This is a genomic window from Acidisoma sp. L85, assembly GCF_009765865.1.
In the GTDB taxonomy this organism is placed as follows: Bacteria; Pseudomonadota; Alphaproteobacteria; order Acetobacterales; family Acetobacteraceae; genus Acidisoma.
Genome location: NZ_LMUQ01000012.1, coordinates 64,141 through 120,952, shown reverse-complemented (window position 1 = coordinate 120,952; position 56,812 = coordinate 64,141). Strand labels below are relative to the sequence as shown.

Genomic DNA, 56,812 nt, shown 5'->3' with positions numbered 1-56,812 from the left:
CGCCTGGCGCGTCGTCAAGGAGAAGCGCGCGACTTTCGCCGCTACCGCTGACCAGGAGAGGCGCCGCCCGGCTGCCGGTGGCAGCGGGCTCGCTAACCTGGCGCTTGCCGGCGATTGGACAGCGACGGGGCTGCCCGCCACGATTGAGGGTGCCATCCGCTCCGGCGATGTGGCCGCCGCGCAGATATTACGGCATAATTAAATTCGCCATGCCGCATGATCTCGCCCCGATGACCGCCGCCGTGACCACCGAAAGCCTCAGCGAGGCCATCGGCCGGGCCGAGCAGGCACTGCTGCACCGCCAGAATCCCGATGGCCATTGGGTGTTCGAGCTGGAGGCGGATGCGACGATCCCGGCGGAATATGTCCTGCTGGAGCATTACCTCGACCGCATCGACCCGGTGCTGGAGGCCAAGATCGGCCTCTATCTCCGGCGCATCCAGGGCGCCCATGGAGGCTGGCCGCTCTATCACGCGGGCGCTTTCAACATTTCCGCCAGCGTGAAGGCGTATTTCGCGCTCAAGGCACTCGGCGACGATCCGGACGCGCCGCATATGGTGCGGGCGCGCCAAGCGATCCTCGCGGCGGGCGGGGCCGAGCGGACCAATGTCTTTACCCGCATCCAGCTCGCCTTGTTCGGTGAGGTGCCGTGGCGTGCGGTGCCGGTCATGCCGGTCGAGATCATGAGCCTGCCGCGCTGGTTCCCCTTCCATCTGCTGAAGGTGAGTTACTGGTCCCGCACGGTGATCGTGCCGCTGCTGGTGCTGATGGCGCTGAAGCCCAAGGCCCGTAACCCGCGCGGCATCACGATTTCCGAGCTCTTCGTGACGCCGCCCGAGCAGGTGCGGGATTGGATTCGCGGTCCCTATCGCAACGGCTGGGGCCGCTTCTTCAAGGCGGTGGATGCGGTGCTGCAACCGCTGGAGCCGCATTTCGTCAAAGGCAACCGTCAGCGCTGCATCGACCAGGCCGTCGCCTGGGTGGGTGAGCGGCTGAATGGCGAGGACGGGCTTGGGGCGATCTACCCCGCCATGGCCAATAGCGTGATGATGTATGACGCGCTGGGCTATCCGGCCGACCATCCGCAGCACGCCATCGCCTGGGAATCTGTCCGCAAGCTGCTGCATGAGGGCGATGAGGCGGGTGAAGTCTATTGCCAGCCCTGCCTCTCGCCGATCTGGGATACGGGCCTGGCAGGCCACGCGGTGGCCGAAGCGCGCGGTGCCGCGACGGCCGAGGTCGATGCCGCCTGCGATTGGCTGCGGGCCCGACAGATCACTCAGGTGCGCGGCGACTGGGCCGAAACGCGGCCCGACGCGCCGCCCGGCGGCTGGGCGTTCCAGTATAACAACGACCACTACCCCGATGTGGATGACACCGCCGTAATCGGCATGTTGCTGCACCGCCAGGGCGATCCGGCGCATGAGGCGTCGATCGAGCTGGCCCGGCAATGGGTCATCGGCATGCAGAGCCGGGGCGGCGGCTGGGGCGCGTTCGACGCCGATAACGACCACGATTTCCTCAATCACATCCCCTTTGCCGATCACGGCGCGTTGCTCGACCCGCCAACTGCCGATGTGACGGCGCGTTGCGTGTCCTTCCTCGGCCAGCTCGGCCATGCCGAGGACCGGCCGGTGATCGACCGCGCGCTCGACTATTTGCGGCGGGAGCAGGAGGCGGCTGGCTGCTGGTTCGGCCGCTGGGGCACCAATTATATCTACGGCACCTGGTCGGTGCTCTGCGCGCTCAATGCCGCCGGCGTGCCGCGCGAGGACCCGATGGTCGAGCGGGCGGTCGCCTGGCTGCTCGCCCGTCAGCGGCCGGAAGGCGGCTGGGGCGAGGATTGCGCGAGCTACGAGGGCGCACCGCCGGGCGAATACACCGACAGCCTGCCCAGCCAGACCGCCTGGGCGGTGCTCGGCCTGATGGCGGCCGGGGAGGCGGAGCATCCCGCGGTGGCACGCGGCGTCGCCTGGCTCGCGAGCCAGCAGAAGGCCGACGGGGAGTGGGACGAGGCGCCCTACAACGCGGTCGGATTCCCGAAGGTTTTCTACCTCAAGTACCACGGCTACCGGCTGTTCTTCCCGTTGCTGGCGATGGCGCGCTTCCGCAACCTTCGTCAGGCCAATAGCCGGCAGGTCGCTTACGGGTTCTGACGCGGAATTAGCCGACTCGAGCCTCTGAGCCGCCTCGACCATTTCGTTTTCGATCCACTAAAATATTAAAAATCGTCCATACCAGGGACGGTATTATTCTGACTATGGAGCGATCTCATTCGGGTCTGGGTCGACATTCCCGTATTCTGCTGCCACGCGCTAATCGTTGCGGAGTTTTTATCGAGTAGCAGCCAGAATAGCGTTGGATTCAGTATCAAAACAATTTTCGTTGTTCAATGGAAAGCACTGTGAGCATGACGTTGGTTTTCTGAATCACTAATTAACCGTGAGCGGCAGGTAGCGAACCTGCATGGTGCCGGCTGGTATATCTCTCATTTCGCCTCCCACCAATTTTTACGCATTTTCAACAATCCGAGCGGAAAAGCGGACCGACGACCAAACCGGGTTGCGACCGCCTGTCGAGGCAGTTGCCGCGATCCTCGCAACTGCCGAAGGAAGGAAAGATCATGTCGGCCATATCTCCGCAAATGCGTCTGCAAATGCTTCCAGGGAACTCTTCGCAGAGTGACGCGCCGTCGCCGCCGTTTGATCTGGCCCGACGAGGACGGCGGTTTCTTCCGCCGTTGATTCACCTCAATCATCACCATTGCGTCCACGTTCATTTTGACCCGCGCAAGCCGGTACCTGCCCGCCTTAGAACCCAGGTCACAGTTGCCCAGCCCAAGCCGGTACCTGCCCGCCTTGGAACCCAGGTCACAGTTGCCCAGCCCAAGCCGGTACCTGCCCACCTTAGAACCCACGTCATAGTCGCCCAGCCCGCGCCTGCGCCGCTTGTGACCCGCGGCACAGTCATCGAACCGACGCGACATCCGGCCAACCCACAGCCAACACCCACCGTTGCCCCGCATCACCATAGGCACCAGCCAACTCGGGCCGAGTCGCCGGTCACGCCATCATCTACTCATTCGAGACACAGGCCGTCACACCACGCGACGGTCCCTAACCACCGGAACTATGCCGAATTTACCGACCCCCTCGCTCCAGGTGTGCTCGAAGATGACCACACGCTCGAGGTCTTTACGCTTATTAAAAATCTCGGCCGGAGGGCGAAAACATCATGAATGAGATTAAGCCAATCGATCCGAACTCACGAGCCATCGCGCTGGTGCAGGGGCCTGGCGAGCGTTTCGAAGTCCGAAGGCAGGGTCCGACGCCGATCCCGCTGTCGGAGTTACGCAGCCCACCGATCGTCAATTCCAGGAAGCCCGAACTTAATTACCCCAAGGCGCTCGAAGCCATCCTGAAGAACCAGTTTCTATTGAAAGAGCGAATCAGGAAACTTCGGGAGGAGGTCGAGAGACTGCGAGCTAATTGCCCATAACGTCATGCAAGACGAGCAACCGCCCATCGGAAAAAGCCTTGGCGATCCAAGACGGAGACGCTGAGTGAATGCGCGCCGCGTGCGCGGCGGCGCGACGCAACTAACCTGAAGGGTCGTCTCCATCCACGGCCAGTGCGCCGAAAGTGAAAGAGCTTGAACATGGCCAGCAAAAGTTCAATTTCCAACTTGCCTCGAAGCAATGCGAGGCCCCGAACGGAACGGGCGGCAACCGCCAGATTCGAGGGCCACCTCGTCGAGAGCAGAAAGAGGCGACTGGATCTGCCCACGGAAATCAGACGGATACTCAAAGAACAGGTGTGGATGGGCAAACGGCTGGCGAGCGTCGAGTTTACGCTGCGGCTGGAAAACAGTACCCATTATCGACGTGTTAGAGGAGAACTACATCGCTTTGCTCGGCAACACGAAGCCCCGCCAGTTCCAGGTATAGCGACTGAGTTGGGCGAACTTATCGCTTCGAATTAGATGCCTTGTGTTCTAGCGAAGTTCTTTGGCGCCGTAAGGTTGCTTTTGGTTCAACGCCGCTCTTTGCGTAGGCTCAAAGAAACCAAATGTTAACACAATAGCACTCAATACTGAGCGTTCTTCGACAGACTTCGCTTTGGCCTGTAACTCATAAGGATTTGGTCATGGGATCTATCGACGGGGTATGGAACTGCGCGGTCGAGCAAGGGCGTTACCAGACAGTGCCACACGACTTCCAGCCGAAGCCAGCAAAAGCACGAGAGTCACTGTCTCCCCGGACACCTAGCCTGACACCGTCGCTTCAGCGGCGGAACTCGTATACCACGTTGGCCCTTGATGTCGATCCTGAGCGCAGGCCCCATTTCAAAGCCGTTGCATCGGCGATGCACAAATATGCGAAAAGCGGCTCTCCACCTTTGTTGCCGCGCCGGTTTTCCTCGGGCTTGAAGACAGCAATCGGCGACTTTCTTGGCCCCATTTTGTTGCCCGTCCATCGATAGTAGCGTTTGGCGAAGCGCGGATCCTCCGCGGAGCGCTAGCAGATGAGCGGGGCGCGGTCGGGGAGGCCGGTTTAGTCGAGTGAGCCGCCGTGCTCTCGTTGTCTGCGTTCTAAGGGAGACCCGGATCATTTGGTGATCCGGGCAATTATTGGAACTCGCAGCGACACACGAGGAGCGCGCATGCCGTTGCGTGACGTCTGTTGAGATGCATCCAGCTGTCATTCGCGGCGAATGCCAGTGTTGCGATTCCTCGCGAAAAGACTCGCCGTGCGCTGAGGTTTTGGCGTCCGCTGCAAAGACTTTAACCTGGATGGAATGGCCTGGCGGGGCGCCAAGTCTGCTCAGAATAATCGTCAAATTTTCATTATTATTTCGTATCATGAGTTTTCCGAAATGTGAACATTGGAGGCTCGTGATGGGCGTTTCAAAGGTGAGTGGTCGCCCGGCGGTCGAAAGTCCAAGCACGGGAACTACGCAGCGCTTTAACGTGCGCGAGCAGATGCGACCTCTTGCTCGTGCCAACCAAAAGCAGGGCAACGAGGTCCGTACGAATGTGCGGAACGCGGATCCGTATGTACGAGCAGTTCCACACGATCCTACCCATGATGAGACCGAGAGTCTCCGGCAGCAGGTTGAGTTTTCGTTGGAAATTCTTGAAGATCTCGCTGTATTCTTGCCGAAGACAAAGGCGCTAATACACTTGGGGAGATGTGCACTCAACAAAAACGTTCTGGAAGGCGACCTCAAGCGTGCGAGAAAAGGTGTCGAGAGAGTCAAGAATGTCGCTCACGAGATTGCGGCTTCTGTCGGGCTAGCCTGAACAAATCCGCGCCCGAGAGATCTTTTTCGGATATTCGAGACGCCGGACGCCCGCTGGGTTAGTCTGACCGTGTGATTCACTGCGCGCTCATTGTCGGCATGGCTAGCGAGGCGCGGATCGCCCGGCGGTCCGGGCTGTCGATCGCGATTGGCGGTGGCACACCCCAAGGCGCGCGCGTAGCGGCGGAGCAGCTGCTGCAAGAAGGCGCGCGAAGCCTCGTCAGCTTTGGTCTTGCTGGTGGCTTGGATCCCGCGCTCACGCCTGGTGATCTTTTGGCGGCCGAGACAGTGTTGTCGGGCGGGCGGCTATTCCCTTGCGACGCGGCGCTCGTGCGGCGTCTCGGCGTCCGGAGCGTCCCGCTGTTGCTCGCAGGGGACGCCATCGTGGCGACCGCCCGCGAAAAGGCTCGCCTCTATGCCGAGTCCGGCGCGGCGGCGGTGGATTTGGAGAGCGGCGCTGTCGCCGAACTCGCCACCGAGGCGGGAATACCCTTCGCGGTCCTCCGCGCCATCTGTGACGGAGCAGACCGGAACCTGCCGAGAGCAGCCATGGAGGGGTTGGACTCGGCGGGGCGCATCGCCCCGTTCAAGCTCGTTGCGGCTTTGCTCCGCGATCCGGCGCAGATCTTTGGGCTTATCGCGCTCGGGAGAGATGCTGCTCGCGCACGGTCCGCGCTGCTTAAAGCGGCGCCAGGACTGGCCGCGCTAGGACGCTAGGCCAAAAGCGCCTGTCGGCATCAGGAGCGAGGCGCCGAAATGGCCTCGCCCCTCAGGCATCCGCTCAGTCAGCAGTACCCGCGACCTCAGCCGAGGAGGAGCTGCGTGTCACCCGGACCCGGCCTGCCTTGCTCGCCTTGATGCTCGCCATTTTGTCTTCGACATGCTTGCCGAAGACGTATTGCGCCGGGCGCTGGCCCTCCAGCGGGATCTCCCTCGCCATGGCGCCCTCAGTTTTTGGGCCGAAGATGGAGGTCTTGATGTAGGCGATCGGATTGTGCACGGCGGCGACCACGGCGGTCGACTCGTAGCCGGAATGCACCATGCAGTCGGCGCATTTCTCGTAATTGCCGGTACCGTAGCTGTCCCAGTCCGTCGTTTCCATCAGCTCGTTGTAGGTCTTGGCGTAACCCTCACCGAGCAGATAGCAGGGGCGCTGCCAGCCGAAGACGTTGCGAGTCGGCTTGCCCCATGGCGTGCAGGTAAACTCCTGATTGCCGGCGAGGAAGTCGAGGAACAGCGCCGACTGGTTGAACTTCCACTTCTTGCCCTTGCCGGCGCGGAAAATGCCGCGGAACAGCTCCTTCGTCTTCTGCCGGTTCAGGAAATGCGCCTGGTCAGGCGCCCGCTCATAGGCATAGCCCGGGGAGATCATGACGCCATCGATGCCCAGCGCCATGGCGTCGTCCATGAAGCGCGCGACCCGCTCCGGCTCGGCGCCATCGAACAGCGTGGTGTTGATGCAGAGCCGGAAGCCGGCGTCCTTGGCCTTCTTGATGGCCCTGGCGGCGATGTCATACACGCCGTCCTGGCAGACCGACTTGTCGTGCATCTCCTGATCGCCATCCAGATGGATGTCCCAGGCAAAATTCTTATGGGGCTTGTACAGCTCCATCTTCTTCTCGAGCAGCAGCGCGTTCGTGCAAAGGTAGATGAACTTACCCTTGGCGAGCAGCTTCTCGACGATTTCCGGCATCTCGCGGTGGAGCAGCGGCTCGCCGCCCGCGATGGCGATGACAGGGGCGCCGCACTCGTCGGCGGCTTCCAGGCATTCATCGACCGTCAGGCGCTGATTGAGGATATCGGACGGGTAGTCGATCTTGCCGCAGCCGTTACAGGCGAGGTTGCAGCGGAACAAGGGCTCCAGCATCAGCACAAGCGGATAGCGTTTGCGCCCCGAAAGATGCTGCTTGATGACATAGCTACCGACCTTCACGGCCTGGTTTAGCGGAACACCCATAGGCGTGTGAGCTCCTCGGCTGGCTCGAATGAACGGCACGACGTCACGGCAAAGCCGCGGGCCGCTCAACTAGGCGTGGAATTTACGGAAAAACGCAGCTAGTTCAAGGAAATAACACTCATGCCACATCCGCAACCTCAGGCGGCAAGCGGAAACGCACATCCTCCGGCACGCCGCTCAACAGGCCCACGCTGACCTCATCGAAGCGACGCAACCCGTCCAAAACGCCCTGCACCAGTATCTCAGGCGCCGAGGCCCCCGCGGTCAGGCCAACCGTCTGGACGCCCTCGAACCATTCCGGCCGCAGCCCGTCCGCATCATCGATAAGATATGACGTGCAGCCGAGTTCCTCGCCAAGCTCCTTGAGCCGATTCGAGTTCGAACTATTGCGAGATCCCACCACCAATATGACCTCGACCGACTTCGCTAGGTCGCGCACCGCCTGCTGGCGATTCTGGGTCGCATAGCAGATGTCCCGCACATCGGGACCCTGGACGGTGGGAAAGCGGTCCTTCAGCGCCTGGATGATGCCGCGCGTGTCGTCCACCGAGAGGGTCGTCTGGGTCACATAGGCGAGCTTGTTCTCGTCCGCGACTTCGAGCTTGCCGACATCCTCGGCGGTCTGGACGAGATGCACCTTGGCGGGGATTTGCCCGATCGTGCCCTCGACCTCGGCATGGCCGGCATGCCCGATGAGGACGATCTCGCGATCCTGCGCGGCATAGCGGCGGCCCTCGGCATGGACCTTGGCGACGAGCGGGCAGGTGGCGTCGATCACCGGCAGCCCGAGTGCCGCCGCCGAGTCCTGCACCTTCTTGGCGACGCCATGGGCGCTGAACACGGTGATGGCGCCTTCCGGCACCTCGTCGAGCTCATCGACGAAGACCGCGCCACGCTGGCGCAGATCCTCGACCACATGGCGGTTATGGACGATTTCGTGCCGCACATAGATCGGCGGACCGTATTTGATGAGCGCCCGCTCCACGATATCGATCGCGCGGACGACGCCCGCGCAGAAGCCGCGGGGCTGAGCCAGGAGGACACGCATTCTCTTTCGTCTTCTCCGATCGGGCGTCCGGGGCGCTAGAAAGCCACGGGGACGCGCCAGGGTGAGATAGGCCATTTTTGGAAGATGCGGCAACCACTTGCTGCACCGCACCCCATGGAGCCCTGCATTGCGTGGCCGCAAGACCACACTAGTGGCCTAAGTGTCACGCCCCCGGCGTGACAGGCTTGCCTTCAGGTCGCCGCTTGTTACAAACCGCTTCCGTGCCACATCCGGCGCAATGCCCGGTGTTGCTCGTCCGTGCCGACGACGCGCTTATGAGGGAGACGGCTCAAAGAGCCGAATAGACAATGACTCGCAGTCGTCGAAATTTTCTCGGACAGGCCCTGGTCGCTGCCGCCGTTTTTTCCGCGTCGCCCGCTTTCGCCCAGGCCGACGGGGCGCTCACCGCGCCGATCGGCACGCTCGGCAATGCTTTGCTCGCCGTCATGCGTTTAGGAAAGCAAACGCCCTTTCCCCAGCGCTACAACATGCTGGCGCCAGCCGTGGATCAGGCCTTCGATCTGGAGGACGTGCTACGAGTATCGGTCGGATCGTACTGGAATGGACTGCCAGCGGCGCAGCAGAGGAAATTGCTGCAGGCCTTCCGCAGTTTCATCATCGCGACCTACGTGTCGAACTTCAAATCCTACGACGGACAGACCTTCCTGATTTCGCCGACGATCCGGACGGTTGGCGCGGATCGTGTCATCAGCACTACCCTGGACAAGCCGCAGGGTGACGCGCTTCGTATGGATTATGTCATGCACGAGACGCCGATGGGTTGGAGAGTGCGCGACATCCTGCTCGATGGAACGATTAGCCGAGTCGCGGTCCAAAGGTCGGACTTCGCCTCACAGCTATCGCAGGGTGATGCCAGCCGCCTTATCGGCAGCCTGGACCAGAAGGTCTCCGTCCTGTCGGACGGCTCGATGAACGCCTGATCACTTGCCCCTGCTCGCCGATGCGACCGCCGCTTTCGCCTGCATCGGCCTAGTCCAGGCTGGGATGGGCGTTGCCGGCCTGCACCGGTTCTTTGGCGGGGCGGCCATGCCGCCCGGGGAACAACCTCCGGTCTCGATCCTCAAGCCGCTGAAGGGCGACGAGCCGCTGCTGGAGGCGGCGCTCGCCTCATTCTTCACGCTGGCCTATCCCAACTATCAGCTCGTCTTCGGCGTGCAGGACAGCACGGACCCGGCAATCGCCGTGGTGGAGCGGTTGCGGCGGCTTTTCCCTGAGCGGGATGTCGCCCTGGTAATCGATTCGACCCCGCATGGCGGCAACGGCAAGATCGCCAACCTCATCAATATGCTGCCGCAGGCGCGGCATGACCTTCTGATCCTCTCGGATTCCGATGTTCATGTGTCGCCGACCTTCATCGATTGTATGATCGCGGGCCTCATCGACCCGGAGGTTGGCGTTGTTACCGCGCTGTATACGGGGGTTGCCGGTGTCCCAGGCCTGCCCGCACGGCTCGGCGCCGCTCATATCAACCATGTGTTTCTGCCGGGTGTGCTTGCCGGCCACATGCTCGGCCGCGAGGATTGCCTGGGCGCGGCGCTTGCCCTGCGGCGCACGACTCTCGCGCGGATCGGTGGCCTGCTGGCGCTACTGCCTCACTTGGCCGATGACGCCGCGCTAGGCCGCCTTGCCCATGGTCTTGGCCTTCAGGTGGCACTCGCCCCGATCATCGTTATGACCACCGTGGCGGAGAGTAGTCTGCGCGCCCTGCTGCGGCATGAGTTGCGCTGGGCGCGCACCATCCGTTCGCTGGCGCCAGTATTCTATGCCACCTCCTTGCTGCAATACCCTTTGTTCTGGTCGCTGGTAACGCTGGCGGTCGCTGGACCCCGGCTATGGGCCTGGGTGTTTTTGGTTGTGGTCTGGCTGCTGCGTGCAACCGCGGCCCGAGCCCTGAGTGTGAGGCTTCGGCAAAACGGTTTCCCGCTCTGGCTGCTGCCGCTGCGCGAAATGCTCTCGGTTGGCATCGTCATAGCGGCCTATCTCGGCAACCAGGTTGTCTGGCGGGGCACCACCATGCAGGCCGTGGCCGGAGATGATCTGCGCCGTGTCGGGTCGCGCCCGCGGCGGTGGAAATTGAAGTTGAGACGAAGCGGGACAACGCCGCTCCCACGAGGTATAAGTCACTCATGATGAAGACATTGTTCTTGCAGCCGCCCTCCTTCGATGGATTCGATGGCGGCGCCGGGTCGCGCTATCAGGCCAAGCGCGAGATCAAGTCCTTCTGGTATCCGACCTGGCTGGCGCAGCCCGCCGCCATGGTGCCGGGCAGCCGCCTCATCGACGCGCCGCCGGCGCGGATGGGCATGGCGCCGGTCCTCGCGGATGTGAAGGGCAGGGACCTCGTCGTCATCCATACCTCGACACCGTCTTTCGCGAGCGACGTGAAAGTGGCGCAGCAGCTGAAGGATGCGAATCCCTCGGTGAAGATCGGCTTCGTCGGGGCCAAGGTCGCCGTGCAGCCGGCCGAGAGCCTGGCGGCTGGCGCGCCGATCGATTTCGTTGCGCGCAACGAGTTCGACTTCACGATCCAGGAGATCGCCGAGGGGCGGGACTTTGCCGCGGTCGACGGGATTTCCTATCGCGACCGCAATGGCCTGATCGTGCATAACAAGGACCGGGCGGTGCTGGAGGATATGGACCAGCTCCCCTTCGTGACCGATGTGTATAAGCGCGACCTCAAGATCGAGGATTACTTCATCGGCTATCTGATGCACCCCTATGTGTCGCTGTACACCGGGCGCGGCTGTAAATCCCGCTGTACCTTCTGTCTGTGGCCGCAGACGGTGGGTGGCCATCGCTACCGCGTGCGCAGCCCGGAGCATGTCGCGGAAGAGATCAAGCTCGCGAAGGCCTATTTCCCGCAGGTGCGCGAGTTCTTCTTCGACGACGATACCTTCACCGATAACCTGCCGCGTGCTGAGGCTATCGCGCGCGAATTGGGCAAGCTCGGTGTCACCTGGTCATGCAATGCGAAAGCAAATGTTCCGCGCTCGACGCTGAAGATTCTCAAAGACAATGGGTTGCGGCTGCTACTGGTCGGGTATGAGAGCGGCAACCAGCAGATCCTCTACAACATCAAGAAGGGCATGCGGATCGAGGTTGCCGAGCAGTTCACGAAGGACTGCCACGAGCTAGGCATCAAGATTCACGGCACCTTTATTCTCGGCCTGCCCGGGGAGACCAAGGAGACGATCCAGGAGACCATCCGTTTCGCGACCAAGATCAATCCGCATACCATCCAGGTGTCGCTCGCGGCGCCCTATCCCGGCACCGCGCTCTACAAGCAGGCGCTGGAGAATGGCTGGCTGGATGTGAGACATGCCGAGTTGATCGACGAGACAGGAATTCAGATCGCGCCGCTGAGCTATCCGGATCTCAATCACACCGAGATCTTCGACAACGTCGAGACCTTCTACAAGAAGTTCTATTTCCGCGCGCCGAAGATCGCCTCGATCGTGGGCGAGATGGTGGTCAGCCCGCAGATGATGGTCCGCCGGTTGCGCGAGGGCGTCGAGTTCTTCCAGTTCCTACGCGAGCGGAACAAGATCGCGGCTTGATGAGGGCGCCTGAAGTTCATCCCAGCTTAAGGGCGCAGGTTTACTTCTGCACCCTCAAGTCGGGAGCTGGGACATGGCTGCTACAATTAATGGTCTGCCACGCTTGGCCCATATGAATGACGCGCCGAAGCCGGGTGGTTTTACGCAGGTCGGAACACATGAGTTCGTCAACCATCCTGGCCCCGGCAATACTCACGTGTTTATCAATACGGGGGAGTTCCGGAAGAAGTTGAATTTCCAGGCTTTGCCGCCGTCTGAACGGAAAAAACTGATTGAACAGCAGCGCAGACTGGTCGACGCGCCTATAGGCGTCCTAGGGCGCGACGTGAAATATGGCCTTCTGCTGCGCCTCGGTCCGAACCTCTCGTTGACCAAGATGTGGAAGGAGATCCGTGTCGAATACGACAAATTGGTTGCCTGGGACGAGGAAGTTAACCTAGTTCCGCCGCGGGCCCAAAAGCGGCCGGGACAAGTAGATCGGATTAGCACCAATCGATTCGTTCAAATTCCCGTTCCTGGCGGTACGCACCGCGCACTAGATCGCGGTGCGTTCGCACAAGCAAAGAACGAGAGGCGCTAGGCGCAATTGCCAAAAAAACGTTGATGCTGGGCGCTCATCCTCGGACTTGATCTGAGCAATTGCCATTCAATCATCTATGTTATCGTGGCCGCATTCGATCCAGAGTTCCGGCCGTCCCTAGCAGGTGGTTCCGATGGCGTCCGACTACAGCCGCCGCGCCATCTTCTCGGCCGATGATTTCGGCCTCTCCCTCGCCGTCAATGAAGGCATCGAGCGGGCGCATCGCGAGGGCATCCTTTCCACCGCCAGCCTGATGGTCGCCGGAGATGCCGCCGCCGATGCAATCCGGCGCGCAAAGCGGCTGCCTGACCTGCGCGTTGGACTGCACCTCGTCGTGATCGAGGGGCCTGCGGTGCTGTCACCCGAAGTGATCCCCGATCTGGTGGATGTCTATGGGCAGTTCCCCAGCGAACAATTCGCCCTCGGCCGGCGCTATGCCTTCAGTCCAGCCACCCGGCAGCAACTCGCCGCCGAGATCGCGGCGCAATACCGGGCCTTCGCGGCGAGCGGCCTGACGCTCGATCACGCCAACGCGCATAAACATATGCACATGCATCCCCTCGTCGGGCGGCTATTGATCGAGACCGGATTGGCGCATGGCCTTCGCGCGCTTCGCATCCCGGCTGAACCGGCGGCGGTGATGGCGGAACTCGGCGCGCCACTGACAGCGGGCGCCCGCGCGCTGCTCGGCTGGACGCGGCTGCTGCGCGCCCAGGCGCGTCGCGCCGGGCTCGTCGCCAACGACCATGTCTTCGGCCTCGCCTGGAGTGGCCATATGACCACCGCTCGCGTGCTGCGGCTGATCTCGCGTCTGCCGCCCGGCCTCAGCGAGATCTACTTCCATCCGGCAGCCGGGCGCGATCCGCTGCTCGACCGCCTCATGCCGGATTACGAGCATGAGGCCGAACTCGCGGCGCTGCTCAGCCCCCGGCTGCCAGCCGCCCTCGAACGTGAGGGTGTCCTGCGTACGACCTACGCCGCATCGCGTTGACAGCGCCTCCGCGCCGCTTGCATGGTCCGGCCGCTTCACGCTGAGGAGAGAAGTGGCGATGACGACCGAGAGCCTGGCCGCGACCATCGATGCGCTCTGGGAGCGCCGGCAGGATCTCTCCTCCGCCACCCGCGGCGCCGATCGCGACGCGGTCGAGCAGGCGCTGGGGCTGCTGGAAGCGGGGGAGGCGCGGGTCGCCGAGCCGGGGCCGCAGGGCTGGCTCGTCAATCAATGGCTCAAGAAGGCGGTGCTGCTATCCTTCCGCCTCAACGACTCGATCGTCATGCCGGGCGCCGGCGGCGGTGGTCCGGGCTACGACAAGGTGCCGCTGAAATTCGAGGGCTGGGGCGACAACCGCTTTGCCGAGGGCGGTTTCCGCGCGGTGCCCGGCGCGGTAGTGCGCCGCTCGGCTTTCATCGGCAAAAACGTTGTGCTGATGCCGAGCTTCGTAAATGTCGGCGCCTATGTCGGCGCCTCGACGATGATCGACACCTGGTCGACGGTCGGGAGCTGCGCGCAGGTCGGGGCGAATTGCCATATCAGCGGCGGCGTCGGCCTTGGCGGCGTCTTGGAGCCGCTACAGGCCAATCCGGTGATCATCGAGGATGACTGCTTCGTCGGCGCGCGCTCGGAAGTCGCCGAGGGTGTCATTGTCGAGCGCGGCAGCGTCATCTCGATGGGCGTGTTTCTTGGCGCCTCGACCAAGATCGTGGATCGCGCGACCGGTACGGTGAGCTATGGCCGCGTGCCGGCCTATTCAGTGGTGGTGCCGGGCAGCCTGCCGGGCAAGGCGCTGGCCGATGGCACTCCCGGCCCGTCGCTCGCATGCGCGGTCATCGTCAAGCGGGTCGACGCGCGGACGCGGGAGAAGACCTCCATCAACGAGCTGCTCAGAACGTGAGCGAAGGGGACCTCCGCGATCCGCTCGGCCTAGCGCAGGCGCTGCTGCGCTGCCGGTCCGTCACGCCGGAGGATGGTGGCGCGCAAGCGGTTCTGGCGGCGGCGCTGGAGAGACTGGGTTTCACGGTTCACCACCTGCGCTTCGGCCGCATCGATAATCTTTACGCGCGGCGTGGCGAGGCGGGACCGCATTTCTGCTTCGCTGGCCACACGGATGTCGTGCCGCCGGGTGAGGGGTGGCGCCACGATCCCTTCGGGGGCGAGATCGAGGATGGGATCCTGTACGGTCGAGGCGCTTGCGATATGAAGGGCGGTATCGCGGCCTTCGTCGCCGGCGCGGCTCGGGCTATCGAAGCCAGCACGGCGCCATCGTCCATTAGCTTGCTCATAACGGGCGACGAGGAAGCCGAGGCGCTTGATGGCACGACCCGTGTGCTCGACTGGATGCGGGATCATGGCGAGGTGCCCGACTTCTGCCTGGTGGGCGAGCCGACCAACCCCGCGCGGCTCGGCGAGGTCATCAAGATCGGCCGGCGCGGCAGCCTGAATGCGGCGATCACCGTGAGCGGCGTGCAGGGTCACGTCGCCTACCCGCAGAGGGCGGATAACCCGGTCCACCGTTTGCTGGCGATTCTGGCGGTGTTGACCGGGCGCCGGCTGGATGAGGGCAACCGCTGGTTCGAGCCGTCAAGCCTCCAGGTGACGAGCATCGACGTGGGCAACCCTGCGACGAACCTTATCCCGGCTGAGGCGCGCGCGCGGCTCAATATCCGCTTCAACGACGAGCATAGCGGCGCCTCGCTGGAAGCCTGGATTCGCGAGGCCGTCGCGGCCCATGCGCCCCGTTCCGAGGTTGCCGTGCATCACACCGGCGGCAGCTTTCTGACTGATCCAGGCAGCCACGTTGCGACGCTCGCGCGGGCGATCAAAGCGAGTTTCGGTGCTGAACCGCGGCTGGATACAGGCGGCGGCACCTCGGATGCGCGGTTCATCACGCGGCTCTGCCCGGTGGCCGAGTTTGGCTTGGTCGGCGCGACAATGCATATGGTGGATGAACAGGTGCCGGTTGCTGAGTTGCGCGCGCTGGCCGTCGCCTATCAGGCCGTATTGGAGAGTTTCGGCCGATGAAGGCTTCCGCGAAGCCGCGCAATCTGCTGCGCGGCGTAGTGCTGCTCTGCCGGGGACGGGTCGAGGGGTTCGACGAGATCGGCACTGGCGCACAGGATTTCCTGTCGAGCCTGGCGCCGATGATCGCCTTTCCCCTGGTCGGCAGTCTGCTCATGCTGTCGCGCGGCCTGCCGCGTGACGCCGCCACCGATTTCCTTGCCACGCTCTGCGCTGTGCTGGCGCCGCCAGTGATCTCGCATGCGTTGGCACGGTATTGGCGGCGCGAGGCGATGTGGGCGCATTTCGCCACCGCCTTCAACTGGTGCCAGTGGATGCTGCCGCTGATCGCCGCCGTGTTGCTGCTCATCGGAGCGGCGCTGCTGCATGCCGGTGCGCCGATTGCCGTGCTTGGGTTGATCGGGTTGCTGTTGCTCGCTGGCTATGCGTTGTGGCTGCATTGGTTCCTCGCGCGGCATGGCCTCGGCCTGCCGCCGGGCCGTTCGGCGGTGCTCGTCATCGTGGTGAATCTGGGCACGATGGTTTTGGCCGTCGGGCCGCAACTCGCGCAGCGCTATCTTATCGGCGGCGCTGGATGAAGTCGGACTTGCGGCGGCTTGGCGCCGAGATGGTTCGTGGCGCGCATGGGATCGCGCTTCTGACCATCGGAAAACAGCGCGGCATCGCTTTTTTCGGTTCCGACGAAGACGCGACCCGTCGGAGCTTCATCACTGCCGTCATCGCCCTCCCCCTATTCGTGTTGTTGCGGCTGTTGGATTGGATCGCGGGTGTCGCACCGGCGGAGACCTCCCACGCCCTGGCGATTGATCTTCTGTCCTATGTCATCGGCTGGACGGGGTTCGTGCTGCTCTCTCGCCCCATCCTTCGGCAGATGGGGCAGGAGCGAAAATGGCCGCGCTACATCACGGCATGGAACTGGTGCAACCTGGCGCAATACGTTTTGCTGCTGGTCGCCGGGCTACCGACGCTGTTTCACGTCCAGCCGATTGTGGCCGAGACCGCCGCGCTGGTGGGCTTTGGCTGGGCGCTGTGGCTCGAATGGTATGTCGCGCGTCTGGCCTTGGAGGCGACGCCGCTGGCGGCCGCTTTCCTGGTCGTGGTGGATGTCGGGCTGACGGTCGCCCTGGGACTGCTTGCGACGCTGCCGTCCCAGGGGCTTTCTATTGGTTAGGGAAAGGGGAATTAGTCCTTAACGACGGCCCGACGCCCCGTCATGGCACGCGAAGGCGTGCGGGGCACCCCGCGCCATCCATGCCTTGCCTTCGTCGCCTAAGGCAAGGCGTGGATCCTCGGCCTTCGCCGAGGATGACGTAGTGGTATGAGCGTGAGACATCCCGTACTAGGGATGTCGCTCGGAAGCGGGCGAGTTGCTCAGACCCAGTCGTTGTTGTTGCTGCTGCCGTCGTCCCAGCCGCCGCCATTGTCATCGGCTGCGGGATCCGGCTGGGTTTGGTCGGGTGTCTGAGCGAAGCCGCCGCTGTCGTCCGGGGTGGTCCAGCCGCTCTGATCCGCACCTTGGCCTTGGCCAGCGCCCTGGTTCCAGGCGCCCTGGTCGCTGCCCCAACCCTGATCTTGCGTGGCGCCCTGGGGCGCTTCCTCGATGATCGTCGTGTTGCCGCCGGCGCCAGCCGCTCCGCCGAGTCCGCCCTCGCGGCCGGAGAACAACCCTTCCAGCGCGTTCGCGGCCATCACGCCACCCGCGACGCCCGCTGCCGTGGTCAATGCGGAGCCGAGGAAGCCCGAGCCTCCGCGCATGCCGCCGAGTCCGCCGCCAAAGCCAGGTCCACCCTGCTGCGCATAGCCCTGTTGCGGATAACCCTGCTGAGGCGGATAGCCCGGCGGCGGACCTCCAAAGCCCTGCTGGCCCTGATAAGGTTGCGCATAGGGCGCCCCCTGGCTTTGCCCCTGGGGCGGGCCGCCAAAGAGCCGGCTGAAGAAGCCGCTCGGCTGGCCTTGGCCCTGACCCTGCATCTGACCGGGCTGAACAGGCTGGCGCGCCTGCATCTGCTGCTCAAGCTGCTGAATGCGCTGACCCGCCGCCTCGAGCGCATGTTCCTGCGCGAAGGCGAATTGGGTCATCCGGTAGCGCGCCTCGGGGTATTGGCCAAACAGCGTCGAGAGATGCTGATCGGCCTCCGGGTCCAGCGGCGGCAGTGGCGGCAGCGGCTGACCACCCGTGGCGGGCACGGAGCCGCCAGAGGGCGCGCCGGCCACCCGCTGCACGAAGCGGGCGATGATGTCGCGTTCTTCGGAGTTCATGTCGGAACCTCGTTCCAAATTTCGGTCGCCGCGAAGATGTGGGCGAGCGGCGCGATATTTCCATTGCGGAGGGCGATCCGCAACACGCGCGAAGGCACGGGGTCAGTGACCGCCGCGGTTCGGAAGGCCGAGCCGTGGCCATTCGATCGCCGGACAGCGATCCATGATGACGGTCAGACCGGCGGCGCGCGCCTTGTCCGCGGCCTGCCGGTCGATCACGCCCAGCTGCATCCAGACCACGTGCGCGCCCAGCCGCATCGCATCGGAGACTACGGGCGCGACATGCTCGGAGGCACGGAAGATATCGACGATCTCGAGCGGGCCAGCCTCGTCGAGGGTCGCGACCACGGTTTTGCCGTGGATCGTCTGTCCGGCGAGGCCGGGATTGACGGGTGTCACGTCAAAGCCATGGCGGAGCAGGAAGCCCATCACGCCGTGCGAGGGCCGTTCCGGCTTGTTTGAAGCACCGACCAGAGCGACGCGGCGGTAGCCCGTCAAGGCCGCGCGAATGTCATCGTCGGTGGTGGCGGGACCGGACGTGACGCTTGGGACGCTCATGGCGCTGATCTCCCTTTTCGTTCTGCGAGCTTGTGTCGTTGCTAACAGTGGCGGCTTGAGGGCATCACCCTGCTAACTTCGCGGCGCAGTTTAACGCAGGTCAATTCGTGGAACCTTAAGGCGCGGCGTGCGGAAGCTTCCACGTAAGCCGAATATAGGAAAGAGGCGATGATCAGGAGACGAGATCTGGGTTTGAGCGCCGGCGCCGCGCTCGCCCTGGGTTCTTTGCACGGCCGCTCCGCAATGGCTGGGACCGCAGCACCCTTAGCACCCACCGCCGCCACACCAGCAGGCGCCTCTCCGGCAGCTGGGGCGACCAGTCCCGCGATGACCGAGCGGCTGGCAGCCATCGAAACGGCAAGTGACGGGCGGCTCGGGGTCGCCATCGCGGATATGGGTAGCGGGAGCCTGCTCGGCTACCGGGCCGCCGAGCGCTTTCCCCTGTGCAGCGTCTATAAGCTGCTCGCGGCCGCGGCGGTGCTTGCTCTGGTCGATGCCGGGAAGGCCGATCTCGACCGCCGGATCGTTTACGGACGGCACGCGGTCCTCGACGGTTCACCGGTCACGCTGAAGCATATCGGCGGGAAGGGACTGTCGCTCGCGCATCTCTGCGACGCCGCCGTCACGCGGAGCGACAATACCGCCGGCAATCTCCTGCTGTCGTTCCTCGGCGGCCCGGCCGCCTTGACGGCCTATATCCGCTCCATCGGTGACGACGCCACGCGGGTAGATCGCGGCGAGCCGGACGTCAATCAGGCGACACCCGGAGACCCGAAGGACACCACCGTTCCGGCGGCCATGCTCTCGGACCTGCTGGCCTTCTTGCAGGGCAACAAGCTTTCCGCCCCATCCCGCGCGCAGCTCATGACCTGGATGCGCGGCTGCAAGACTGGCTCCGGCCGCCTTGAGGCTGGGCTGCCGAAGGGCTGGCATATCGGTGACAAAACCGGCTCCGGCGGCTACGGGACCACGAATGACGTGGGCATTGTCTGGCCCTCGAGTGGAGCGCCAATCCTCGTCGCCGCTTTTCTCACGGATACGACCGTTCCGGCGGCCCGGCGCAACGCCGCGCTCGCGGCTGTGGGCGCCATCGTGGGTGAACTCAGGGCCTAAGCCACTGTCTGAAAATGCGCTGCTCGCGCATTTCCCAAGTCTGCACCGGCCCTCACCCCCACCCGGCCACCCACGACGGTATGCTGATGGGTGGCCGGGTGGGGGTGAGGGCCGGTGCAGACTTGTCATCAAACGGGTCCTGAGCGACTGCGGTATCATAATACCGCATGGCAAATCCCTTGACGTTTTCAGGCCACGCCATCATAAGGCGGTCATTCTTCAAGGGACTGAGTTAGGATGAAGACGACCCTCTCGCTGAAGCCTTCCGAGGCTCGCAAGAACTGGGTGCTCATCGACGCTAAGGGTCTGGTGCTGGGGCGTCTCGCCGTCATCATCGCGACCTATTTGCGCGGCAAGCACAAAGCCCAGTTCACCCCGCATGTCGATTGCGGCGACAATGTCATCGTGATCAACGCGAAAGAGATCGCGGTCACGGGTAAGAAGGCCGAGCAGGCCATCTTCCACTGGCACACCGGCTATGCCGGCGGCATCAAGCAGCGCACCCTCGGTGAGCGCCTCAACAGCGCGCATCCGGAGCGCGTCATCGAGAAGGCGGTCGAGCGCATGATCACGCGCGGCCCGCTGCAGCGGCAGCAGATGCGCCACCTGCATGTCTACGCAGGCGATGAGCATCCCCATGCCGGCCAGCAGCCCGCTGCCCTCGATATCGGCGCCTTGAACCGCAAGAACAGGAGGGTCTGACCATGTCCGAGACCCAGATGGAAGCCGAGATCGAGGCCCCGGTCCGCACCGGCACGCTTGCCGACCTCAAGGATGCGCCGATCGCCGTCGCCGCCGAGCGCGAGGTCGTCCATGTCGAACCGAAGCGCGATGCTTTCGGCCGTTCCTATGCCACCGGCCGCCGCAAGGATGCCGTTGCTCGCGTTTGGATCAAGCCGGGCAAGGGTGAGATCATCGTCAACGGCAAGAAGGCGGCGCAGTATTTCGCCCGCCCCGTGCTGCGAATGCTGATCACCCAGCCTTTCCTGGTCTCCGACCGCTACAACCAGTTCGACGTGATCTGCACGGTCACGGGCGGCGGTCTTTCCGGCCAGGCGGGCGCGGTGCGGCACGGCATCAGCCGGGCGCTGAGCTATTACGAGCCGGCCTTGCGTGGCATCCTGAAGGTGGCGGGCTTCCTCACCCGCGACAGCCGCACGGTCGAGCGTAAGAAATACGGTCGCGCCAAGGCTCGCCGTAGCTTCCAGTTCAGCAAGCGCTGACGGGTACAGCCACCATGCCGGATACGGCAGGGCGGCCGCGGGTCTTCATCGATGGCGAGGCCGGCACCACCGGCCTCGGCATTCGTCAGCGGCTGGAGGGCATGCCTGGCATCGCCCTCCTCAGCATTGCGTCGGGGCGCCGCAAGGATGCCGAGGCGCGGCTGATGCTGATGGCGGAAGCCGACGTCGTTGTGCTTTGCTTGCCGGACGAGGCGGCGCGCGAGGCGGTGGCCCTGGCCAATACGCTGGGTGCCGAGGCGCCCCGGATCCTCGACGCGAGCAGTGCCCATCGCGTGGGCGATGGCTGGGTCTATGGCTTTCCGGAATTGGAACCTGGGCAGGGCGCGCGAATCGCTGATGCCGCGCGCGTCAGCAACCCGGGCTGCTACGCGACGGGCGCCATCGCCCTGCTGCGCCCGCTGGTGACGGCGGGTTTGGTTCCGGCCGACTATCCTCTCAGCATCAATGCGGTCAGCGGCTATAGCGGCGGCGGCCGTAGCATGATCGAGGCGCATGAGGCCAAGGGCGGCCCGGCTTTCGAGCTTTACGGTCTGACGCTCGAACACAAGCATGTGCCGGAGATCACGCGGCATTCGGGCTTGCAGCACCGGCCGATCTTCGTGCCGTCGGTCGGGCATTTCCGCCAGGGCATGCTGGTCTCGGTGCCGCTGCATCTCGATGCGCTGCCGAGCAAGCCAAAAACACGCGATCTGGTCTCCGTGCTCTCCACACATTATCAGGACGCGGCAGAGATTCGCGTGACCTCTGGTTCGCTGACCCGGCTGGAGCCTGAGGTGCTGAACGATACCAATGCGATGGAGCTTGCCGTCGTCTCGCATGATGGCCATGGCCACGTCGTGCTTGTCGCCACGCTGGATAATCTCGGCAAAGGCGCCTCGGGCGCCGCGGTGCAGAACTTGCGGCTGATGCTCGGCCTTGCATGAGGCGGCGGCCATGAGCGGCGGCGTCTATCGGTTCGAGGGCACGGAGCCTGATATCCATCCGACAGCCTGGATCGCGCCGACCGCCATTGTGCTCGGGCGGGTCGAGATCGGCGAGGGGTCGAGCGTCTGGTATCACTGCGTGGTGCGGGGCGACACCAACTTCATCCGCATCGGCAAGCGCACCAATATCCAGGACGGGTCCATCCTCCATGTGAACCGCGTGACGCATCCCTGCATTCTGGGTGATGACGTGACGGTCGGGCATGCCGCGATCGTCCATGCCTGCACGGTCGAGGATCGCGGCTTCGTCGGCATGGGCGCCACCGTGCTGGACGGCGCCGTGATCGAGGCCGGCGGATTGCTTGCGGCGGGCGCCTTGCTGGCGCCGAACAAGCGGATCGGCCGCAATGAGCTGTGGGCTGGCGCGCCGGCTCGCTTCGTCCGCGTCATGAGCGAGGCGGAGCTTGCCGGCTTCGCCGCGACGGCCGAGCACTACGTGCAGTTGTCCGAACGGCACCGGGTCGGGACGTCACGGTTGAGCCCGAGCGAATAAAGCCGTCGCTGCCGTGTTCACGTCGGTTGAGCCCGGCCTCGCGAAGTTGCGCGCGGCCGAGGAGCGTTGGCTTGCATCCGCACGTCGCCATCGCACGTAGTGTAACTGAACTTCTGGTTGGGTGATGCCATGACGCGCTTCCGCCTGCTTCTTTCGGCCGCGACGCTTATGGCTTTGGCATCCTGCGGGTATGCCACTCGACTGCCCAATACGGCGACGATGCCGCCGGGTGCCTTGCATACCAACGGCGACATCGATGTCCGCTCGCTGAATATCGCGGCCTATGATTTTGGGCGCCATATGCAGGATCCGGCGCAGGCCGCGGATGCGATCGCGGCACTCGATTATATGGGCGGCAAGCTCAACACCTCGCCGAGGTGGACGACCAGTATGCCCGCGCTGTGGCGCGCCCAGATGCTCGAATCCCGCAAGATCATCCGAGCCTATGTGGGGATCAGCCCCGACGCTCCGTCGCAGGCTGTGGTCGATACGATGCTGAACCTCGCCCAAGCTTATCGCGCCAATGATCAAGCAGCGGTGCAGACGCTGCTGGCGACGCCGATCTTCACGGTTCCGCCTGCCGAGGTGCAGGCGAAGCTAGCCGACATCCCGGTTAATCCGACGGTCAATAACGCGACGACGCATGCCGACGCCTACGCCTTTAGTTTCACCGTGCCTGGCTAAATCGAGTTTCACGCGCTGAGGGACAGGCGGGCACGGATGCCCGCCTTGCTCCGCGCGGGTCCTCCGCTATACAGCCCGGATGGACCTCAAAGATCACATCCGGGCGATCCCCGATTTTCCTAAGCCCGGCATTCTTTTCTATGACATCTCGACCCTGCTTCGGGATGCGGATGCCTGGCAGGTCGCGATGGGCCGCATGGCACGTATCATCCGCAGCTACCAACCCGACATGCTGGCGGGCATTGAAAGCCGCGGCTTTCTCTTTGCCGCACCCCTCGCGTTGAAGCTCGGCTGCGGCTTCGTGATGCTGCGCAAACCGGGCAAGCTGCCGGGCGAGGTTGTCAGCCTCGAATACGAGCTGGAGTATCGGCGCGACCGGATCGAGATCCAGGCCGATGCGGTGGCACCAGGAACCCGAGTGATGGTCATTGACGATCTTCTGGCGACGGGCGGGACGTTGGCAGCCGGCATCCGGTTGCTGCGTACGGTCGGCGCCGAGGTGCCGGCGGCGATGACGCTGATCGAACTGACTTTCCTCGAAGGGCGCAAACAGCTCGACGTCCCGTTCCAGGCGCTTCTGAGCTACGACAGCTGAAGGCGGCCAAACCTCACCAAATTTGTCCTCGGGTGGAACGACGCCTAGGTCTATCAGCCGAGTCGCATTGTTAGGCGATTCCGCTTGAACTCATCCTGCGCTAGGAGGAAGGGGTTCCGATGCCTCCGAAATTGATCGACCGCCGTCGCCTTCTGGTGTCGAGCCTTGGGTTGCCGCTCCTCAGCATGTCCGCCGCGCGGGCCGCCACGATCGCCGAACCGGTGGGCTTCCCGGACGGTGTCACCTTCCTGACCAGCGGCCCGGCGCACGGCTATATTTCTGGCTGGGCCAAGCTGCTGGGCCCCTATCTGCTGCAAGGCCTGCCGCGCGGCACGGCTGCCCGGCACGACGACATGGGCGGGCCGGATGGCGTGACCGTCGCCAATGCTTTCGGACTGCGCATCGCACCCGATGGGGCAACCCTGATGTTCGCGCCCGGCGCGGCGCTACTGGCATGGCTGCGCGGTGACGGCCGGGTGAAGTTCGACCCTGGTCATTGGATTGCGATTGTGGCGGGCGTGACGCCGGCGGTGCTGGTTGGTCGTGGCCCGCTGATGCGCGGGTCGCAGCCCGTGCGTCTCGCGGCGACGAACCCGGTCGGCCCGGAGCTTGCGGCGCTGCTCGCGCTTGATCTGCTTGGCATCCGGGCGGTTCCGGCGCCCACCGCGCCCACGCTGGACTATATCGGCCAGGCCTTGCGCGGCGGCTCGATCGACTATGCCTTGGTAAGCGGCCCGAAGGTTCGAGAGGCGCTCGCAAGCCTCCGCAACCAGGGCATCGCGCCGCTTATGACCCTTGGAGCTACCGGGGCGGATGGCACGGCGGTTCGCGACCCTCTGCTGCCATCCGTGCCGACGCTGAGCGAATTTCTCAAAGCGAACGGGATTGTGCCGACGGCCACGCGCCTGGCGGCCTATGACGCGGCTGCCTCAGCCGCGCGCACGTGCTTCGTCGCGACGCTACCGGATCTGCTGCGACCTTCCGCGCTCGCCGAGTGGCGGCGCGGCGCGGGTATCGTCGATGACAGTCTGTCGGTTGCCTCGGTGAGCGACCCGCAGGATGTGCGATTGCTCACGAATAACGCGGCTGCAACGCATCTCGCTGCTGTCCTCGCTGGGGCGCCGGCGATCCCCTTGATCAACCGGATGGTTCAGCAACGCTCGGCCGCGCGGTTGGGCTAGGCGGCCATTGGCCAGGTAGCAGCCGTCGGCACTTTCGCGCGGGCTGCTATGGCGCCGAGACCTAGGATTTCTTGCCGGCCTTAGGCTTCTTGGCCTTGCGCGGCGTGGGGGTCGCCTGCCTGTCGCCCTGGTCGGAGAGTGCGTTCGGAAATTCTCCAAGATTCTCTTGGAGGAACGCTTCCTCGACGCCGACCGGCGCGGAAGGATCGATCCCTTCGGCGATCGGGTTAGGGAGTTGGCCGGACGAAGGGTTCTCCTCCATACCGACCAGCTCGCGCGCGCGTTCCCAATAATCCAGGTCGCGCCCCTCGGGGCGTCCCTCGGACTCCCAGAGGTGATAGGCGCGCTCGCGGATCAGGCGGTCGCGCTTGGGGTCGTTCTCCAGGGGATTGTCCGACATTCTTCTCTCCATCCGAGCCGCCTGCCGCCCTTTGATTCGCGGTGCACGGCTCTCGGCAGAGAGATGGCGTGAGGCTCGGCTGGGGTCAACTCGCGTCGGGTTACATGTGACTCAGATGTGAATCGCGCGGCCCTCGGTCGCGAACGCGGCTTCCTTCACTGCCTCGCTCAAGGTGGGGTGGGCGTGGCAGATTCGCGCCACATCCTCGGCCGAGGCGCCGAATTCGACCGCAGTCACCAGTTCGGCGATGAGAGTTCCGGCATCGGGGCCCAGGATATGCGCGCCGAGAATGCGGTCGGTGGTCTTGTCCGCAAGGATCTTCACGTAGCCCTCGACATCCCCCATCGCGCGCGCGCGCCCGTTGGCCGTAAAGGGAAATTTGCCGATCTTGTAGGCGATGCCGGCGGCCTTCAACTCGTCCTCGTTCGCGCCGACCGAGGCCACTTCGGGCCAGGTGTAGACCACGCTCGGGATCGCGCCGTAGTTCACATGGCCGGCCTGACCCGCCAGGATTTCGGCAACAGCGACGCCTTCGTCTTCGGCCTTATGCGCCAGCATCGGGCCGGCGCGGACGTCGCCGATCGCGTAAATGCCCGGGACATTCGTCGCGTAGCGCGCATCGGTCGCTACGCGGCCACGTTCCAGCGAAACGCCTGCCTCTTCGAGGCCGAGGCCGTGCGTGAAGGGGCGGCGGCCGACGCTCAGCAGCACGATGTCGGCCTGGATGGTCTCGGGGGCGCCGCCTTTCGCGGGTTCGAGGGTCAGGGTGACGCCCTTATCGCTGTTCTCGGCTTTAGTCACCTTGGAACCGAGACGGAACTTGATGCCCTGTTTTTCGAGGATGCGCTGAAAATCGCGTGCGATGTCGGCATCCATTGGCGGCACAATGCGGTCTAGGAACTCGACGACCGTCACCTCGGCGCCGAGGCGGCGCCAGACGCTGCCAAGTTCCAGGCCGATGAAGCCGCCGCCGATGACGACGAGGTGGTTCGGCACCGCATCAAGCTCGAGCGCGCCGGTCGAGGTCACGATGCGCTTTTCGTCCACGGCGACGCCGGGGAGCGGGGTGCTCTCGCTGCCAGTGGCGATGACGATGGCCTTGGTCGCGTATTCCGTGCCGCCGACATCGACGCGACCGGCTGCCAGGATGCGGCCGGCGCCCTTGAGCCAGGTGACCTTGTTCTTGCGGAACAGGAACTCGACGCCATTGGTATTGGCTTTGACCACATCCAGCTTACGCGCCTGCATCTGCGCGAGGTCGAGCTTTACACTGTCGATGACGACACCGTGCGCCTTCAGGGAATGCTTGGCGTCGTGGAAATGCTCGGAGGATTGAAGCAGCGCCTTCGAGGGGATGCAGCCGATATTGAGACAGGTGCCGCCCAGCGTCTCCCGCTTCTCGACACAGGCGACCTTGAGCCCAAGCTGAGCCGCGCGGATGGCGCAGACATAGCCGCCCGGACCGGAACCGATGACGATGAGGTCGAAACTGTCAGCCATGATGGTCCTCGTTTGGTCGGTCGTATTGGGAGCGGAGCGGCCCCCGTAATTGCGGGAGTGACCCACCCCCGGCCCCTCCCTTGCAGGGAGGGGTGAAGAGGCGCGGTTCCCCTCCCTGCAAGGGAGGGGTTAGGGGTGGGTTACTTTGCGCGGGCCGTTGGGTCAGAGCCCCAGCAACAAACGTCGCGGATCTTCAATGTTCTCCTTGACGCGTACCAGGAAGGACACCGCCTCTTTGCCGTCGATGATGCGATGGTCGTAGGTCAAAGCGAGATACATCATCGGCCGGATTTCGACTTTGCCGGCGACCGCGATCGGACGGTCCTGGATCTTGTGCATGCCGAGGATCGCGGCCTGTGGCGGATTGATGATCGGCGTCGACATCAGTGAGCCATAGACGCCCCCATTGGTGACACTGAATGTGCCGCCCGTCAGCTCGTCGATCTTGAGCTGGCCGTCTCGTGCGCGTTTGCCGAAATTCGAGATGGCGCCTTCGATTTCCGCGAAACCCATCTGGTCCACATCGCGGATGACGGGAACGACGAGTCCGCTAGGGCCGCCAACCGCGATGCCCATATGGACGTAGTTTTTGTAAACGATGTCCTCGCCGTCGATCTCGGCATTGACCGCCGGGAATTCCTTCAAGGCAGCGACGCAAGCGCGCACGAAGAAGGACATGAAGCCCAGGCGGATGCCGCCGTTCTTCTTCTCAAAGGCATCCTTGTATTGGCTGCGCAGCGCCATCGCCGCCGACATATCCACCTCGTTGAAGGTGGTGAGCATGGCGGCGGTGTTTTGCGCCTCCTTGAGGCGGTTCGCGATGGTGCGGCGCAGGCGCGTCATCTTCACGCGCTCGTCGCGCGGCTCGTCCTGACGCGCGACCTTGGCGGCCACCGGGGCAGGGGTGGCCGCTGGCTTGTTCAGGAATTCCATCACGTCGCCCTTCGTGATGCGACCATCCTTGCCGCTACCGGCACCGATCTCGCCGGGCGAGATGCCGGCTTCTTCCATGCGCTTCGCCGCAGAAGGAAAAGCGCGCTCCGGTGTGGCGCGGTCTGAAGGCGGCGTGCCGGGTCGGGCCACGGGGCCGGTTGGGCGGGGTGGCGCGTTTATTCCAGCCTCGGGCTTGGCCGCCGGTCTGCCGACGGGCGGCGGACTCGTCGCGAGCGCGGTGCCGGCGGGAGCCTTGGCACCGCCGATCTCGCCGAGCACGGCGCCGACTTCGACTTCCGCGCCATCGCGCACACGGACCGAGGACAATACTCCGGCGCTAGGCGCGCCGACTTCGACGGAAACCTTATCGGTTTCCAGCTCGACCAAAGGCTCGTCCACCGCGACGGTATCGCCTTCCTGCTTGAGCCAGCGGCTGACCGTCGCCGTGGTCACGCTTTCGCCAAGGGTCGGCACCTTGATCTCGATGCCACTCGTAGCGGGCGCCGGTGCCGCCTTGGCAGGCGCAGGAGCCGGTGCTGCGGGTGGCGCGGCCGGGACAGCAGCGGGTTTCGCGGCCGCGGCGGGCTGAGCCTTGTTGCCCGTCGCCGCACCGCTTTCGGAAATTTCACCGAGCAGGCCGCCGACTTCCACCTCGGCGCCATCCTTGGCGATGATCGCGGAAAGCACGCCAGCGGCTGGCGCATTGACCTCGACCGAGACCTTGTCGGTTTCCAGCTCGACCAGCGCCTCGTCGGCGGCGACGGTATCGCCCTCCTTCTTCAGCCAGCGCGCGATGGTGGCGGAGGTCACGCTTTCCCCAAGAGTGGGAACCTTGATCTCGGTCGGCATCGTCATTCCTTGCTGGCCGCAGACTACGGCGATGGGGCTAGGCGTGGGCTGGAGCGCTTCAGGGTAGCAGACTATTTGAGCGCGGCATCGACGAGCTTCGCCTGTTCCGCCGCATGGATCTTGGCCGAGCCGGTGGCCGGGCTCGCCGCATCATCCCGCCCGACGTAGATGGGGCGTTTTGTCGCCGCGTCGATCGCCACCAGCACGCGCTCAAGCCGCCGATCGACAAAGGTCCAGGCGCCGTAGTTCCCGGCCTCCTCCTGGCACCACACGATTTCCGCGTTGCGGTAGGGGGTAAGCACGGTGCGCAGCGCCATAGCCGGGAAAGGGTAGATCTGCTCGAGCCGCACGATCGCGATGTCTTTGATGTCACGGTCGCGACGGGCCGCCAGAAGGTCGTAATAGACCTTGCCCGAGCAGAGCACGACGCGCCGCACGTCCTCGGGCGCGACCAGTATATCGACTTCCGGGATGACCTTCCGGAAGTGGCTGTCGGCGTCCATTTCGGACAGCTTCGACACCGCGAGCTTATGTCGCAGCAGCGACTTCGGCGTCATGATGATGAGCGGCTTGCGGTAGTTGCGCTTGAGCTGGCGGCGCAGCGCGTGGAAGTAGTTCGCGGGCGTCGTCAGGTTGCAGACTTGCATGTTCTGCTCAGCGCAAAGTTGCAGCCAGCGTTCCAGCCGGGCGGAGGAATGTTCCGGTCCCTGGCCTTCCATGCCGTGCGGCAGCAACAGGGTCAGGCCGGACATGCGCAGCCACTTGGTTTCGCCGCTCGCGATGAACTGGTCTACCACCGGCTGCGCGCCGTTCGCGAAGTCGCCGAACTGCGCTTCCCACAAGACCAGCGTGCGCGGATCGGCGACGCTGTAGCCATATTCAAAGCCGAGAACGCCGACTTCCGAAAGCAGCGAGTTGTAGATCTCGATCTTCGCTTGCTGCGGCCGAACATTATTCATCGGCACGTATTCGTTCTGGTTCGTCTGGTCGATCAGAACGGCATGGCGCTGGCTGAAGGTGCCGCGCTGGCAATCCTCGCCGGACAGCCGCACGCGATTGCCGTCCAGCAGCAGAGCGCCGAAAGCGAGCGCCTCGCCGGTCGCCCAATCGATGCCTTCGCCGCTATCGATCATCGCGCGCTTGGCTTCGAGCTGGCGGGCGATCTTCGGATTGAGGTCAAAGCCTGGCGGGACCGAGGACAGCGAGGCTCCGATGGCGCGCAGTGATTCGATTGGCGCACCCGTGGGATCTTCGGACTGGGTCTCGTCATCCTCGCCACGGTTAAGACCGGCCCATTTGCCTTCGAGCCAGTCGGCCTTGTTTGGGCGGTAGGATTGCGAGGCCTGGTAGCAGCCCTCAAGGTTGGCCATGACCTTATCCCAGCCGGCTTGCGCTTCGGCCTCGTCGATCACCCCATCCTTGACGAGGTTTTCGGCATAGATCGTGCGCGTGGTCGGACGCGCGGCGATGGCGCGATACATGATCGGCTGGGTGAAGGCCGGCTCGTCCGCTTCGTTATGGCCGTGACGGCGATAGCAGACGATGTCGAGCACCACGTCGGCGGAGAATTCCTGGCGGTATTCGGTAGCGAGCTTAGCCGCGAAGATGACCGCCTCCGGGTCGTCGCCGTTCACGTGGAGGATGGGCGATTGGATCGCTTTGGCGACGTCGGTGCAATAGAGGCCCGAATAGGCGTGCAGCGGAACGGTGGTGAAGCCGATCTGGTTGTTGGTGATGAGATGCAGCGTGCCGCCGGTGCGGTAGCCGATGAGCTGGCTCATCGCCAGCGTCTCATAGACGATGCCCTGGCCAGCAAAAGCAGCGTCGCCGTGCAGCAGAATGCCCATCACCGAGTGGCGCTCGCGCGTGTCGCCCGCCTCGTCCTGCCGGGCGCGCACCTTGCCGACGACCACGGGGTCCACGACTTCAAGATGCGAGGGGTTAGGCTGCAGCGAGAGATGGACGCGGCGGCCCTCGATCTCGATGTCGGCTGACGTGCCGAGGTGATATTTCACGTCGCCCGAGCCCTGGACGTCATCAGGCTTGGAACTGGCGCCGCCGAACTCGCTGAACAGCGCGGTGAGCGGTTTCTTGACGACGTTGACGAGGATGCTCAGCCGCCCGCGATGGGCCATGCCGATGACTACCTCGTTGACCCCGGAATGGGCCGCGGTGCGAATCATGGTCTGCAGAGCGGGGATGGTTGATTCGCCACCCTCGAGGCCGAAGCGCTTCGTACCGACAAAACGCTTCTGGCAGAAAGTCTCAAAAGCCTCAGCTTCTGTCAGCTCCTGCAGCAATTGCTTGCGGGTATCGTTGTCGATCTCCAGCCGCCAAGGCGAGCCTTCGATCCGGCGCTGGAGCCAATCTTTCTGGCGCGAATCCTGGATGTGCATGAACTCGATGCCGAGCGAGCCGCAGTAGGTCTCGCGCAGGACTTCGAGGATCTCGCGGATCGTCGCGCTTTCGCGGCCGAGCACGTTGTCGATGAAGATCGAGCGATCGTAATCTTCGGCCTCAAAACCATAGGTCGAGGGGTCGAGCTCGGGATGGTGGCGCGGGACTTGCTGGCCTAGCGGATCGAGCTTGGCTTCAAGATGGCCGCGCACGCGATAGGCGCGGATGAGCATGAGCGCCCGGATCGAGTCAATCGTCTCGGCATGCGCGCGGCCCACGACATCGGCCAAAGCAGCGGGGGCGCCGGGACGCGTGGCGGTGGGTGCGGGACGGTCCGGAACGCCATCCGCCTCAATCTCCCAGCGCCGCGGAGCCCAGGAGGCGCCCGAGGCGTCTGTCAGCACCGACCTCGACTCGTCGTTCAAGGCCGCGAAGAGATCCGCGAAGCTCTGATCGACGGAGCTGGGGGACTGCACCCAGCGTGCGTAGAGATCGGAGATGAAGGCGGCATTCGCGCCGTTGAAGGCGGTGGCAAGCATGTCGACGCCGGGCATGGGGGGCTCCGCTGAATGATGCCCGCCAGACCAAGCGGGCACCCGCGCTTCCTGTTACGTCCTTAGAGGGCGCGGTGGGACCCGGACATAAGCGCTCCGGGCCTCGACCGAACCGGTCAGTTGAAGGTCGCTGGGTTGTCCCATGTGCATGCGCCTCGGTTCAAGGCTCTGCAACTTACGCTTGCAAAGCTTTGACCATGGTGCTGCCGAGCGAGGCAGGGCTGTCGGCGATATGGATGCCGGCGGCGCGCATCGCATCCGTCTTGGCGGCCGCCGTGTCGCGCCCGCCGCTGATGACGGCACCCGCATGGCCCATGCGGCGGCCGGGAGGAGCGGTGGCGCCGGCGATGAAGCCGACGACGGGCTTACGGGTGCCACTGGCGCGGATGAACTCGGCCGCGACGATTTCGCTCTCGCCGCCAATTTCACCGATCATCACAATCGCTTGGGTCTCGTCATCTTCCAGGAACAGCGCGAGGACGTCCTTGAAGTCGAGGCCCTTCACCGGATCACCGCCAATGCCAACGCAGGTGCTCTGGCCGAGGCCGGCCGCCGTGGTCTGCGCCACCGCTTCATAGGTGAGGGTGCCGGAACGGCTGACGATGCCGATCTTGCCACGGCGGTGGATATGGCCCGGCATGATGCCGATTTTGCAGGCGTCGGGGGTGATGACGCCGGGGCAGTTCGGACCGACCAGAATCGACTTCGAGCCGCTCAGGGCGCGGTGCACTCTCACCATGTCGAGCACCGGGATGCCCTCGGTGATGCAGACGATGAGCTGCATCTCGGCGGCGATCGCCTCCAGAATCGAGTCGGCGGCGAAGGGCGGCGGCACATAGATGGCGCTGGCGGTGGCGCCGGTCTTCTCCCGCGCCTCGGCCACGGTGTCGAAGACGGGGAGGTCGATGTGGATCGAGCCACCTTTGCCAGGAGTCACGCCCCCGACGACCTTGGTGCCGTAGGCGATGGCCTGCTCGGAGTGGAAGGTGCCCTGGGCGCCGGTGAAGCCCTGGGTGATGACGCGGGTTTCGCTGTCGACGAGGATGGCCATGTTATGCGGCTTCCTTCACTGCGCGGACGACCTTTTGGGCGGCATCCGCGAGGTTGTCGGCCGAGATGATGGGCAGGCCGGACTTCGCCATGATCTCCTTGCCGAGGGCGACATTGGTGCCCTCCAGCCGGACGACCAGCGGCACGGTAAGCGAGACTTCACGGGCGGCGGCGATGACGCCCTCGGCGATCACGTCGCAGCGCATGATGCCGCCGAAGATGTTCACCAGGATCCCTTCAACATTCGGATCCGAGAGGATGATCTTGAAGGCCGCTGTCACCCGCTCCTTGGTGGCGCCGCCGCCGACATCGAGGAAGTTGGCCGGCGAGCCGCCATAGAGCTTGATGATGTCCATGGTCGCCATCGCGAGGCCGGCGCCGTTGACCATGCAGCCGATGGTGCCGTCCAGGGCAACGTAGCTGAGGCTGTGCTTATTCGCCTCAAGCTCCTTGGGGTCTTCTTCCTGCTCGTCCCGCAGCTCTTCAAGCTCGGGGTGGCGAAACAGGGCGTTGTCGTCGAAGGTCACCTTGGCATCGAGGGCGACGACATCGCCGGTCTTGGTCACCACCAGCGGGTTGATCTCGACAATGGCGCAGTCGAGTTCGACGAAGGCGTTGTACATGGCGAGCGTGAACTTGGTGAAGGCATTCACCTGCTTGCCGCTGAGGCCGAGGCCGAAGGCCAGGCCGCGTGCATGAAAGGCGGAGATGCCGGTCGCCGGATCAATCGCGACGCGAAGGATCTTCTCGGGCGCGTGCTCGGCGACTTCCTCGATCTCCATGCCGCCTTCGGTGGAGGCCATGATCAGGATGCGGGAAGTCGCGCGGTCCACGAGAAGCGAGAGGTAAAGCTCGCGGGCGATGTCGCAGCCAGCCTCGACATAGACGCGATGCACGGTGCGTCCGGCGGCGCCGGTCTGTTTGGTGACCAGCGTATGGCCGATCATGGCCTCGGCGGCCTCGCGCACTTCCTCGTGCGACTTGGCGAGGCGGACGCCGCCCTTACCCTCAGGCGCATCGGCGAAGCGGCCGGCGCCGCGACCGCCGGCATGGATTTGCGACTTCACGACGAAGACGGGGCCGGGCAAGCGCTGCGCAGCGGTCACGGCTTCCTCGGCCGTCCAGGCGACGTAGCCGTCCAGCACCGCGACGCCGCGCGCCTTCAGCAGGACTTTGGCCTGGTATTCATGGATGTTCATAAGTTCAGCCCACCAACTTCTTCGAGGCTTCGATCAAACCGCGCACACCTTCGCAGGACTTGTCGAAGGCCGCCTTTTCCGTCTCGTTCAGAGCGATCTCGACGATCCGCTCGACACCGCCGGCACCGATCACCACCGGCACGCCGACATAGAGATCCTTGATCCCGTATTCGCCGTTGAGGTTGGCGGCGCAGGGCAGCACGCGCTTCTTGTCCCTCAGATAGCTCTCAGCCATGGCGACGGCCGAGGCGGCGGGGGCGTAGAAGGCGCTGCCTCGTTCGAGCAGCTTGACGATTTCGCCGCCGCCATTGGCGGTGCGGGCCACGATGGCGTCGATCTTTTCCTGCGTGGTCCAGCCCATCTTGATGAGGTCGGGAACGGGGATGCCGGCGACGGTGGAGTAGCGCACCAGCGGCACCATTGCATCGCCATGGCCGCCGAGCACGAAGGCCGTGACATCCTCGACCGAGACCTTGAACTCATCGGCGAGGAAGAGGCGGAAACGGGCGCCGTCCAGCACGCCGGCCATGCCAACGACCATATTGGGCGGCAGGCCGGATTTCTGCTGCATCACCCAGACCATCGCGTCGAGCGGGTTAGTGATGACGATGACAAAGGCGCCGGGGCAGTTGGCCTTGATGCCTTGCGCGACCTCGGCGATGACGCCGGCGTTCTTGGCGACCAGATCATCGCGCGACATGCCCGGCTGGCGAGGGAAGCCCGCCGTGACGATCACCACATCGGCGTCTTTGAGAGCCGCGTAGTCTGAGCCGCCGGTCATCTCGGCGTCGAAGTTATCGACCGCCCCCGACTGCCGGATGTCGAGCGCCTTGCCCGCAGCGACGCCCCCGAAGACATCGAAGAGCACGACATCGCCGAGCTCCTTGAGGCCGATGAGGTGAGCCAAGGTGCCGCCGATATTGCCTGCCCCGATGAGGGCAATCTTATTCCGGGCCATGAGGGTCCTTCCATGGGTTCGGGAAGCGGACGCGCGAGCGGGCCGCGGAATTGATCCTCGCGGCCCGAAAGGCGGGTTGTGCTAACGCAGATGTTGCACTGCCACAAGCTAGCAGGATGTTTAGGAACCGCCCTCTAACGCGCAGGTCTGGCCTGTCAAATGGGCGGGCTATCGTTACCCAATTAGGAACCAGAGACGGAACAGCGCTGTCTGCGCCAAAGTCTCTCGCCGCAAACCAGGCAGTCTTAGGGCACGCAGGCGTGCAGCGGCGCCGCCCGAAAGTGCTTTGGTCACGACCGAGAGGTCGCGGCGAGCAGCGGGGGAGAGCAGGCGGTCATCCCGCTGGAGGGCGCGGATATTGGCGCGGAATACGGTCATGAAGGCCCCGGGGCCTCGGCGCAGGGCGGCGATGGCGCGCTGTAGCGGCGGGCCGGCGGCACCGACCGCGTTTCCGCCGTGTTGCCGGTAGAGGATCACGCCGCGATCGTCGAGCAGGACGCGGCCACCGGCGGCGGTGACCATCAGGTAGCACCACCAGTCGTGCCAGGTTTCGGGCGGCGCGGTTGTCGCGGCGACCAGCCGGATCGCCGCGGCGTTCAGGATTACCGTGTTGCCGGTCGCGATGTTCTGGGTGAGGCTGGCCGGGAAGGCCGCCGGACCGAGCAGCGGCGCCGACAGTCCGCGACGGTTAAGCGTCTCGTCGACCAGCACCTGCCGGGCGCAGTAGAGCGCGGGGACTGCCTCAGGCACATCGCGGAGAGCGGCGAGGCCCCAGGCGAGTTTGTCGGGCAGCCAGATGTCGTCCTGATCCGCAAAGGCGATGTGAGGGAAGTCCTGCGCGCCCTTCAGCAGCGTCATGAAGCTGCGGAGGACGCCGAGATTGCCGCCCGGTTCCGTCAGTCTTCGGCAGCGTGGACCTAGCCGCTGGGTCCAGTCTTCCAAGACGGCGACTGTCTCGTCCGTGGAGCCGTCGTCGCGCCATAGCAGCAGCCAATCGGTTTCGCTTTGGGCGGCGAGGCTTGCGATGAGAGCGTCGAGGAAGCGGGCGCCGTTATAGGTGGAGAGCAGAATCGCGCAGACAGGCATCAGTTTCGGCCGTCTGGGCCTTTCAGCAGGCTGGCGACGGTGCGTTCAAGGCTTTCGCGCCAGGGCGGGAGGGTGACGCCGAAGGTGCGGGCGAGCTTGGTGTTGTCGAGCCGCGAATCGGCTGGGCGCCTCGCGGGTGTCGGCCAATCGGCGGTGCGGATGGCCTCGACTTCCGGGGATGGGCCGCCAAACGGCCCGGCGGCCGCGAACGTCGCGACGGCGAGGCCGTGCCAGGTGGTCTCGCCCGAACCGGTGGCGTGGAAGATGCCGCCGTATTCGGGCTTCCAGTCGGTTTTCGCGATGAGGGCGAGGATGTCGAGGATGGCGGTGGCGAGATCGGCCGCGGCGGTCGGGCTGCCCTTCTGGTCACCGACCACGCGCAGCTTTGGCAGCTTGGCGCCGGCGCCGAGCATGGTGCGGACGAAGTTCTTGCCGGTATCGGAATAGACCCAGGCGGTGCGCAGGATCACCGACCGGCCTCCAGCGGCAAGGACCGCTTCCTCGCCATCGCGCTTGGTGCGGCCGTAGGCGCCGGTCGGGTTGGTCGGATCGGTTTCGAGATAAGACGCGCCTTTGTCGCCATCGAAGACATAGTCGGTCGAGACATGGATGAAGGGAATGCCGGCTCCGGCGGCGAGGCGGGCGAGGGTTGCCGGGCCGTCCCGGTTCGCCCGTTGTGCGGCCGCCTCGTCCTGTTCGGCGGCATCGACCGCGGTATAGGCGGCGGCGTTGACGATGGCGGCCCAGGGGCGGCTGGCGAATGCTGCTTCCAGGCTTTCGGGATGGTCAAAGTCGAGTTCGGGGCGGCCGAGGCAGATCACGGCCATGTCGCGGGCGGGGGCTAGGCGGGCGAGGGCTTGCGCGAGTTGGCCGGCCGTGCCGGTGACGAGGATGGGGCCGAAGGTCATGGGTCAGGGCTCCTGGTCTCTCATCTCCCCTCCCTGGAAGGGAGGGGCCGGGGGTGGGTCATGCAGCCGAGACGTCGGCGGGTGCGGCGGCGAGCAGAACCCACCCCTAACCCCTCCCTTGCAGGGAGGGGACGACAAAGTGCCGCCTAGTAGGTGAACAGCTGACCCACGTCCCGGAATTTCGGCAGCACCTTGTCCTTGTCCGACAGCACCGCCTCGCCCGGCGCGACAGGCCAGGGCAGGGCCAGGTCCGGGTCATCCCAGATTACGCCTGCCTCGCAGACTTTGCTGTAGTCGCCGGTCACTTTGTAGAAGACCTCGGTATCCGGAACGAGTGTGCAGAAGCCGTGCAGGAAGCCGCCAGGTATCCAGAGCTGCTGCCAATTTTCGGCCGATAGCTCCGCCGCGACATACTGGCCGAAGGTCGGCGAACCCAACCGGGCATCGACCGCGACGTCCCAGATGGCGCCGCGCACCACGCGGACGAGCTTGCCCTGGACATGCGGATCGATCTGGCAGTGCAGGCCTCGGATGACGCCCTTCTGCCGCGACAGGCTGTGATTGTCCTGCACGAAAGGCCCGTCGATATCGGCCTCGACGGAGAGCTTCTTCGCGTTGAACGTCTCCGAGAAGAAGCCGCGGCTATCGCCGAATTTGTCCGGCGTGATGAGCAAAACCTCGGGGATGGCGAGGGCTTCGACCTTCATACTCATGCTCCTCAGGCGTGGCCGTCGGCGAGTTCGGCCAGCAGGCGGCCAAGTTCCGTTTTGCCGAGCTGCTTGGCATGGACCCGCAGCTGGTCGGCATCGATGAAGCCCTTGCGGAAGGCGACCTCCTCGGGCGAACCCACCAGCATGCCCTGGCGGGACTGGATGGTCTGCACGAAGGTCGCGGCCTGCATCAGGCTGTCGGGCGTGCCGGCATCGAGCCAGGCGGCGCCGCGGCCGAGCCTTTCGACATGCAGCGTGCCCTCCTGCAGGTAGATCTGGTTGAGATCGGTGATTTCGAGCTCGCCGCGCGGCGAAGGCTTGATCGAGGCGGCGATGTCGGTGACCCGCTTGTCGTAGAAATAGAGCCCGGTGACCGCCCAGTTGGATTGCGGCATCGCCGGCTTCTCGACGATCTCCACCGCGCGGCCGTCTTCATCGAAGCTCACCACGCCGTAGCGCTCGGGGTCGCGCACCTGGCAGGCGAAGACCGTGGCGCCCTCGGGCCGGGAGGCCGCGGCGCGGAGCAGGACCGAGAGATGCTCGCCGTGGATGAGGTTGTCGCCGAGTGCCAGAGCGCAGGCCTCGCCGCCAAGCCAATCCCGGCCGATGAGGAAAGCCTGGGCGATGCCGTCCGGCGAGGGCTGTTCGGCGAAGGTGAATTTCACCCCGAGGCGTGAACCATCGCCCAGCAGGCGCTTGAACTGCGGCAGATCGGCCGGGGTAGAGATGATCAGAATGTCTCGGATGCCGGCCAGCAGCAGACTCGACAGCGGATAATAGACCATCGGCTTGTCGTAGACCGGCAGGAGCTGTTTCGATGCCGCGAGCGTAATCGGATGCAGCCGCGTCCCCGAGCCGCCCGCGAGCAGAATGCCTTTCATGAATCTCGTACTTTCAAAATGCGAGTGGGGGGTCAGGCGCCGGCGTAGCGGGCGAGGTTAGGCGGCGGTGCCGAGACGCTGGCCGCCGTAGCGGCCGCCCCGAATGCCTTCCCACCAGTCGCGATGGGAGAGATACCAATCGATCGTGCGGGCAAGGCCGCGCTCGAAATCATGCTCGGCCTTCCAGGAGATCGCCGCCTCGGTGACCGTGGGGTCGATCTCGTAGCGAAAATCATGGCCGGGCCGGTCGGTCACGAAACGGATGAGGCGCGAGCGGGGGCCTTCCGGATCGGGCAGCCGGCGGTCGAGTTCGGCGCAGATCGCATGCACGACCTCGAGGTTGCTGCGCGGCTGGCGGGCGCCGATGCAGTACGTCTCGCCCGGCACGCCCTGCTCCAGCACCTTGACCAGGGCGACGGCGTGATCCTCGACGAAGAGCCAGTCGCGCTGGTTCGAGCCATCGCCATAGACGGGGAGCGCCTTCCCCTCCAGCGCATTGAGCAGAACCAGCGGGATCAGCTTCTCCGGAAACTGCCAGATGCCGTAGTTGTTCGTCGTATTGGAGACGAAAGCCGGCAGCCCATAGGTGTGGAACCACGCTCGCACCAGATGGTCGGAGGCGGCCTTGGAGGAGGAATAGGGGCTGCGGGGGTCGTAGGCCGTGGTTTCCCTAAAGGGCGGGTCGTTCTCCTCCAGCGCGCCGAAAACCTCATCGGTCGAGACATGGTGGAAGCGGAAGCGGTCGCGGGTCTCTCCCGTGAGGCCGGCATAATAGGCGCGGGCAGCTTCCAGAAGCGTAAAGGTGCCCATGATATTGGTGCGCATGAAATCCGCCGGGCCATCGATCGAACGATCGACATGGCTCTCGGCCGCAAGATGCATCACGGCGTCGGGCTTATGCGTGTCGAAGATTTCCCGCATCGCGGCGGCGTCTGCGATATCGGCGCGGACGAGCGTATGGCGGTTGCTGGTGAGAGCCACCTCCAGCGCATCCTCGGAGGCGGCATAGGTCATGGCATCGACATTGATGACCGCGTGGTCGGTCTGGCGGATGATGTGGCGGATGACCGCCGAGCCTATGAAGCCGCAGCCGCCCGTTATCAGGAGACGCATCGTGTCGTAATCCATTCGGATAATGCGGCGGCAAACTGCCAGTCCGGGCCCGGTTGATCAACTCGAATGGTGGGCGGCAGCAGAGCAAGGACGAAAAGCCTCAATCCCGTGCGGCCAGCGGCTCTCACATACGTAGGAATCGCTTCTGTTGCGCTGCGGAATAGATCATTGTGACGGGAATGAAGACGCTTATCGGGATTTCCTGCTGCCAGAAACCTTTCGGCAAGTTCGAAATGCTCAACCATGCGGTTTCGGACACCTATGTCCGCGCGGTCGATGAGATCGTCGGTGGCATGGCGGTGCTGATCCCGGCGAATGGTGCCGAGTGCGACATCGCCTGCCTGCTGGCGCGGCTGGATGGTGTCATCCTGACCGGCAGTCCCTCCAACGTCGCACCTTGCCTCTATGGCGGCGAACCGCATCCGCCCGAGACGCCAGAGGATCGACGCCGCGATGCCGTGACGATGCCGCTGATCCGGCAGGCGATCGCAAGCGGCATGCCGCTGCTCGGGATTTGCCGTGGTTTTCAGGAAATGAACGTGGCGCTTGGCGGCAGTCTCCATCAGCGTTTGCAGGATCTGCCGGGCCGTATCGATCACTCGACGCCGATGCAGGCATCACCGCGTATCCGTCACGGCAAGGCGCATCCGATCAAGGTCGTCCCGGGGAGCTGGCTGCACCGGGTCGCGCAGGCCTCGGAAATCGCGGTGAATTCCTTGCATAACCAGGGGGTCGACCGTCTCGCTCCCGGCCTCGTGGTTGAAGGCGAGGCGCCGGACGGGACGATCGAAGCGGTGCGGCTGCGCGATGCGCCAGGCTTCGCGACCGGCATTCAATGGCATCCCGAATACGACTTCGACCGGGATCCGGTTTCTCGGCGCATCTTCGAATCATTCGGCGAAGCGGTGCGAGCCTATCGGGCAGGCAACCAAACCTTCGCCCAGGCGGCGGATTAGCGGTTTGCCCCCTCCCGAAGTGAGGGAGGGAAGCGCGTCAGCCCACGCAGATACGGCTAACCCCGCGCATTCGTCCGCATGCGTATCGGAGCGAGCCGCTGCCCCTCGCGTCCGATGAACAGGGCCACGTCGCCAACGTGTAGACGGGTGTCGAGCGGAGGTTGATCGACCGTGTCGCCGTCCTGCGATTTGAGGGCAACCACAATCATCGAGATCCCGGCGCGCTGCTCCGCCTCAGCCAAGGTCAGGCCGCGATAAGGACTCTCGGGCACCACGACCAGCCGGTGCAGGCTGAGGCCGAGATCGGCCAACACTTCCTCCGACTCCCGCCGCGCGCCCATGCCGCGGATCGGTGCCTGCACCGCGCCGGGCTCGCCGGCCAGGATCATCTGGGCGATGCGTTCGGCCCCAATCTGGGTCGGCATGACCACCCGGGTAGCGCCGGCCAGGCGCAGCTTGCTCTCAGTGGTTGCCGCCTCGCCCCGCGCGATGATCTCGATGGTCGGGCTCAGGCTGCGGGCCGTCAGCGCGATGAAGACGTTGACCGCATCGTCCGGCAGAACGGTGGCGAGGCAGCGGGCACGGTCGATCCCAGCCGTCAACAAAGCCGTCTCCTCGCTGGCGTCAGACTGGATGCAGAGGAATCCGGCATCGCGCGCCTCCGCGAATCGCCGGTCGCTGCGTTCCAGGATCACGAAGCGGGCGCCGTTGGTCGCGAGTTCTTGCGCCAGCATCAGGCCGATCCGCCCATAACCACAGATGATAATGTGGTTGGTCAGAGCGTCGATGTCGTTCTTCATGCGGCGGGTCCCGAAAAGCTGCTGGAACTGGGTAATCGTGATGAACTGGATCAGCGCGCCGGTCTGGAAAATCATGCCGGTACAGCCGAGCACGATGAGGAAGATCGTATCGGCGCGGAGGAACGGGGTGTTGACCGGCCGGATCTCGTCATAGCCCACGGTGAAGACCGTGATGACCACCATGTAGACGGCGTCCCACACGCTCCATCCAGCCACTATGTAGCCAGCCATGGCGATGCCGCTGACCGTTAGAACGAAAAGCGCGCCCAGAACCAGATTGCGCACGGATGAGCTTAGGAGGCGCTTCGTCCACGACCGTAGAGGCGCCGACCGCCGGTTTGTCTCGACTTGCTTGCCGGCCATGCGCCCCACGAATTGCTGCACCGCAGCGACTGTGGCGTTAGCGCGTGATCGGGTCCAACGAAATCCTCAAGGCATTTCAAGGCGTGTGGTGATGTCGGAGGCTGTAGTGCTGCTAACAGCAGCCCTCATGGCTCGGGGTCCAATGGATTCTCCGGCCAGTTGTGCCGGGGGTAGCGGCCGCGCATGTCGCGGCGGGCGTCGGCCCAGGCGCCACGCCAGAAGCCGGCGATGTCGGCGGTGATGGCAATCGGCCGGCCCGCCGGGGAGAGCAGTGCGAGGCGAAGCGGTATCCGGCCCTGCGCGAGCAACGGCGTCTCCGCCAAACCGTAGAAATGCTGAGCCCGCGCCGAGGCGAGGGGCACAGGCTCGGCATAGTCAATTGCCGCGCGGCCAGGGCCGAGCGCCAGATGCGACGGCAATTCGCGGTCGAGCCGCGCGCGCAGGCTCCAATCGAGGCGGCCGAGCAGCAAGGCGGCGAAGTCGAGCGAGGCGAGGTCACCGAGCCGCGTCAGCCCATGCAGATGAGGACCCAGCCAATCCGCCAGCGTCGCCGCCAGCGCCGTGTCGTCGCTTGCGGGCCACAACTCGGGTTCCAGGCCGTGCATCAGCCCAAGCCTCGCCTGAATTTGCCGGGCCGCATCGGTCCAGGGCAGCCGCGCGGGATCGCGGCGCACGGCTTCCAGCAGAGCAGCGGCAGCCTCGGCCGCGTCGGGCGGACCGCTGCGATCCTCCAGCACCAGGGCCCCGAGACGCCGCCGGCGTCGGGCAAGGATGCTGCCGGTTACGGGATCAAGTGTTGTCTCGACGGTTTCCGTCACCCGCCGCGCGAGCGCTGGCGGCAGGGCAGAAGGATCGAGCGGCGCGGCCATCCGGATGCGTGCGGAAGCCTTCATCTCCAGGCTCGCCACGGCAAGCAGAGAGGCGCGCGACAGCGGGTCATTCACCGGTAGCCGGGCGCCTCCGCCGCCTGACAGCCGGAAGGAACCGGGTTCGCCGCGCCGCTGCGCCAGGCGATCCGGAAAGGCGGCGGCGAGCAGCGGCGCCGGATCCCCGGCGGCGACGGCGTCCGCGCGGAGGCCGAGACGCCCGCGGTATTGTCGCGCGGCCTGGCGAATGCGGTGGAGCGTGCCGCGATCGGCCTCCGCGCCACCGGCGCCGGCCAAAGCCTCCAGCCGCAAAGTGACATCGGCCGGGGCCTCGATGCCGCGGATCGGGTCGCGCTCCTCCAGCAGCGCCGCGAGATCGGCGGCGAGGGCGCGGGCCTGAGGCGTTTCGGCCGCCAGCATCATCGCGGCGAGGCGGGGGTGGGCACCGAGAGCGCTCATCCGCCGACCGCTCGCGGTTATGGCACCGGTGTCGTCCAGCGCATCGAGTTCCGTGAGAAGAACGCGGGCGGCGGCGAGCGCGCCCGCTGGCGCCGGGTCCGGCAAGGGCAGGGCCTCGGGCGGCGTGCCCCAGGCGGCGCAGTTCAGGGTGAGGCCGGAGAGTTCCGCTTCGAGGATCTCCGGCTTGTCATAGGGGCGCAGGCCGCGCTGGGTCGCGGTGGTCCAGAGGCGGATCGCGAGACCCGGTGCTTGCCGCCCGGCGCGGCCGGCCCGCTGATCGGCGGCGGCACGGCTGACGCGCAGCGTCTCCAGCCGGGTGAGTCCGGTTCCGGCATCGAGACGCGGCGAGCGACGATAGCCGCCGTCAATGACGATGCGCACACCCGGCACGGTTAGCGAGGTCTCGGCGATGGAGGTGGCGAGCACTACGCGGCGGCGCTCACCGGGGCGGAGGGCGAGATCCTGCGTCGCGGGCGGCAGGTCGCCGTGAAGTGGCAGCACCGCCGCGTCGATGCCAGTGAGGGCTGCCTCTGTGCGGCGGATCTCGCCCATGCCGGGGAGGAAGGCGAGCAGGTCGCCGGGTGCCTCGGCCAGGGCCGCGCGGATCGCTCGCGCCATGGCCTCGGGCAGGTCCCGGAGATGCGGCAGGTCGCGTGGCTGGTGGCGGATTTCGACCGGATGAGCCTGCCCGGCGCTTTCGATGACTTCGGCGCTCATGAGGCTGGCGAGACGGGCGCCGTCCAGGGTTGCCGACATCGCGATGAGATGGAGGTCGGGCCTGAGCAGGCGCTGGGCATCCAGGCAAAAAGCCAGGGCGAGATCGGCTTCAAGCGAGCGTTCGTGGATCTCGTCGAGGATGACGACCGCGACGCCATCGAGCCCCGGATCGGCGAGCAGGCGGCGGACGAGGAGGCCGGTGGTCACGACTTCGACCCGGGTGGCGGCCGAGACCGCGCTGTCGATCCGGGTGCGGAAGCCGACGGTCTGGCCGACTGGCTCGCCGGTGAGGCTCGCCATTCGCGTGGCCGCGGCCCGGGCGGCGAGGCGGCGCGGTTCCAGCATGACGACGCGGCCCGCGGCGCCGATCGGGCTGCCGAGAAGGGCGAGCGGCACGGTCGTGGTCTTGCCGGCGCCGGGTGGCGCGACCAGCACGGCATTGGGTGTCCCCTCCAGCAAGGCGAGCAGGCGCGGCAGGGCTTCGACGACCGGCAGGTCGCGCGCCGCGAGCGGGAGAGATGTAAGGGTCATGGCGTTGCTGGTAGCAGGCTTCGCAGGCGCGTGTTGAGGAACGAAGGCGATCAGCTCGTTGGGTGGAAGCGCGGCATTGGCTTAATGTTAGTTTTCGTTAGTCAATTTTAACGAACGCTGCGGCACTTTGGGAGGCCGCCGTGCGGTAGAGCCGAACGTAGCGTGATGCCCGGCGACTTACGGAGAGCAGGACGTCATGGGCACATCGCTTGGTGGAGTCGGATCGCAGGGCACAGCTCAGGGCGCGACCGATCTGTCCTCCTCTCAGGTATTCCCCATGCCTGGCGTCAATGACGCCGTTACCGACATTCTCGGCTACGGAACGGGCTTGAAATTACTCACTCCAAAATCACAAGCCGGGTTTATGAAGGTTGCGCGAACTGCTTTCGAACATTGCGCAACGAACTTGCGGCCTGAAGCATGTTATGATCTTGGCACTGAAGGCCCGTTCTGGTTGCCGGGAATGTATTTGCGCGAACTCGATCAGTCGGCTGGATATATCGTGCAGTCTCCCAGGGACGCCGAACACCAGACGCAAAATGGTTTGCAGATTCGCCAAACACAGAGCGGCTATGCCGTCAGCTATGACGGCCGGCCGGTCGATTGGCAGTCCCCCTAGGCGAAGCCGGTCTATTCCGCGATGGACCGCCTCGCCCACATCTTGCAAAGCGATCCACAGCGCATGGTAGTGCCGTTACCGATCGCCAATTCGGCTCCAGCGCACGCCCTTCTCCCTAGCGATTTCGGGCAAGCGAAAACGCAGAGCCAGCGAAGCGAAGCCGAGGCTGGATCGACGGGCGGCAACTTACATGGAGAACGCGTGTCGTAGGCGAGGTGATTGGTGGAGCGCCCTTGGGCGGCGCAACGCCGCGCACAGTTTGCCGCGCACAGTTTATAGACCACCGTCTCTACACGGATTTTCGGCACAAAGTCTCGCTGAGCCGCCGACGGGCTACATTCTGGGTTACGGACCAAACTCGCGTTTGATTCTGCCGCATTCGCAGAGTTCATTCGAACTCTTCACGAGATTGGCTCTTCAAAGTTGTCAAAAACATTTGGTGAGGGGAGCATGTTACGATCTTGGCATGCTGTATAATTTCCCCTTGCCAAGCTTCTATTTGAGAGCACGGACGCACGGGGAATACTTCGTGCAGAGCTGGACCGATATCGAAAACCGCTCAGAGAAAGGCTTGCGGCTTTATGGGAAGCAAGGTCTCTATGCCGTGAGCTACGGAGGCCGTCCGCTCGATTGGCAATCGCCGGAGGCCAATCAGGTCAATACGGCGATGTTTTCCCTCGCCAAGGGGCTGGATTGGAGAAAACCGGAGATGACAGTCGCCTTGCCAATGACCGAATAGCCAATCCGCGACCTTCCTGCGCGCGACCGGGAAGGCGATGGCGAAAAAGCGCCGCAGCGCATAGACTCGGGTTCATGTATCGGCCCACCACGTTTCTGCCAGTCTTGGTCTTTGTCCTCGGTGCGCTCGGCGTCGCGCCGTCCCTCGCGGCGGAGAGTGCGGCCGCGGTCTCGGCAAGGGATCGTGTCAGCCTGGTCTCGGATGCTGACCAGGTATCCGCGGGCCAGGGCTTTCAGCTTGGTCTGCGATTCCAGCTTTCGCCGGGCTGGCATGTGTATTGGCAAAATCCCGGCGATGCGGGTCTGGCTCCGGCGATCTCGCTAAAGCTGCCGCCGGGGACAAAGGCCTCACCGTTGCGCTGGCCTGTGCCGACGCGGTTGGCGGAAGGGCCGGTGACGACTTACGGCTATGAGAAGGCGGTTCTGCTGCCCTTTGCGGTCACCCCGCCATCCTCCGCCACAGGATCGCTGCCGATCGATGCGAGCGTCAACTGGCTCGTCTGCCGGGACATCTGCGTGCCCGAAAGCGCGCGTTTCCGGCTCGATCTGCCGATCGGCGCGGCGACGACGCCCTCGCCTCAGGCGCCGCTTTTCGCGGCGGTGGAGCGGGACATCCCCAAGGCTTCGGATCTCCGTGCGTGGATCGCGCCGGATGGCACGCTCCGCCTGCGCGGCGCGGCTCTCGCAGGTAGCCGTATCGCCTCGGCCTATTTCTTTCCGGACACGCCCGGCCTCATCGACCATGGCGCACCGCAGCCGCTTGCCCAGCAGCCCGATGGTTTGAGCCTGACGCTCAAACCGGAGGCGGCGCTCGCGACGGCCAAGGAACTCGGGGGCGTTCTGACGCTTACGGATACTGACGGATCGACGCGTGGGTTAACGGTGATTGCCGCTCCTGGCACCCCTCCCGCCGTCTCCGCGCCTGTTGGCCAAGTGGGTGGGGCTACTGCCTCCGGTGCCTTAGCGGCAACTGGAACGGAGACTTCTGGTCTCTGGACGCTGCTGCTGGGCGCTTTGCTCGGCGGCCTGATCCTCAACCTGATGCCCTGCGTCTTTCCGATCCTCGCGATGAAGGCGGCGCATCTCGCGAAACTTAGCGGCGCGCGGAACGAGCGGCGGCGGGTGGTCGGCGAGGGGCTGGCCTATGGCGCCGGGGTGCTGCTCAGCTTCGCCGCCCTGGGTGGAGTCATGCTGACCTTGCGGGAGACCGGGCATCTTGTCGGCTGGGGCTTTCAGTTCCAGTCGCCGGTCTTCGTGGTGCTCATGGCTTGGCTACTTTTCGCGGTGGGGCTGAGCTTCTCCGGCGTTATCGCGCCGGGTGGACGCTGGGCGGGGTGGGGTCAGTCCTTCGCGGCACGGGGCGGCATCTTCGGCAGCCTCTGCACCGGCGTTCTGGCGGCGGTGGTGGCGACGCCCTGCACGGCGCCCTTCATGGGCGCGGCTATCGCGGCCGCGCTGTCGGGTCCGGCAGCGGCGGCCATGGCGATCTTCCTGGCGCTCGGCCTCGGTCTGGCACTGCCCTTCGTGGTCGTCAGCCTCGTGCCGGGGATCGGCCATCTGCTGCCAAAGCCGGGCGGGTGGATGGAGGTATTGCGCCAGGCGCTCGCCTTTCCGGTCTATGCGAGCGTGCTCTGGCTGGTTTGGGTCGCGAGCCGCGAGGGTGGCGATGACCTGTTGCTCGCGGCCGGGGGCGGGATGTTGCTTATCGCCTTCGCGGCCTGGGTCGCGCCGCTCGGCCGCCGGGTGGCGCCTGCTCTCGCGACCCTCGCGGTGATCGGGCTTCTGCCGGTGATGCTCGGGATGAGGTCCACGCCCTCCGAACGGCCGATGGCCTTGGCCAATGGCTCGGAGACCTTCTCGGGCGCCAAACTGGCAGCCTTGCGCGCGGCGGGACGGCCGGCTTTCGTGGACCTGACGGCTGCCTGGTGCGTGAGCTGCCTCGTGAATGAGCGCGTGGCGCTCGACCGCGCGGCGGTGCGGGACAGTTTCCGCCGCCAGGGAATCACCTATCTCGTCGGCGACTGGACGCGGGGCGATCCCGAGATCACCGCCTACCTCCGCGCGCATCGCCGCGACGGTGTGCCGCTCTATATTTTCTACCCCGCAGGTGGCGCGCCCGCCGTGGTGCTGCCGCAGATTCTAACGCCCCGCATAGTGCTGGATGCGATCGGCCAGAGAACCGGCTGAGGGGGCGGATTGGAGCGGGTAGCGGGAATCGAACCCGCACATTCAGCTTGGGAAGCTGACGGGCTACCACTACACCATACCCGCGCGGCGCCTCTCATATCCGCCCCGCGCGACGATTGCAAAGCTCTCGTTGACGGCACGGCCCGCGCCGCCTTATCCCTGGCGCCGGCATCGACATGCCCCTCGTGATTTGTCCGGCCGGATTGCGGCGAGGTTAAAGAAGCGCGCTAAAGAGGCCAGCTGCCCAGCGTTACGGGCCGCTGCATCCACGGCCGGGTTCTCGATCAGAGGCCCATGCGATGCCCGTCATCAAAAACCCCAAAGCACTCCGCCCCGCGACGCAGCTCGTCCATGGCGGCACCATGCGATCGCAGTATGGGGAGAATGCCGAAGCGCTCTTCCTGACCTCGGGCTTCGTCTACGACAATGCGGAGCAGGCGGAGGCCACCTTCAAGGGTGAGGTCGAGCACTACCAGTACACGCGCTTCGGCAATCCGACCGTGAACATGCTGGAGCAGCGGCTAGCCTTGCTCGAAGGCGCCGAAGCCTGCATCGCAACGGCGACAGGCATGGCGGCGGTTTCATCCTCGATGCTTTGCCACTTGAAGACGGGCGACCGGGTCGTGGCGGCGCGCGCGCTGTTCGGCTCCTGTCACTGGATCGTCTCCACCCTGCTGCCGCGCTACGGGATCGAAACCGTTTTCGTCGATGGTGCCGATCTGGCGCAGTGGCGAGAGGCTTTGGCGACGCCGACGCAGCTTGTCCTGCTGGAAACGCCCTCCAACCCGATGCTGGAGATCGTCGATCTTCCCGCAGTAGCGAAGCTATCGCATGCGGCGGGTGCGATTGTTGTCGTCGATAATGTTTTCGCGACGCCTTTGCATCAGCATCCGCTGGAGATGGGCGCGGATGTGGTGGTGTATTCCTGCACCAAGCATATCGACGGGCAGGGGCGGGTGCTTGGCGGCGCCGTTCTCGGCCGCAAGCAATGGATCGAGGAGGTGCTGCAGCCCTTTACCCGCAACACCGGCCCGGCCTTGTCGCCCTTCAATGCCTGGCTGCTGCTCAAGGGGCTGGAAACGCTGAGCCTTCGCGTCGATGCGGCCAGCCGCTCGGCCGAAGCACTGGCGCATTTCCTGGAGACCCGCTCTGAGGTTTCCAAAGTCTGGTACCCGACGCTGGCCAGCCATCCGCAGCGTGAGCTTGCGATGCGCCAGATGTCATCCGGTGGCACGCTGGTGACCTTCGAACTCTCAGGCGGCAAAGCCGAGGCGTTCCGATTTCTCAACGCTTTGAGCCTCATCGCAATCTCCAACAATCTAGGCGATTCGAAATCGCTCATCACGCATCCGGCGACGACCACGCATATGCGACTCGCCGTGGAGGAACGCGCGAGGCTGGGCATCACCGAGGGTGCGCTGCGTCTGTCGGTGGGACTCGAGGATGTCGCCGACCTGACTGAGGATCTTTCGCAAGCCCTGGACGCGCTGAAACGCTAGACTCGTTGACGCAACCTGCGATTGGAGCCGCGCATTGCCTCAGTGTTGAGACGACTGAGACGATCGCGCGGGGAGTAAATTCGACGTTGCGGATGGGCGAAGGGAAGACTGATTGTAGGTGCGCAGGGGCCAAGGTAAAGCTTTGCGATAGGCGTCGGCGCATTCCCCGGGCGTCTTAGCGCATAAACGGGACAGGCGGAATCGATGGCTGACGACTACACGGAAACAACCCGCGATATCTGCGTTCGGGTACGATCCTTCTATCTTGAGGATCAGTCTCAACCGGACGAAGGACGCTATGTCTGGGCGTATCGCGTCCGTGTCGAGAATCGCGGCAGTCAGGTCGTGCAGCTCATGCGCCGAACCTGGCGCATCACCAATGCGCTTGGCCGCGTGCAGCATGTTCATGGCGAAGGCGTGGTTGGCGAACAGCCGACGCTCGAGCCGGGCGAATCCTTCGAGTACACATCAGGAACGCCGCTCGACACGCCGAGCGGCTTCATGGTGGGCGACTACCACATGGTTTTACCGTCGTCCGGCGAATCTTTCGACGTGAGGATCCCGGCCTTCAGCCTCGACAGCCCCCACCAGAACACGCGCCTTCATTGAAGGCGCGTGTTGGCGCGCGCGAGGACGCCGCGTCAGGAACGCGGCACGGCGATTAGGTGGCTCGGGTATCGGGCGCGGCGGAAAGTGAGCGCCGCTTCGGCCCGAACCTCTTCGAGCTGATCGAAATGCTGTCCGTCGAGCGGTTTGAGGCGCGCATCGACGCCGACGAACCGGTAGCCTTCGCCAATGCCGTAGCTTGCGGCCGTTCCGAGGAACACGCCGTCGACCTCAATGATGTAGGACTGCCTCATCCTGTCGTCTCCCGCGCCGCATGGAATGCGGCGATTGCCTTGGCACTACATCGCCCGAGCCGGACCATAATGTCCTCAGAGCGTGGGTGCTCAAAATTTTTTGTGATCAATTAGATACGCGGCGTTTTTATTATATTTTATTGAAACTTGCCATAGCCACTCCGACCGTCGCATTCGCTTCCGGTTCAGCAATGATCTAGCCACTCTGGCGCTCAAGGGCAATGGGGGTGCCCCCGAGTTCACCGCAGTGTCATCCTCCTGCACCTTTCGTCTTAGCCGCGCAATTGGACCTTCGGATGCTCCTCAAACGTAGCTTCACGATCGCTGGCCACCGCACCAGCATCGCGCTGGAGGCCGAGTTCTGGGCCGTGCTGAACAGCTTCGCCATGCGTGACGGGCAAAGCTTGGCCTCGCTGGTGGCGGAGGTTGATGCGACGCGGGACCCGCGGCGCCCGCTGGCCTCGGCCTTGCGTCTATATGCGCTGGCTGCTGGCGGTCATCCGGCGGCCCGCTGAAGCACTGCGCGTTTCGGCGCGTCGAGTGGCCCTTGCAGGAGCAGGTCGAATGGCGCCGGAGGCGAGGCTGTTCCGTGAGGAGTTACCGTCACGCGCAGATCGCAGGCACCGCGAACGAGGTCGGCGGTGCCGGTGGCCGAAAGCGTGCCGGCCGGGCCTTCTGCTTTCAGGTTTCCGAGCCGCAACTCACCTTGTGAGACGGATGCCATGGCGTGAAGCGAAGTGAAGACGGTGTGGCCGCTCGAAAGGCCAGCCGCGGCGGGGCCGGTCGCGACATTGTTGCCGAGTTTGCCTAGGTCGATGCCAGAGAGCGTCGCCTCCCCGCTGCCAAAGGAGGCAGTGCCGTTCAGGCTGGAGAGCCACGCACCCAGACTGTAGCCCCGCGCCGTGCCGGAGAACTGCGCATCGACATTGCTCGCCGTGAGGATCGGCAGGGGCTCGATCGGCGTCGCCAGCTTGCTGTCCGCGAGGGTGAGTTTCACGGAAACGGCGGGCGGCACCCGTGCTTCCAGCCGGATCACCCCTGCCAAAGTGCCATCCAGCGCCGACGCGCGATGCAGTGTGACAAGGAGCGAGTCGTCGGCGATATCGGCATCCGCCACGACGTTCGTCGCAAGCGGCGTCAGCGCATCCACCACGCGATCAATAGTGAGGTGCAGCCGCGCCTGCCAGCCTCGCAGAAGCTCGGTCGGAATCGGCTCGTCCGGGTCGGGGTGCGGCCAAGGAAAGGTGTCTATCGCGAAGACGCCTGTGATGCCGCGCTCGTCCGGGGCATTGCTGTCCGCATCGCCGATCTGGCCGCTGCCATGCACCAGGCCGAGGCTGAAGGCGAGCGGCGCCAGCTTCCAGCTCGCGCCATTGACCGTCGCCTCGGCCACCATCGACAGCGAGCCTTCGCCGAGCCAGGTGGTGCCCGAGCCAAAGCCGAGGTCACGCAAGAAGCGGTCGGCATTGGGATGGCGCAGCGTGACGTTGCCGTGGCCGCTCATATGCGCCAGATCGATGATGGGCTGCGCCGAGAGCGCCAGATCCCCGACGCTCGCATTGACCGTGAGTGCTAGGCGGTTGGGCGCTCCGTTGGCGACCACGCTCGCGAGAAGCGGCGCGGACCAGAATCCGGCGGCACCGCGCAGGCGGGGCGGCACAAACGCCGATAGTCGATCCGCTGGCTGGGCGGAGACGATCAGCCGCACGCCGTCCATTTTGCCGCTCGAATCCATCGCGCCAGAACCGACGAACTGCACTCCCGCGATCCGGCCGCCCAGCTGGCGCAGCACGAGCTTGCCACCTGCAACCGAAAGATCGACCAGCGCGTGGTCAATCGCGGTGTCGCCGAGCCAAGCCTGCCGCGCGGAGAGGCGGAGGTCGGCGGTGACGCCGGTGATCGCATGGGCCAAGGTTTCCGGCTTCGGCGGAGCGTCCCACCAGGCCTGCGGTAGCCAAAGGCCGAGGTCCAGCTTGCCGAAATCGAGCGCTCCCGCCACCGAGGGATGGGTGCCATTTAGGATCGACAAGCCGCCCGTCACGAGGGTGTCGTTCATCCGCCCGGTGATCGAGGTCGCGACCATCTGCCCGCTCGACAGGCGCAAATCGCCCGCCACATCCAGGCTGTCGAGTGCCGTCGCGATGGCGCCGGTTTCGGGCAGGAGCTGCGCCTGGGTCAGCCAATGTAGCGTCGCGGCGGGCGAGGGTGCGGTGACTTGCGCCTTGCCGAGAAAAACCGCGGTGGCCGGATCGTAGTATCCGGCGAGGTTGACGAGGCTTTCGCCGGGCAGGCTCGCTGTCGCGTTGTCGATCCGCAACCGGCCGCCCGTGGTCTCGAAATGTAGAGCGACGCGGCGCAGCAATCCGCCGCCATAGGTCGCCGCGTCGGCGGTGAAATCGACCTTGAGCGGTAGGGGCGGTGCCGGATTCTTCTGTACGGCGAGTGCCCAGGGCTCGATGTCGATCAGCGGTACGTGAAGCCGCAGTTCGATGGGGGTGGCCGAGCCGCCGGCGCCGCGGAGACGGCGGGGCAGCGCGAACCGCAGGGCGCCGGTGGCCGCCGTGGTACCGAGCACGAGCGCGAGATCGTCGACCCGAAGTCCCTCGCGATCCGCTCTCAGCGTGCCGGCAGCCTCGAAAGGCTGTTGCGGCGTCGGCAGGAGGTCCGCGAGGTCATCGCCATGGGCCGTGAGGCGGCCGGCGATCTTGCTGTCGCCGCGCATGGCACCGGTGAAGACAAAGCTGGTGGCCGGGCCGTTGATACTGTCCGCGCCAATCGCGAGCGGCGCGCTGCCATCGCTCATCGGCCAGGATAGCGCGAGCGATAGGTTCCACGGCCGGCCGGCAAGCGTCGCACGGCCATCAACCTGCAGCGCGGCCGAAGGACCCCCGGTAGCGACGGTGAAGGAGGCATCCTCGATCTGCAGCGGTCCGACCAGGATTCGGCCATGGCTGACCTCAGCGGAAAGCGATGCGAGCCAAGGCGGCGGCTCGAGTGAGAGCGGGCCGCGCGGCAGCGGCCAGGGCAGGCGGATGTCGGGCCGGTCCAGTGCGACATGAGTGACATCGAGCCGGCCGGTCAGCAGGGCGCCCAGCGATAGGCTCATCGTCAGGTCATGGGCGGACATGCGGGTGCCGTCGCCGTTGTCCCGCACTTCGACTTGTTCGGCGGTGACCGAAGGCTGCGGGAGCAGGCTGACGCGGATCGGGCCGCTGATGCGGACATCGCGGCCGACGAAGCCGCTGGCCGCCGCCTCGATCGCGGCGCGGTGCAATTGCCAGTCGAAGAGCGGCGGGAGCAGCCAGAGGATGGCGAGAGACACAACGAGGGTCGCCGCGAGCAACGGCACCAGCCGTGGGCGGAATGCCTGCCGGCGGCGCTTCGCGGGCGCCTTCATGCCGGATCCGCTCAAGGGGGCGTCTCTGAAACCGCGCCGAAACCGCCGCCACCCGGCGTCGCGATTCCGAGGATATCGCCGGGCCGCAACTCGATCCGGTCGCGGCCGGCGAGTGGCAGATTCTGGCCACCGCGCTCAACCCACTGGTCACCGGTAGCACCCGGATTGCCGCCCGCGAGACCGAAGGGGCCTTCGTGCCGGCGGGAAGCCACGATCACAGCGGTCATCGGTTCGAGGAAACGCAGGCGCCGTACCACGCCATCACCGCCGCGCCATGCGCCGTCGCCACCCGATCCTGGGCGGAGGGAGAAGCTCTCCAGGCGCACGGGGAAGCGCAGTTCCAGCACCTCGGGGTCGGTCATTCGCGTATTCGTCATGTGGGTCTGCACAGCGCTGCTTCCATCGAAGCCCGGTCCTGCGCCGGAGCCGCCGCAGATCGTCTCGTAATACTGGCGGCGCGCATCTCCGAATAGGAGGTTGTTCATAGTGCCTTGTGCGGAGGCACAGGCGCCAATCGCGCCCAAAAGAACATTGGCCACCGCCTGGCTGACCTCGGTATTGCCGGCCACCACCGCCGCACCAGGCCTCGGCGCCAGGAAGCTGCCCGTCGGGATGAGGATGTCGAGCGGCTCAAGGCAGCCATCGTTGAGCGGGATCTCCTCCGCCACCAGGCAGCGGAAGACATAAAGGACAACGGCGCGGGTGACGGCCGGCGGGGCGTTGAAGTTCCCGGGGCTCTGGGTGCCGGTGCCGGTGAAGTCGATGGTGGCGCGTCGGGCAGCGCGATCGACGCGGACAGCGACGCGCAGAGGCGCACCGTCCTCCATGGTGAGCGCAAAGTCGCCGTCGTCGAGGCGGTCGATCACCCAGCGAACTGCTTCCGCGGCATTGGCGCGAATGTGCGCCATGTAGGCGGTGACAGTCGCCCAGCCCCATTCGGCGATGACCCGCGCCATTTCGGCGGCCCCCGCATGATTGGCCGCGATCTGTGCCGCGATATCGGCGAGGTTCACATCCGGACTGCGGGCGGGATGGGGGTTGTTAGTGAGCAACGCGCGAAATTCCTCCTCCCGCATCGCGCCACCGGAGACGATGAGGAAATCGTCGATGACGACACCCTCCTCGGCCAGGGTAGTGGAATCCGAGGGCGTCGAGCCCGGCGTGGTGCCGCCGACATCGGCATGGTGGCCACGATTGGCGAGGAAATAGCGGATCGTCTGTCCCGCCTCGTCGAAGACGGGCGTGATGACAGTGATATCCGGCAGATGCGTGCCCCCGGCATAGGGGTCGTTAAGGGCCACGACATCGCCCGGCCGGAATGTGGCGCCGCGCCGCGCAATGATGTGCCGCACGCTTTCGCCCATGGCGCCGAGATGCACGGGGACATGCGGCGCGTTCGCGATCAGCCGGCCCTCGGCGTCGAATAGAGCGCAACTGAAGTCGAGCCGCTCCTTGATGTTGACGCTTAGCGCGGACTGACGGAGCACGATGCCGGCATGCTCCGCGACCCCCATGAAAAGGTTGTTGACGAGTTCGAGGAGCACGGGGTCAGCGGTCTGCCGTTCCATCTGGGCGGGCGCCAGCCTGGGCGTCTCCGATTCGTCCCGTTCCAGGACAAGGTGGCCGTGGCCGGTAACCCTGACGCGCCATCCAGGCTCGACCATGGTTGTCGCGGTGTCGTCGAGGATGAGGGCGGGGCCGGATAGCAGGTCACCGCGCCTCAGAGCGTCGCGCGCGAAAACCGGCGTGTCGTGCGACGCACCCTGGGTGAAGACGGTGACGCGATCACTCGGCTCCGGAACCTCGCCCGCGGCGCGCGCGGGCCATGGGGCTTCTTCGATCGTGGGAGCGGGTGCGGTTGCTTCCACTGTGAGGCTCTCGACAACGAGCTGGCGGGGCGGGGCGGGGAAGGCGAAGCGCGCCTGATGCTCCGCCGCAAAGCTCGCGCGCATCGTGTCTGCATCAGCGAAGGGCACACGAAGCGGCGCGTCTGTGCCGTCCAGTCGCAGTTCAGCGGTGGCGGTCGCCGTGATGGCTTCGGCCGCAAGTCCCTGGGCCGTAAGCGCTCCTCGCGCGGTCTCCTCCAGGCTGCGCCGCAAAGCCTGGGCCGCCGCTAAACCGGCCTCGTCGAGGTGCCGCTCAACTGCCTGGGTCCGGATCGCAGAGGGTTGGGCGAGGCCGATGCCGTAGGCGGAGAGAACGCCAGCCTGGCGATGAATGAAGATGCGGCACATGCCGAGCGCCTCGGCGACCAGGCAGGCGTGCTGACCGCCAGCGCCACCAAAGCAGGCGAGGGTGAAAGCGGCGACGTCCCGACCTCGTCGCGTGGAGATCTCGCGGATGGCGCGAGCCATATGCGCGACAGCGATGCGGATATAGCCCTCCGCGACCGTATGGGCGTCTTGGGCGCCGCCGGTGGCTTTGCCGACGCGGGTCGCGAGGTCGGCGAAGGCTTGTTTTGTGGCTGCCGCGTCTAGCGGAAGATCGCCGTTGGGGCCGAAAATCACTGGAAAATAGGCGGGCTGGATTTTGCCGAGCAACACATTGGCATCGGTGACGGTCAGCGGTCCGCCGCCCCGGTAGCAGAGCGGTCCCGGATCCGCGGCGGCCGAGTTCGGTCCCACCGTCATGCGCGCCCCGTCGAAGCCGAGGATCGAGCCGCCGCCCGCCGCGACCGTGTGGATCGCCATCATCGGGACCTGTAGCCGGACACCAGCAACCTCGGTCTCCGTCGCCCGCTCGAAGGTGCCCGCATAGAGCGCGACATCGGTCGATGTGCCGCCCATATCGAAGCCGATGACACGGTCGAAGCCCGCCGCCTCTGCCGTGCGCGCGGCGCCGACTATTCCGCCTGCGGGGCCGGAAAGGATCGCGTCCTTGCCCGCAAAACTCCGGGCCTCGGCAAGGCCGCCATGGGATTGCATGAAGAACAGCGGCACCCCCGGCAGCGCTGCCGCCACCCGGTCGACGTATTGTCGGAGCACTGGCGAGAGGTAGGCGTCGGCCACCGCCGTCTCGCCGCGCGGGACGATGCGGAGCAATGCGCCGACCCCGTGGCTCGTCGAGATCTGGGTGAAGCCGGTTGCAGCAGCGAGCCGCGCGACGGCCGCTTCCTGTGCAGGATGCGCCCAGGCATGCATCAAGACAATCGCGACGGCGGTCAGCCCGCGCGCCCGGGCAGCCCCCAGTCCCGCGGCAACCATGGCTTCATCGAGCGGTGCGATCTCTCGACCACTGGCGTCGAGGCGCCTGGAAATCTCCAGCACCTCCGCGTGCAACGGCGGAGATCGCCGAATATCGAGGTCGAAAAGGCGAGCGCGCGCCTGGTTGCCGATGCGCAACAGATCGCCCAGGCCAACATTGGTGACCAGCAGGACCGGCTCGCCCCTGCGTTGCAAAAGCGCGTTGGTGGCGACCGTGGTGCCCATGCGGACCTCCGCGACCCGATCCGCCGGGATCGCGTCTTGCGCGCCGAGGCCGAGCACCTGACGGATGCCCGCGAGCGCGGCATCGTGATAGCGGCCGGGATTCTCGCTCAACAGCTTGACTGCGGAGATGTGCCCGGCGGCATCACGCGCGACGATGTCGGTGAAGGTGCCGCCGCGGTCGATCCAGAACCTCCAGCCGGTCATCCACACTCCAAATGCGGTGGTGGCATCGTCTCGCCGCGCTGCCGCGCCCGTGTTAGACCCG

General features: G+C 65.1%; 49 protein-coding genes, 1 tRNA gene, 1 pseudogene and 1 riboswitch (1 of these 52 cut by a window edge). Of the genes and pseudogenes, 28 read left to right on the top strand and 23 right to left on the bottom strand.

The features are described from left to right. The 4 genes from hpnE to GSQ83_RS02010 all read left to right on the top strand — a co-directional run. Nucleotides 1-202, top strand: partial view of a hydroxysqualene dehydroxylase HpnE gene (gene hpnE, locus GSQ83_RS02030; protein WP_256367061.1) — the final stretch only. Its footprint begins 1,055 nt before the window's first position; only the last 202 of its 1,257 coding nucleotides appear in the window; the start codon falls outside the window, past its left edge; the stop codon is at nt 200-202. Nucleotides 203-209: 7 nt separating this feature from the next. Next, the gene (shc, locus tag GSQ83_RS02025) at nt 210-2,156 is read left to right on the top strand and encodes a squalene--hopene cyclase (RefSeq protein WP_158801093.1); all 1,947 of its coding nucleotides are present in this window, start codon (nt 210-212) and stop codon (nt 2,154-2,156) included. 1,078 nt (nt 2,157-3,234) lie between these two features. Next, nucleotides 3,235-3,498 (top strand): hypothetical protein, encoded by a 264-nt coding sequence (locus GSQ83_RS02020; RefSeq protein ID WP_158801046.1) that lies wholly within the window; start codon nt 3,235-3,237, stop codon nt 3,496-3,498. Between the two features lie 1,874 nt (nt 3,499-5,372). Beyond that, the gene (locus GSQ83_RS02010) at nt 5,373-6,017 is read left to right on the top strand and encodes a hypothetical protein (RefSeq protein WP_256367060.1); all 645 of its coding nucleotides are present in this window, start codon (nt 5,373-5,375) and stop codon (nt 6,015-6,017) included. 64 nt (nt 6,018-6,081) lie between these two features. On the opposite strand, the gene hpnH is transcribed toward GSQ83_RS02010, so the two are convergent. Together hpnH and ispH are read right to left on the bottom strand one after the other, a co-directional pair. Then, complete coding sequence (hpnH, locus tag GSQ83_RS02005) at nt 6,082-7,257, bottom strand: adenosyl-hopene transferase HpnH (protein WP_158801043.1); 1,176 nt, start codon at nt 7,255-7,257, stop codon at nt 6,082-6,084. 118 nt (nt 7,258-7,375) lie between these two features. Next, nucleotides 7,376-8,305, bottom strand: a complete 930-nt coding sequence (gene ispH / locus GSQ83_RS02000) for a 4-hydroxy-3-methylbut-2-enyl diphosphate reductase (protein ID WP_158801042.1) — start codon at nt 8,303-8,305, stop codon at nt 7,376-7,378. 308 nt (nt 8,306-8,613) lie between these two features. On the opposite strand from ispH, the gene GSQ83_RS01995 reads away from it, so the two are divergent. The 9 genes from GSQ83_RS01995 to GSQ83_RS01955 all read left to right on the top strand — a co-directional run bounded on the left by GSQ83_RS01995 (nt 8,614) and on the right by GSQ83_RS01955 (nt 16,650). Beyond that, the gene (locus GSQ83_RS01995) at nt 8,614-9,246 is read left to right on the top strand and encodes an ABC transporter substrate-binding protein (protein ID WP_158801041.1); all 633 of its coding nucleotides are present in this window, start codon (nt 8,614-8,616) and stop codon (nt 9,244-9,246) included. Between the two features lie 4 nt (nt 9,247-9,250). Continuing rightward, entirely contained in the window at nt 9,251-10,456 is a 1,206-nt protein-coding gene (hpnI, locus tag GSQ83_RS01990) for a bacteriohopanetetrol glucosamine biosynthesis glycosyltransferase HpnI (RefSeq protein ID WP_158801040.1), read from the top strand. Then, a complete protein-coding gene (gene hpnJ / locus GSQ83_RS01985; protein WP_158801039.1) occupies nt 10,453-11,883 on the top strand; it encodes a hopanoid biosynthesis associated radical SAM protein HpnJ in 1,431 nt (476 codons plus the stop codon). Before hpnI ends, hpnJ begins: the two co-directional genes overlap by 4 nt. Before the next feature lie 73 nt (nt 11,884-11,956). Then, nucleotides 11,957-12,463 carry a hypothetical protein gene (locus tag GSQ83_RS01980; protein WP_158801038.1) on the top strand — a complete coding sequence of 169 codons (507 nt, stop codon included), beginning with the start codon at nt 11,957-11,959 and terminating at the stop codon, nt 12,461-12,463. A gap of 133 nt (nt 12,464-12,596) precedes the next feature. After that, entirely contained in the window at nt 12,597-13,454 is an 858-nt protein-coding gene (gene hpnK, locus GSQ83_RS01975; RefSeq protein WP_158801037.1) for a hopanoid biosynthesis-associated protein HpnK, read from the top strand. A gap of 58 nt (nt 13,455-13,512) precedes the next feature. Then, entirely contained in the window at nt 13,513-14,355 is an 843-nt protein-coding gene (gene dapD / locus GSQ83_RS01970) for a 2,3,4,5-tetrahydropyridine-2,6-dicarboxylate N-succinyltransferase (RefSeq protein WP_158801036.1), read from the top strand. Next, entirely contained in the window at nt 14,352-15,482 is a 1,131-nt protein-coding gene (dapE, locus tag GSQ83_RS01965) for a succinyl-diaminopimelate desuccinylase (RefSeq protein ID WP_254065448.1), read from the top strand. The genes dapD and dapE overlap by 4 nt, the downstream gene beginning before the upstream one ends. Next, entirely contained in the window at nt 15,479-16,057 is a 579-nt protein-coding gene (locus tag GSQ83_RS01960) for a hypothetical protein (protein WP_158801034.1), read from the top strand. The genes dapE and GSQ83_RS01960 overlap by 4 nt, the downstream gene beginning before the upstream one ends. Further along, on the top strand, nt 16,054-16,650 hold the full coding sequence (locus GSQ83_RS01955; RefSeq protein ID WP_158801033.1) for a hypothetical protein: 597 nt from the start codon (nt 16,054-16,056) through the stop codon (nt 16,648-16,650). Before GSQ83_RS01960 ends, GSQ83_RS01955 begins: the two co-directional genes overlap by 4 nt. A gap of 200 nt (nt 16,651-16,850) precedes the next feature. On the opposite strand, the gene GSQ83_RS01950 is transcribed toward GSQ83_RS01955, so the two are convergent. Both GSQ83_RS01950 and GSQ83_RS01945 read right to left on the bottom strand, forming a co-directional pair. Next, nucleotides 16,851-17,738, bottom strand: coding sequence for a DUF2076 family protein (locus GSQ83_RS01950; RefSeq protein WP_158801032.1), 888 nt, complete (start codon nt 17,736-17,738; stop codon nt 16,851-16,853). 102 nt (nt 17,739-17,840) lie between these two features. Further along, nucleotides 17,841-18,296: a CoA-binding protein gene (locus GSQ83_RS01945; RefSeq protein WP_158801031.1), complete on the bottom strand. Its 456-nt coding sequence runs from the start codon at nt 18,294-18,296 to the stop codon at nt 17,841-17,843. Between the two features lie 168 nt (nt 18,297-18,464). Between GSQ83_RS01945 and bla the strand changes: the two genes are divergently transcribed. The 8 genes from bla (at nt 18,465) to GSQ83_RS01905 (ending at nt 24,589) form a co-directional block, all read left to right on the top strand. After that, a complete protein-coding gene (bla, locus tag GSQ83_RS01940; RefSeq protein WP_158801030.1) occupies nt 18,465-19,409 on the top strand; it encodes a class A beta-lactamase in 945 nt (314 codons plus the stop codon). Nucleotides 19,410-19,646: 237 nt separating this feature from the next. Then, nucleotides 19,647-20,111 (top strand): 50S ribosomal protein L13, encoded by a 465-nt coding sequence (gene rplM / locus GSQ83_RS01935; protein WP_158801029.1) that lies wholly within the window; start codon nt 19,647-19,649, stop codon nt 20,109-20,111. 2 nt (nt 20,112-20,113) lie between these two features. Then, the gene (rpsI, locus tag GSQ83_RS01930) at nt 20,114-20,632 is read left to right on the top strand and encodes a 30S ribosomal protein S9 (RefSeq protein ID WP_158801028.1); all 519 of its coding nucleotides are present in this window, start codon (nt 20,114-20,116) and stop codon (nt 20,630-20,632) included. A gap of 14 nt (nt 20,633-20,646) precedes the next feature. Beyond that, nucleotides 20,647-21,576, top strand: coding sequence for an N-acetyl-gamma-glutamyl-phosphate reductase (gene argC / locus GSQ83_RS01925; RefSeq protein WP_158801027.1), 930 nt, complete (start codon nt 20,647-20,649; stop codon nt 21,574-21,576). Between the two features lie 10 nt (nt 21,577-21,586). After that, on the top strand, nt 21,587-22,129 hold the full coding sequence (locus GSQ83_RS01920) for a gamma carbonic anhydrase family protein (protein WP_158801026.1): 543 nt from the start codon (nt 21,587-21,589) through the stop codon (nt 22,127-22,129). Nucleotides 22,130-22,258: 129 nt separating this feature from the next. Then, entirely contained in the window at nt 22,259-22,813 is a 555-nt protein-coding gene (locus GSQ83_RS01915) for a hypothetical protein (RefSeq protein WP_158801025.1), read from the top strand. A gap of 79 nt (nt 22,814-22,892) precedes the next feature. After that, nucleotides 22,893-23,408 carry an adenine phosphoribosyltransferase gene (locus tag GSQ83_RS01910; RefSeq protein WP_158801024.1) on the top strand — a complete coding sequence of 172 codons (516 nt, stop codon included), beginning with the start codon at nt 22,893-22,895 and terminating at the stop codon, nt 23,406-23,408. A gap of 119 nt (nt 23,409-23,527) precedes the next feature. Beyond that, the gene (locus GSQ83_RS01905) at nt 23,528-24,589 is read left to right on the top strand and encodes a hypothetical protein (protein WP_158801023.1); all 1,062 of its coding nucleotides are present in this window, start codon (nt 23,528-23,530) and stop codon (nt 24,587-24,589) included. 61 nt (nt 24,590-24,650) lie between these two features. Here GSQ83_RS01905 and GSQ83_RS01900 read toward each other — a convergent pair whose 3' ends face one another. The 13 genes and pseudogenes from GSQ83_RS01900 to rfbB all read right to left on the bottom strand — a co-directional run bounded on the left by GSQ83_RS01900 (nt 24,651) and on the right by rfbB (nt 39,127). Continuing rightward, nucleotides 24,651-24,989, bottom strand: coding sequence for a DUF2934 domain-containing protein (locus GSQ83_RS01900; RefSeq protein WP_158801022.1), 339 nt, complete (start codon nt 24,987-24,989; stop codon nt 24,651-24,653). A 111-nt stretch (nt 24,990-25,100) separates the two neighbouring features. Next, a complete protein-coding gene (lpdA, locus tag GSQ83_RS01895) occupies nt 25,101-26,489 on the bottom strand; it encodes a dihydrolipoyl dehydrogenase (RefSeq protein ID WP_158801021.1) in 1,389 nt (462 codons plus the stop codon). 162 nt (nt 26,490-26,651) lie between these two features. Then, a complete protein-coding gene (odhB, locus tag GSQ83_RS01890) occupies nt 26,652-27,908 on the bottom strand; it encodes a 2-oxoglutarate dehydrogenase complex dihydrolipoyllysine-residue succinyltransferase (protein WP_254065450.1) in 1,257 nt (418 codons plus the stop codon). A 195-nt stretch (nt 27,909-28,103) separates the two neighbouring features. After that, nucleotides 28,104-28,271: pseudogene (locus tag GSQ83_RS30250) on the bottom strand (biotin/lipoyl-containing protein); the annotation flags it as partial. A gap of 71 nt (nt 28,272-28,342) precedes the next feature. Next, nucleotides 28,343-31,222, bottom strand: a complete 2,880-nt coding sequence (locus GSQ83_RS01885; protein ID WP_158801019.1) for a 2-oxoglutarate dehydrogenase E1 component — start codon at nt 31,220-31,222, stop codon at nt 28,343-28,345. Between the two features lie 175 nt (nt 31,223-31,397). Continuing rightward, nucleotides 31,398-32,273 carry a succinate--CoA ligase subunit alpha gene (gene sucD / locus GSQ83_RS01880; RefSeq protein ID WP_158801018.1) on the bottom strand — a complete coding sequence of 292 codons (876 nt, stop codon included), beginning with the start codon at nt 32,271-32,273 and terminating at the stop codon, nt 31,398-31,400. A gap of 1 nt (nt 32,274) precedes the next feature. Then, nucleotides 32,275-33,471 carry an ADP-forming succinate--CoA ligase subunit beta gene (gene sucC / locus GSQ83_RS01875; protein WP_158801017.1) on the bottom strand — a complete coding sequence of 399 codons (1,197 nt, stop codon included), beginning with the start codon at nt 33,469-33,471 and terminating at the stop codon, nt 32,275-32,277. A 4-nt stretch (nt 33,472-33,475) separates the two neighbouring features. Further along, on the bottom strand, nt 33,476-34,429 hold the full coding sequence (mdh, locus tag GSQ83_RS01870; RefSeq protein WP_158801016.1) for a malate dehydrogenase: 954 nt from the start codon (nt 34,427-34,429) through the stop codon (nt 33,476-33,478). Nucleotides 34,430-34,603: 174 nt separating this feature from the next. Continuing rightward, a complete protein-coding gene (locus GSQ83_RS01865; RefSeq protein WP_158801015.1) occupies nt 34,604-35,515 on the bottom strand; it encodes a glycosyltransferase family 2 protein in 912 nt (303 codons plus the stop codon). After that, on the bottom strand, nt 35,515-36,423 hold the full coding sequence (gene rfbD, locus GSQ83_RS01860) for a dTDP-4-dehydrorhamnose reductase (RefSeq protein WP_158801014.1): 909 nt from the start codon (nt 36,421-36,423) through the stop codon (nt 35,515-35,517). The genes GSQ83_RS01865 and rfbD overlap by 1 nt, the downstream gene beginning before the upstream one ends. Nucleotides 36,424-36,569: 146 nt before the next feature. After that, nucleotides 36,570-37,130 carry a dTDP-4-dehydrorhamnose 3,5-epimerase gene (gene rfbC, locus GSQ83_RS01855; protein ID WP_158801013.1) on the bottom strand — a complete coding sequence of 187 codons (561 nt, stop codon included), beginning with the start codon at nt 37,128-37,130 and terminating at the stop codon, nt 36,570-36,572. A gap of 11 nt (nt 37,131-37,141) precedes the next feature. Then, nucleotides 37,142-38,014 (bottom strand): glucose-1-phosphate thymidylyltransferase RfbA, encoded by an 873-nt coding sequence (gene rfbA / locus GSQ83_RS01850; RefSeq protein ID WP_158801012.1) that lies wholly within the window; start codon nt 38,012-38,014, stop codon nt 37,142-37,144. A 57-nt stretch (nt 38,015-38,071) separates the two neighbouring features. After that, a complete protein-coding gene (gene rfbB, locus GSQ83_RS01845) occupies nt 38,072-39,127 on the bottom strand; it encodes a dTDP-glucose 4,6-dehydratase (RefSeq protein WP_158801011.1) in 1,056 nt (351 codons plus the stop codon). Between the two features lie 179 nt (nt 39,128-39,306). Between rfbB and GSQ83_RS01840 the strand changes: the two genes are divergently transcribed. Then, on the top strand, nt 39,307-40,083 hold the full coding sequence (locus GSQ83_RS01840) for a gamma-glutamyl-gamma-aminobutyrate hydrolase family protein (protein ID WP_158801010.1): 777 nt from the start codon (nt 39,307-39,309) through the stop codon (nt 40,081-40,083). 56 nt (nt 40,084-40,139) lie between these two features. On the opposite strand, the gene GSQ83_RS01835 is transcribed toward GSQ83_RS01840, so the two are convergent. Both GSQ83_RS01835 and hrpB read right to left on the bottom strand, forming a co-directional pair. Then, nucleotides 40,140-41,168: a TrkA family potassium uptake protein gene (locus GSQ83_RS01835; RefSeq protein WP_158801009.1), complete on the bottom strand. Its 1,029-nt coding sequence runs from the start codon at nt 41,166-41,168 to the stop codon at nt 40,140-40,142. Nucleotides 41,169-41,371: 203 nt separating this feature from the next. Then, the gene (hrpB, locus tag GSQ83_RS01830) at nt 41,372-43,819 is read right to left on the bottom strand and encodes an ATP-dependent helicase HrpB (protein ID WP_158801008.1); all 2,448 of its coding nucleotides are present in this window, start codon (nt 43,817-43,819) and stop codon (nt 41,372-41,374) included. Nucleotides 43,820-44,015: 196 nt separating this feature from the next. Between hrpB and GSQ83_RS01825 the strand changes: the two genes are divergently transcribed. From GSQ83_RS01825 to GSQ83_RS01815, 3 genes are all read left to right on the top strand, one after another. Beyond that, on the top strand, nt 44,016-44,438 hold the full coding sequence (locus tag GSQ83_RS01825; protein ID WP_158801007.1) for a hypothetical protein: 423 nt from the start codon (nt 44,016-44,018) through the stop codon (nt 44,436-44,438). Nucleotides 44,439-44,904: 466 nt separating this feature from the next. Then, nucleotides 44,905-45,177 (top strand): hypothetical protein, encoded by a 273-nt coding sequence (locus GSQ83_RS01820; RefSeq protein ID WP_158801006.1) that lies wholly within the window; start codon nt 44,905-44,907, stop codon nt 45,175-45,177. A gap of 74 nt (nt 45,178-45,251) precedes the next feature. After that, entirely contained in the window at nt 45,252-47,363 is a 2,112-nt protein-coding gene (locus GSQ83_RS01815) for a protein-disulfide reductase DsbD domain-containing protein (protein WP_158801005.1), read from the top strand. A 10-nt stretch (nt 47,364-47,373) separates the two neighbouring features. On the opposite strand, the gene GSQ83_RS01810 is transcribed toward GSQ83_RS01815, so the two are convergent. Then, nucleotides 47,374-47,447: transfer RNA gene (locus GSQ83_RS01810), tRNA-Gly, on the bottom strand. Nucleotides 47,448-47,535: 88 nt separating this feature from the next. Next, nucleotides 47,536-47,615, top strand: a riboswitch (SAM riboswitch). 47 nt (nt 47,616-47,662) lie between these two features. Here GSQ83_RS01810 and metZ point away from each other — a divergent pair. Together metZ and apaG are read left to right on the top strand one after the other, a co-directional pair. Beyond that, complete coding sequence (metZ, locus tag GSQ83_RS01805) at nt 47,663-48,862, top strand: O-succinylhomoserine sulfhydrylase (RefSeq protein WP_158801004.1); 1,200 nt, start codon at nt 47,663-47,665, stop codon at nt 48,860-48,862. 204 nt (nt 48,863-49,066) lie between these two features. Continuing rightward, nucleotides 49,067-49,471, top strand: coding sequence for a Co2+/Mg2+ efflux protein ApaG (gene apaG / locus GSQ83_RS01800; protein ID WP_158801003.1), 405 nt, complete (start codon nt 49,067-49,069; stop codon nt 49,469-49,471). Between the two features lie 32 nt (nt 49,472-49,503). On the opposite strand, the gene GSQ83_RS01795 is transcribed toward apaG, so the two are convergent. After that, nucleotides 49,504-49,722 carry a hypothetical protein gene (locus GSQ83_RS01795; protein WP_158801002.1) on the bottom strand — a complete coding sequence of 73 codons (219 nt, stop codon included), beginning with the start codon at nt 49,720-49,722 and terminating at the stop codon, nt 49,504-49,506. 296 nt (nt 49,723-50,018) lie between these two features. On the opposite strand from GSQ83_RS01795, the gene GSQ83_RS01785 reads away from it, so the two are divergent. Then, on the top strand, nt 50,019-50,237 hold the full coding sequence (locus GSQ83_RS01785) for a ribbon-helix-helix domain-containing protein (protein ID WP_158801000.1): 219 nt from the start codon (nt 50,019-50,021) through the stop codon (nt 50,235-50,237). Here GSQ83_RS01785 and GSQ83_RS01780 read toward each other — a convergent pair. Together GSQ83_RS01780 and GSQ83_RS01775 are read right to left on the bottom strand one after the other, a co-directional pair. Then, nucleotides 50,219-53,119, bottom strand: a complete 2,901-nt coding sequence (locus GSQ83_RS01780; protein ID WP_158800999.1) for an AsmA-like C-terminal region-containing protein — start codon at nt 53,117-53,119, stop codon at nt 50,219-50,221. The two genes, GSQ83_RS01785 and GSQ83_RS01780, sit on opposite strands and share 19 nt — an antisense overlap. 11 nt (nt 53,120-53,130) lie before the next feature. Then, nucleotides 53,131-56,751 carry a hydantoinase B/oxoprolinase family protein gene (locus GSQ83_RS01775; RefSeq protein ID WP_158800998.1) on the bottom strand — a complete coding sequence of 1,207 codons (3,621 nt, stop codon included), beginning with the start codon at nt 56,749-56,751 and terminating at the stop codon, nt 53,131-53,133. Between the last annotated feature and the right edge of the window lie 61 nt (nt 56,752-56,812).

Excerpts from the sequence above, each read along its gene's own strand:
- shc (WP_158801093.1), top strand. The coding sequence starts at position 210 with ATGCCGCATGATCTCGCCCCGATGACCGCCGCCGTGACCACCGAAAGC.
- GSQ83_RS02020 (WP_158801046.1), top strand. The coding sequence starts at position 3,235 with ATGAATGAGATTAAGCCAATCGATCCGAACTCACGAGCCATCGCGCTG.
- hpnH (WP_158801043.1), bottom strand. The coding sequence starts at position 7,257 with ATGGGTGTTCCGCTAAACCAGGCCGTGAAGGTCGGTAGCTATGTCATC.
- ispH (WP_158801042.1), bottom strand. The coding sequence starts at position 8,305 with ATGCGTGTCCTCCTGGCTCAGCCCCGCGGCTTCTGCGCGGGCGTCGTC.
- GSQ83_RS01995 (WP_158801041.1), top strand. The coding sequence starts at position 8,614 with ATGACTCGCAGTCGTCGAAATTTTCTCGGACAGGCCCTGGTCGCTGCC.
- hpnJ (WP_158801039.1), top strand. The coding sequence starts at position 10,453 with ATGATGAAGACATTGTTCTTGCAGCCGCCCTCCTTCGATGGATTCGAT.
- GSQ83_RS01980 (WP_158801038.1), top strand. The coding sequence starts at position 11,957 with ATGGCTGCTACAATTAATGGTCTGCCACGCTTGGCCCATATGAATGAC.
- hpnK (WP_158801037.1), top strand. The coding sequence starts at position 12,597 with ATGGCGTCCGACTACAGCCGCCGCGCCATCTTCTCGGCCGATGATTTC.
- dapD (WP_158801036.1), top strand. The coding sequence starts at position 13,513 with ATGACGACCGAGAGCCTGGCCGCGACCATCGATGCGCTCTGGGAGCGC.
- GSQ83_RS01960 (WP_158801034.1), top strand. The coding sequence starts at position 15,479 with ATGAAGGCTTCCGCGAAGCCGCGCAATCTGCTGCGCGGCGTAGTGCTG.
- GSQ83_RS01955 (WP_158801033.1), top strand. The coding sequence starts at position 16,054 with ATGAAGTCGGACTTGCGGCGGCTTGGCGCCGAGATGGTTCGTGGCGCG.
- GSQ83_RS01950 (WP_158801032.1), bottom strand. The coding sequence starts at position 17,738 with ATGAACTCCGAAGAACGCGACATCATCGCCCGCTTCGTGCAGCGGGTG.
- GSQ83_RS01945 (WP_158801031.1), bottom strand. The coding sequence starts at position 18,296 with ATGAGCGTCCCAAGCGTCACGTCCGGTCCCGCCACCACCGACGATGAC.
- bla (WP_158801030.1), top strand. The coding sequence starts at position 18,465 with ATGATCAGGAGACGAGATCTGGGTTTGAGCGCCGGCGCCGCGCTCGCC.
- rplM (WP_158801029.1), top strand. The coding sequence starts at position 19,647 with ATGAAGACGACCCTCTCGCTGAAGCCTTCCGAGGCTCGCAAGAACTGG.
- rpsI (WP_158801028.1), top strand. The coding sequence starts at position 20,114 with ATGTCCGAGACCCAGATGGAAGCCGAGATCGAGGCCCCGGTCCGCACC.
- argC (WP_158801027.1), top strand. The coding sequence starts at position 20,647 with ATGCCGGATACGGCAGGGCGGCCGCGGGTCTTCATCGATGGCGAGGCC.
- GSQ83_RS01920 (WP_158801026.1), top strand. The coding sequence starts at position 21,587 with ATGAGCGGCGGCGTCTATCGGTTCGAGGGCACGGAGCCTGATATCCAT.
- GSQ83_RS01915 (WP_158801025.1), top strand. The coding sequence starts at position 22,259 with ATGACGCGCTTCCGCCTGCTTCTTTCGGCCGCGACGCTTATGGCTTTG.
- GSQ83_RS01910 (WP_158801024.1), top strand. The coding sequence starts at position 22,893 with ATGGACCTCAAAGATCACATCCGGGCGATCCCCGATTTTCCTAAGCCC.
- GSQ83_RS01905 (WP_158801023.1), top strand. The coding sequence starts at position 23,528 with ATGCCTCCGAAATTGATCGACCGCCGTCGCCTTCTGGTGTCGAGCCTT.
- GSQ83_RS01900 (WP_158801022.1), bottom strand. The coding sequence starts at position 24,989 with ATGTCGGACAATCCCCTGGAGAACGACCCCAAGCGCGACCGCCTGATC.
- lpdA (WP_158801021.1), bottom strand. The coding sequence starts at position 26,489 with ATGGCTGACAGTTTCGACCTCATCGTCATCGGTTCCGGTCCGGGCGGC.
- GSQ83_RS01885 (WP_158801019.1), bottom strand. The coding sequence starts at position 31,222 with ATGCCCGGCGTCGACATGCTTGCCACCGCCTTCAACGGCGCGAATGCC.
- sucD (WP_158801018.1), bottom strand. The coding sequence starts at position 32,273 with ATGGCCATCCTCGTCGACAGCGAAACCCGCGTCATCACCCAGGGCTTC.
- sucC (WP_158801017.1), bottom strand. The coding sequence starts at position 33,471 with ATGAACATCCATGAATACCAGGCCAAAGTCCTGCTGAAGGCGCGCGGC.
- mdh (WP_158801016.1), bottom strand. The coding sequence starts at position 34,429 with ATGGCCCGGAATAAGATTGCCCTCATCGGGGCAGGCAATATCGGCGGC.
- GSQ83_RS01865 (WP_158801015.1), bottom strand. The coding sequence starts at position 35,515 with ATGCCTGTCTGCGCGATTCTGCTCTCCACCTATAACGGCGCCCGCTTC.
- rfbD (WP_158801014.1), bottom strand. The coding sequence starts at position 36,423 with ATGACCTTCGGCCCCATCCTCGTCACCGGCACGGCCGGCCAACTCGCG.
- rfbC (WP_158801013.1), bottom strand. The coding sequence starts at position 37,130 with ATGAAGGTCGAAGCCCTCGCCATCCCCGAGGTTTTGCTCATCACGCCG.
- rfbA (WP_158801012.1), bottom strand. The coding sequence starts at position 38,014 with ATGAAAGGCATTCTGCTCGCGGGCGGCTCGGGGACGCGGCTGCATCCG.
- rfbB (WP_158801011.1), bottom strand. The coding sequence starts at position 39,127 with ATGCGTCTCCTGATAACGGGCGGCTGCGGCTTCATAGGCTCGGCGGTC.
- GSQ83_RS01840 (WP_158801010.1), top strand. The coding sequence starts at position 39,307 with ATGAAGACGCTTATCGGGATTTCCTGCTGCCAGAAACCTTTCGGCAAG.
- hrpB (WP_158801008.1), bottom strand. The coding sequence starts at position 43,819 with ATGACCCTTACATCTCTCCCGCTCGCGGCGCGCGACCTGCCGGTCGTC.
- GSQ83_RS01825 (WP_158801007.1), top strand. The coding sequence starts at position 44,016 with ATGGGCACATCGCTTGGTGGAGTCGGATCGCAGGGCACAGCTCAGGGC.
- GSQ83_RS01820 (WP_158801006.1), top strand. The coding sequence starts at position 44,905 with ATGCTGTATAATTTCCCCTTGCCAAGCTTCTATTTGAGAGCACGGACG.
- GSQ83_RS01815 (WP_158801005.1), top strand. The coding sequence starts at position 45,252 with ATGTATCGGCCCACCACGTTTCTGCCAGTCTTGGTCTTTGTCCTCGGT.
- metZ (WP_158801004.1), top strand. The coding sequence starts at position 47,663 with ATGCCCGTCATCAAAAACCCCAAAGCACTCCGCCCCGCGACGCAGCTC.
- apaG (WP_158801003.1), top strand. The coding sequence starts at position 49,067 with ATGGCTGACGACTACACGGAAACAACCCGCGATATCTGCGTTCGGGTA.
- GSQ83_RS01795 (WP_158801002.1), bottom strand. The coding sequence starts at position 49,722 with ATGAGGCAGTCCTACATCATTGAGGTCGACGGCGTGTTCCTCGGAACG.
- GSQ83_RS01785 (WP_158801000.1), top strand. The coding sequence starts at position 50,019 with ATGCTCCTCAAACGTAGCTTCACGATCGCTGGCCACCGCACCAGCATC.
- GSQ83_RS01780 (WP_158800999.1), bottom strand. The coding sequence starts at position 53,119 with ATGAAGGCGCCCGCGAAGCGCCGCCGGCAGGCATTCCGCCCACGGCTG.
- GSQ83_RS01775 (WP_158800998.1), bottom strand. The coding sequence starts at position 56,751 with ATGACCGGCTGGAGGTTCTGGATCGACCGCGGCGGCACCTTCACCGAC.